Here is a 47608-nt window from a genome sequence, read left to right as displayed (position 1 = left end):
TTGAACGAGAACACCGGCTGTAAGTCTTCGCGCTTGAGCAAGACCTGATTGCCGAGCCGCTCGGACAGCTGACGCGCGCCGTGCAGCGGGGTTTCGATGGCGACGTCGTAGGCGCGAGAGGTGAGGATCTTGCGGGCGTAATGGTTGAGCAGATCAGGCTGGCCGTGACTCATCGCGTCGTTTCCTTGCGTGTCGTCGTGTTGCCCGAGGCGTTGCCAGAACATGCGGCACTCGAATTAATGGCTGAAACGAAGGCGATGGCGCGATGGGTAGCGATCATGTCTGACTCCTGACTGAGCATTGGGTAGCTCTGGAGGCAGAAAAAAACCCGCCTCCAGGGCGGGTTTTTTTGCAAACGTCGGCTAACCCGCCATGACTGGAATGACGGTAATAATAATTTGGCCGAGGTTTTGCTTGATTGGGTTCATGCATCGGAGAGTAGGTCGGCGGCAACATTGAAGTCAAGCCCCGAATGTTGAAACCACAGGACGCCGCAGGTCTGAAGTTCGTGTCAGCTTTTTCGTTTATTGATGGGTATCAACATTTTTGTTTCACATTGGCACTTTAATGTTGATCCCACGGTCAGTTATTCCAGCTTTACTGACCGTAGCGAAAAGTGAACCACTCAATCACTCAAAAGGATAAAAAAATGGATGAATATCAAGAAGAACTGCTCGAATACCGCGCCTCCGAACTGGACCCGGTAGAACCTGCCGACGACGCTACTGAACTGTGAAGCGCGTCAGGCACTTCGGCGCTGGCTGCGGCGGAACTCCCCAGGAGTCTGGCCGTTCCAGCGTTTGAAGGCACGTTGAAAGGCTTCAGCCGAGGCAAACCCCAGCAGATACGCAATCTCCCCGAACGCCAGTTCGGTGTCGCGAATATAGGTCATCGCCAGATCTCGCCGTGTGTCGTTCAGAATGGCGCGAAAGCGAGTGCCTTCTTCGGCCAGCTTGCGGCGCAGCGTCCAGGTCGGCAGTTTCAGCCGAGCCGCCACTTCTTCCAGATCCGGTTCTCTACCGCCACTCAATAACGGCCCCAGCAAACGCGTGATGCGTTCTCGCAGGCTGCGAGTGCGGGTCAATTGCTCCAGCTCCTTTTCACACAGTTGCACCAAATGCCGCCAGGTACTCGGGCAATGGTCAGGATTTTTCAGGGCCAGACTGTCCAGATCAAGACGAAGCTGATTGGTGGTTGCGCCAAACACGATCGGGTTGTCGCTCAGGTGTGTGTATTGCGCGGCGTAGTCAGGCGCTTCGAACTCGATCTCGACCCGCTGTGCGCGCACGTTCGCTCCGGCCAAAGATGACAGTTGCGCCACCCAGCCTCCCAGAATCGAATCCACCACAAAGCGGTTATAGGTGTTGTAGGGACTGATGGAGTAGAAGCGTATCCACGCCCCGGCAGCGTCTTCGTGAAAGCTCGACTGACCCCGATAGTTCGAACCGTACAAGGCTTCGAACCGGATCATGGTACGGGCCGCTTCGCGCACGTCCGGCGCTTGAGCTGCCGTGACGCCCGCAAGGCCGGCCTGAGCGAACCGACTGAGCTGGCCCATGCGCAACCCCAGGCCCGCTTGACCGGTGACTTGAATGGCGGCATGCCCCAAGCGCATATAACGCGGGATCGACAGCCGGGCACCTGCCTGATCCAGACGCGCTGCATCAAGCCCGTACTGATCGAGCAACTGGTCAGGATCGTGCCCGAAACTGCGGACCGCGTCGGTCAGGCTCTGAACGAAGCCCACCGACAAATCGCCCAGACGCAACGTCAGTGCAGCCATGCTCAGAGCCAGACGTTGATCAGGCGCGCACCGCCTGTCGTGGTTTTTTCCGGGGGCTGCTCTGCGATGGTCTGGCCGTTGTGGCTGATGAAACTCTGCCCCGACACTCCGTGGTTCCAGAATTGCCCGCGCATGAAGACGCTGATCCCGGCCCGGGCTGTGCTTTGCGGTTCACGGCTGATAAGAGTCAGGCGATGCCAGACGTCACTTTCGCTCAGGCTGCCCGGCTGAAGATCAAGTGTGGGGGTGTCGTGGGTGCGAGTGCCGCTCCACGGGTCCGACCAGCGGGTCCGGCCGCTGATGAACGCTGGGACCACGATCAGCTCTGCACCGTGTTGATTCATTCGGGCGTAACTGTCGGGATACCAGCTGTCGGTACCGATGAGGATGCCCAGTCGGCCGGCAGGCGTCGTGATGACATTGACGGCCGTATCGCCTGCCGGTGTGACATAGCGCTTGTGGTAGCGGCTGGCGAACAGCTGGCGTTGCGGCGGCCCCAGAGGCTTGCCGTCGGCGCCGAAGGTCACACTGCTGTTGAAAAGGGCGCCGCTGCCGATCTGCAACTCGCCGTCCACTACGTGAGGGTCGGGCAGCACGATGGAACCTGCAACCAGTGTTACCTGAAACTCCTTGGCCAGCCCGCCGAACAGCATCTGGTAATCCCGCGCCATCGACCGCGCCTTCATCCGCAACCGGGCGTCATCCAGGCGTTTTTCACCCTCGGCGCCAAGTGTCGCGGTGACGAATTTCAACGGGTTGCTCCAGGCCAGCCAGTCCATTGATTCGTCTAGGGTGGCCGCCTGATAAAACTGGTTTTTTTCGCCGCTGGCGTACAGCCAGGTGCCAATGTGTTCCGGGAGCACCACGACGGTTCGGGCATTGATCAGCCCGTGTTCGCGAGCCTGTTGCAGGTAGGCTGCCAGCTTGCGATGCAGGTGTTCGAGGTTCTGATAGTCGGTGGGAAACAGTTCAGGCTCGATGCCCAGCAGGTTTCCCCGGTCGCCGGGCTGTCCTTCATTGAGGGCCAGACGAATGCGCAGATCCGACAGGTAATGCCCCATCGGGCGCTGCTCGGTCCAGAGCGCGTAACTGACAAGGCTGACCAGGCTCACCATAACGAGGCACGTGGCAAAGAATTTACGCATAAGAAGGGCGCGCGGCTGCCGTCGAGAAATTGTCGACTAGGGTAGGGCGACACCCGACGCTTGCCAAGGGGCGCTGCGCATTTGGATCAATAACTTGTCACTTTCGGTCATTGAGTGTGATCGGGTGGCTCTTTACTGTTGCGCCATACAGGGTCCGCAGGACCTGAATGAAGAGGGCACGCAGAGGCCCTCGTCTATCCGTGATTGAAACGATGGAGCTTCGCCATGACTGCTGCTCATTACCCGCATCTTCTGGCCCCGCTGGATCTGGGCTTCACCACGCTGCGCAATCGCAGCCTGATGGGCTCGATGCACACCGGCCTTGAGGAAAAGCCCGGTGGCTTCGAGCGGATGGCGGCGTATTTTGCCGAGCGAGCGCAGGGTGGCGTGGGCCTGATGGTCACCGGGGGAATTGCGCCGAACGAAGAGGGCGGCGTTTACGATGGGGCGGCGAAGCTGACCAGCAGCGAGGAGGCCGAAAAGCACCGCATCGTGACCCAGGCTGTGCACGAGGCGGGAGGCAAAATTTGCCTGCAGATTCTCCACGCAGGCCGCTATGCCTACAGCCGCAAGCAGGTCGCGCCGAGCGCGATTCAGGCGCCGATCAACCCGTTCACGCCGCGTGAGCTGGACGAGGAGGGCATCGAAAAGCAGATCAGCGATTTCGTCACCTGCTCCACCCTGGCCCAAAGCGCAGGCTACGACGGCGTCGAGATCATGGGGTCGGAAGGCTACTTCATCAATCAGTTCCTGGCCGCCCATACCAATCATCGTACTGACCGTTGGGGCGGCAGCTACGAAAACCGTATGCGTCTGGCGGTCGAGATCGTCACCCGCGTGCGCCAGGCCGTGGGGCCGAACTTCATCATCATCTTTCGGCTGTCGATGCTGGATCTGGTCGAAGGCGGCAGTACCTGGCAGGAAATCGTGCAACTGGCCAAAGCGGTCGAGCAGGCGGGGGCGACCCTTATCAACACCGGTATCGGCTGGCACGAGGCGCGTATTCCTACCATTGCCACTAAAGTGCCGCGTGCCGCGTTCAGCAAAGTCACCGCCAAACTGCGCGGCTCAGTGGCTATTCCGTTGATCACCACCAACCGGATCAATACCCCCGAAGTGGCCGAGCGGATTCTCAGTGAGGGCGATGCCGATATGGTGTCGATGGCCCGCCCGTTCCTGGCAGACCCCGAGTTCGTCAACAAGGCGGCGGCGGGTCATGCCGAGCGGATCAATACCTGCATCGGTTGCAATCAGGCCTGCCTGGACCATACCTTCGGCGGCAAACTCACCAGCTGTCTGGTCAACCCGCGCGCCTGTCACGAAACCGAGCTTAATTACCTGCCCACTCGATACATCAAAAAGATCGCCGTGGTGGGCGCAGGCCCTGCAGGTCTGGCGGCAGCCACCGTAGCCGCTGAACGCGGACACACCGTGACGCTGTTCGATTCGGCCAGTGAAATCGGCGGCCAGTTCAACATCGCCAAGCGCGTGCCAGGCAAGGAGGAGTTCTCCGAAACCCTGCGCTATTTCACCCATAAGGTGCAGGACACCGGCGTGCAGCTGCGCCTGAATAGCCGCGTCAGCGCGCAGGACCTTTTAAACGAAGGGTTTGACGAGGTGATCCTGGCCACCGGCATTGCGCCACGCACCCCCGCCATTCCGGGTATCGACCATCCCAAGGTGCTTAGTTATCTGGATGTGATTTTGCAGCGCAAGCCTGTGGGGCGCAGCGTGGCGGTGATCGGTGCGGGCGGTATCGGTTTTGATGTGTCGGAGTTTCTGGTGCATCAGGGCGTTGCCACCAGCCTGGACCGCGAGGCGTTCTGGAAAGAGTGGGGCATCGACACCGCGCTCGAAGCCCGTGGGGGCGTGGCCGGGATCAAACCCGAAGTCCATGCGCCAGCGCGTCAGGTGTTTCTGTTACAGCGCAAGAGCACCAAGGTGGGCGATGGCTTGGGCAAGACCACCGGCTGGATTCATCGCACGGGCTTGAAGAACAAGCAGGTGCAGATGCTCAACAGCGTTCAATACCTGAAAATCGACGACGCAGGCCTGCACATCCGCATCGGCGAGGACGGTGAAGAAAAACTGTTGCCGGTGGACAACATCGTCATCTGCGCTGGCCAGGATCCGTTGCGCGAACTGTATGACGACCTGGTTGCCGCCAAACAGAACGTGCATCTGATCGGCGGCGCGGACGTGGCCGCTGAACTCGACGCCAAACGCGCCATTGATCAAGGCTCGCGACTGGCCGCCGGGCTGTGACATCGCGCGCAGACGGGTAAACTGCGGATCGTTTTATCACCGGCCCTCTCGATGATCCACGACGCCCTCGGCTGGCAGCCCGCTGCCCCCCTTCAACCCCTCGACTTTGCCTGGCTGCAACGGGCCGGGGTCGAGGTGGCGATCTTGCGTCTGGACCTTATCGATCCGCTGATCAGCGGCAATAAATGGTTCAAGCTCATTGGGCATCTGGCTCAGGCGGTTGGCGTCGGGGCGGCGGGGGCGATCAGCCTCGGTGGCGCGCATTCCAATCATCTTCATGCCCTGGCCGCAGCGGGCAAGCGCTTCGGCTTCCCGACCGTCGGCCTGTTGCGCGGCCATCCGCAGGACACCCCGACCGTGCTCGATTTGCAGGCCTTCGGCATGCAGCTGCACTGGCTTGGCTATGCCGGGTATCGGGAGCGGCATGCCGCAGACTTCTGGCTACCCTGGCAGGCGCGCTATCCCGATCTGTACCCCATTCCTGAAGGCGGTGGGGGGTTGCCCGGCACCGAAGGCTGCGCCCGGCTGTTGACGCTGGTTCGCAGCCAGCTCGGGCCAGCGGGTTGGGACGATTACCACGGCTGGTGGCTGGCGGCCGGAACCGGCACGACGCTGGCGGGGCTGGTCATCGCCGAGCAGGGCACCCATCCGGTCTATGGTGCGATGGCGGTGCCGGATGATCATGGCGTGGTGCAGAACGTGACTGCACTGGTCGGTGAAGGTCAGTCACCCTGGCAATTGCTGAATGCCAGTCGCGGCGGATTTGCCAGGACCGATCCCTCGTTGCTCGCGTTCATGTCTGGCAGTGAACTCGACAGCTGCGTCCCCTTCGAGCCGCTGTATACGGGCAAAGCCTTGCTGGCGCTGCACGACGAAGTGCGGGCTGGCCGTTTCAGTCCCGGCACCCGGCTGATATTCGTTCATACCGGCGGGTTGCAGGGACGGCGTGCGATGGGGATGCCGTTGGCATAGCGCCTTGGACTACTCGGCAAATACCGATCTTTCATCGAGTAGACACCGTTCTTCTGGAAAACACGGACCCCGTGGGAGCGAGCACGCGAACGAGTCCGTAAATCCAATCGAGCGGCGGCGCCTGAAATGTGGCTTTCGCCAGCAGGTTCACGCCCACAAAAAAACGGTTTTTAATAATGCGCTGTTCGATAAGAGGCGGCTCCGTGTTTGCCGCAAGGCAGCGCGGTTTCAGATGGGCTCGATGCCCGCGCCAGAGCCTTTGGCATGAATTCTGTACTGAACACGCAGAGGCGTCGGCCCTGACTATGCGGATGACTGTTCTGGACTGAGGTGTCCGGGTCGCTGTCTCGATAATCGATCCATTCCAGATCAATACGCCGAGGTCAGCATGACAACCGCCACAGAACACGTCGATCCCGCCACGTTGAGAAAGGTCATCGTCGCCGCTGCCATCGGCAACTTTGTCGAATGGTTCGACTTTGCCGTTTATGGCTTTCTCGCCACCACCATCGCCTTGCAGTTCTTCCCGAGTGCGGACACCAGTGCCGCGCTGTTGAAAACCTTTGCCGTGTTCGCGGTGGCGTTCGCGTTCAGGCCGTTGGGCGGGATCTTTTTCGGCATGCTTGGCGACCGGATCGGCCGCAAGCGTACGCTGGCCATGACCATTCTACTGATGGCTGCGGCGACCACACTGATCGGTGTGTTGCCCACCTACGCCGCCATTGGCGTGACGGCGCCCATTCTTCTGACCATCATTCGTTGCGCCCAAGGCTTTTCGGCTGGCGGCGAGTACGCGGGTGCCTGTGCCTATTTGATGGAGCATGCGCCTCGTGACCAGCGTGCCTGGTACGGCAGCTTCGTGCCTGTCTCGACCTTTTCCGCTTTCGCAGCAGCGGCCGTGGTGGCGTACACGCTCGAAGCCTCACTGTCTGCCGAAGCGATGGGCAGTTGGGGCTGGCGTTTGCCGTTTCTGATTGCCGCGCCGCTGGGGTTGGTGGGGTTGTATCTGCGCTGGAAACTGGACGAAACCCCTGCGTTTCAGGTAGTGAAGCAGGAGCAGACGGTCGCTCATTCACCCCTTACGGAAACACTGCGTCACCATGCGGGCGCTATCTGTTGCCTGGGCGCGTTCGTCTCGCTGACGGCATTGTCGTTTTATATGTTCACGACGTATTTCGCGACGTATTTGCAGGTGGCAGGAGGGCTAAGTCGCGCCTCTGCGTTATTGGTGTCACTGATTGCGCTGGCATTCGCAGCCGCCATATGCCCGTTGGCAGGGGCTTATTCGGATCGGGTAGGGCGGCGCGCCACGATGGCGACGGCGTGCATCCTGCTCATGCTGGTGGTGTTTCCCTCCTTTCTGATGGCCAGTTCTGGCTCGTTCGCCGCTTCCGTCGTCGGCGTGATGCTGCTGGCTGTGGGCGCGGTGTTGTGCGGTGTGGTCACAGCGGCGTTGCTGTCCGAAACGTTCCCGACCCGCACCCGGTACACGGCTTCGGCCATTACCTACAACATGGCCTACACGTTGTTTGGCGGAACCGCACCGTTGATGGCGACCTGGCTGATCACCACCACTGGCAGCAACCTGTCACCGGCGTTCTACCTGATCGCTGTTGCGGTGATGGCGATGGTGGGAGGTCTGGCCTTGCCCGAGACGTCCAGGGTTTCGTTGCATGATGTGGCTGTTGCGGGCAAAGAGGCGGCGGTGACTTCAGTGCAGACGCACGCATAACGCCTCATCTGCCGATCGCTCACGACCGCCGTGTTCTTACCGCTGGCTGAACAGGTTTACAAAAACGCAACAAAACGTGGCACTCCTGCCCTGAAAAATGGCACATTGGCGCGCCCTGGTACGCGTGACACATCTTGTAATCATCCGTCCGGGGACACCCGAAAATCTTTTATGGATGAATTTCATGGCGACCAGTGCTCAGCCAGGTGCGGCGACGGCCACGACAACCCCACATTCCAGTCCGTTGGTAATGCGCATCATCGGTGCCGTTGCCCTTGCGCACCTGATCAATGACCTGATCCAGGCGATCCTGCCGTCGATCTACCCGATGCTCAAGGCCAGCTACGACCTGAGTTTCACCCAGATCGGCCTGATCACCCTGACGTTTCAGATCACGGCGTCATTGCTGCAACCTTGGGTCGGGTATTACACGGACCGCCATCCCAATCCGTTGGTACTGCCGGTGGGCTCGATCTGCACGCTGATCGGCATCATGATGATGTCGATGGCAGGCAGCTTTCCTCTGATTCTGCTCGCCGCTGCGCTGATCGGCATCGGCTCGTCCACCTTTCATCCGGAAGCGTCGCGCATCGCACGACTGGCATCGGGGGGGCGTTTCGGGCTGGCGCAATCGACGTTTCAGGTCGGTGGCAACACCGGTTCGGCGTTCGGCCCTTTGCTGGCGGCCGCGATCATCATTCCGTTTGGGCAGGGCAATGTGGCCTGGATCGGTCTGTTTGCGCTGTTCTCCTTGGGGCTGCTTTATGCGATCAGCCGCTGGTATCGCGCGCACCTGACGCTGTTCAAGCTCAAGGCCGGGCAGGCGGCGACCCACGGTCTGTCGAGAAAACGGGTCATCGCCTCACTGGCCGTGCTGGCGTTTCTGGTGTTCTCCAAGTTTTTCTACATGACCAGCCTGACCAGCTATTTCACGTTCTACCTGATCGAGAAGTTCGACCTTTCGGTGGCCAGCTCGCAGTTGCACCTGTTCCTGTTTCTGGGGGCGGTGGCGGCGGGGACGTTCTTTGGCGGCCCGATCGGCGACAAAATAGGCCGTAAAGCGGTTATCTGGTTTTCCATCCTCGGCGCGGCACCTTTCACGCTGGCGCTGCCTTATGCGGATCTGTTCTGGACCAGTGTGCTGAGCGTGATCATCGGCTTCGTGCTGGCCTCGGCGTTCTCCGCCATTGTGGTCTACGCCCAGGAACTGGTGCCGGGCAACGTTGGCATGATCGCCGGTCTTTTTTTCGGCCTGATGTTTGGCTTCGGCGGCATCGGTGCCGCTTTGCTCGGCAGCCTGGCTGACAGCCACGGCATCCTGTTCGTGTACAACCTGTGTTCCTATCTGCCGCTGCTTGGCATTCTCGCGATTTTCCTGCCCCGGACTAAATGATGCTTATAGCAACGCTGATTTTCCTGTTCACTATCACGCTCGTCATCTGGCAGCCCAAGGGGCTCAGTGTCGGATGGAGCGCGGTGCTCGGAGCGGTACTGGCGTTGCTGACCGGTGTGGTCCATCTCAGTGATATCGCGGTGGTGTGGGGCATCATCTGGAACGCCACTGCCACCTTCATTTCTCTGATCATCATCACCTTGCTGCTGGATGAGGCAGGCTTCTTTTCCTGGGCAGCGCTGCATGTGGCGCGTTGGGGCAACGGCAAGGGGCGGCGTCTGTTTGCACTGTTCGTGCTGTTCGGCGCGCTGGTGTCGGCGCTGTTCGCCAACGATGGCGCGGTACTGATCCTGACGCCCATCGTGATCGCTATGATGCTGGCGCTGCGCTTTTCCCCGGCCTCAACCCTGGCTTTCGTCATGGCTGCCGGGTTCATTTCCGACACCGCGAGCCTGCCGTTGGTGGTGTCGAACCTGGTGAACATCGTGTCGGCCGACTATTTCAAGATCGGCTTCAACCGCTATGCGGCGGTGATGGTGCCCGTCAATCTGGTCAGCGTTGCCGCGACGCTGGCGGTGTTGATGCTGTATTTCCGTCGTGACATTCCCCGCGATTTCGATCCCGATCAACTGGAGAAGCCGGAAACCTCGATCAAGGACCGTGCGACCTTCATGGCTGGCTGGTGGGTGCTGTTGATTCTGCTGGTGGGCTGCTTTGCGCTTGAACCGCTGGGGATTCCAATCAGTGCGATTTCGGCGACTTGCGCGGTGCTGTTGCTGGGCATTGCCGCCAAGGGACATACCATTTCCACGCTCAAGGTGATGAAGGAAGCACCGTGGCACATCGTGGTGTTCTCGCTGGGTATGTACCTGGTGGTCTACGGATTGCGCAATGCCGGGCTGACCGGCTACCTGGCCAGCCTGCTGGACTGGTTCGCCGGTTACGGCATCTGGGGCGCGGCAATGGGCACGGGTGTGATGACCGCATTTCTGTCGTCGATCATGAACAATATGCCGACCGTGCTGATCGGTCTGTTGTCCATCGAGGCAAGCCACGCGACCGGTGCCATTCAGGAGGCGATGATTTATGCCAACGTGATCGGCAGCGACCTGGGGCCGAAAATCACGCCCATCGGCAGTCTGGCGACCCTGCTCTGGCTGCACGTTTTGCAACGCAAGGGCATCAATATCGGCTGGGGTTATTACTTCAAGGTCGGCATTGTGCTGACCCTGCCGGTGTTGTTGATCACACTGGCGGCGCTGGCAGTGCGACTGGGTTGAACGGTTGACTGGTGTCGGCCAGGTTCGGCCACAGGTCTGATACCAGAAACAATCGCTCCGCTTCTTCCCATTCACCGTCGGCATTTTCGGTCAGGCGCACCAGCAGTTGCGCAGGTGCCAGCGGGTCGAGCTGCATCAGCCAGTCTTGCAACTGATCATGGCTCCAGGCTTGGCGATAGTGTGCCGGGGCCAGCCAGGCGTGGCGGGGCAGTGGTTGCCAGCGACCCGATTCGCTTTGGACCATGAATCGCGTCCAGTCGCGCTGATACAGCCAGCGGCCTTTCAGGTGCTGGTGATGCGCGCCGGCGGGCGGATCGGCAGGTCCCGGCCACGGGTAAAGCAGATAGCCGCCCAGCCACAGCTCGGCGCTGAACGCCTCGACGCCCAGTGCCGCCAACGTCGGACGACTCTCAGAACGTGAAGAAATCGGCAATTGGTGTTGGCTCAGGTGCGCAAGTTTGCGGTCCAGCCGGTCATGAGAGCCTGGGCCCAGCCATTGCGCCGGGTCGCTGCCGTCGCCGTCCTGCGGGCCAAGGTACAGCTTGATCGCCAGTTCCACGTGATGCACGCCGTCTCGGTCGCGCAGCAGCATGTCCAGCTCTCCCAGCGTCTTTCCGCCCAGCCGGATCGGCAGGTTGGCTGCAATGATCTCCACGCCCGGCGCGTGCTGCACGGCAAACTGCCAGAGCCTTTCGTAATAACGTCCCAGCCGGCGGGTGGAGGCCTGTGCGATCCATTGCTCCAGTGCGCGGCTGTCCTGATCCAGCCGACGCAGGAAGTCGGCCAGTTTTTGAGGGGCCTGGACCCAGTCGCTCCCGGTCAGTGGATGGCGTTGCGGCCAAGGCGCTGCGTGCAGCATGGGCGGCGCAAGAATGACCCACGCAAGGTCGCGCACCTCAGGGTGTCGCAGCTGACGGGGAAGGTCGATCAGGCCCGGGAATAAAGTCATTTACCGAGAATAGCCTGAGTTGGGTCTGGCCGGTGCAGCGTTTTTCAGGCCCATGCCCAGGCTTGGGCTTGGGCTTGGGCTTGGGGCGACGGCCGTTGCTTCGCCACCGTGACAGGCTTATCTTGTTGATGGCCTTTTAATACGATCTGTATTCCGGGCGATTCGTTGCAGCAGTCTTGAAAGACCCGTTTGCCACCACCGATGCAGTGCGGCGTGCGGAACGATCAGTGCGGATGTCAGGTTTCAAGGCCTGGGGTTGTTTATGAACGTTGAGATACAGGCCCGAATAAAACGTCTGCTTTCGCCTGCAGTTGCCCTTGCACAATGCCTGGCCATCCTGTGCTGGTTCGTTGTGCTGGCCGTAACGCCCGACGTTCATTACGGCGCACTGGAAGTCATGCTGACTCTTGGGCTGCTATCGACCTGCGCGTTGCAGTATCACGCACGTCATTTCAGGGTATGGCGTCTGGCAGGCATTCTGTTCGTGATCGTGGTCGCCTGCTGTTTTGCCAGAGCCAGCCAGCTGAACAGCGCAATGGGCATCAATTGGGCCTTGCCCATTGCGGTGATGATTATTCTCGGGTCGACGCTGTTGATGGTTTACACCCGGGATTATGTGTTGGTCACGATGCTGTCCTGGCTGATTCTTTCTCCGGCCCAGGGCGTTCAGGCCGACGCTGTCGCGTATGTCTTCATCGCTCTGTTGTTCATCGCATCCACCAGCCTCGGCATTCTGCTCAATCACACCTACACCCGTACGCTGCGCAACGTGCTGACGCTGGAAAGTCAGTTTCGCCAGCTGTCCCTGACCGATCACCTTACGGAAATACTCAATCGCCGGGCGTTGATGGAATCGCTGGAGCGGCATTTGATCGCCCGCAGCGCCGGGTACTTTCTGATGCTGGACATCGATGACTTCAAGCACATCAATGATCAGTCCGGTCACGACGCCGGTGATGAGGTCCTGCGGGTGATGGCTTCATGCCTGAAGCGTACACCGGGCAGTATTGACTACGGTCGCCTGGGAGGCGAAGAGTTCGGCGTGATTCTGCCGGTCTGCAGTGCAGACGAGGCTCGGGATTACGTGATCAGTTTGCTGAACACCATCCGGCACACTGAAACCTGTTACCCGTTTTCCTGCAGTGCAGGAATGGCCGATATCGATGCCACGCTGAGCAGTTTTCAAGTGCTCAAGACCGCCGACCTTAACCTGTATCAAGCCAAGAACGCCGGGAAGAACAGGGCGTTCTGGAGAGGCGTGTCACTGGCGGGATCGTCGTCGCACGACCTGCCCGGCGAGGCTGAACCCATGCCTTGCGAGGTGCCTGCAACCGGCGCAGGTGTCTGACCGGCGCGTGGCGCGCGCATGTCCGTTTGCCGCTGCGCGGTCCTTTCGCCCATAATCCCTGCTTTGAAGCCGTATCGAACCCGCAGCAGGAGTCCCATGGAGCAATTTCGCAATATCGGCATCATCGGTCGCCTGGGCAGTGTTCAGGTGCTGGATACCGTGCGCCGCCTGAAGAAATTCCTGTTGGAGCGGCACCTTCACGTCATTCTCGAAGAGACGATTGCCGAAGTGTTGCCGGGCCACGGCCTGCAGACATCATCGCGCAAGATGCTTGGTGAGGTGTGCGACATGGTGATCGTGGTCGGCGGTGACGGCAGTTTGCTGGGCGCGGCGCGGGCTCTGGCCAGGCACAACGTGCCGGTGCTGGGCATCAACCGTGGCAGCCTGGGTTTCCTGACCGACATCCGTCCCGACGAGCTGGAGGTCAAGTGCGCCGAGGTGCTCGACGGGCATTATCTGGTCGAGAACCGTTTTCTGCTGCAAGCCGAGGTGCGTCGTCATGGCGAGGCGATCGGGCAGGGCGATGCGCTCAACGATGTGGTGCTGCACCCCGGCAAATCGACGCGCATGATCGAATTTGAGATCTACATCGACGGCCAGTTCGTGTGCAGTCAAAAGGCCGACGGTCTGATCGTCGCCACACCGACCGGCTCCACCGCCTATGCGCTGTCTGCGGGCGGACCGATCATGCACCCCAAGCTCGACGCCATTGTCATCGTGCCGATGTACCCGCACACGCTGTCCGGCCGGCCAATCGTGGTCGATGGCAACAGTGAGCTGAAGATCGTGGTCGCCAAGGACATGACCATCTACCCGCAGGTGTCCTGCGACGGGCAGAACCATTTCACCTGCGCGCCCGGTGACACCATCACGGTCAGCAAGAAGCCGCAGAAGCTGCGCCTGATTCATCCTCTGGACCACAATTATTACGAAGTCTGCCGCACCAAGCTCGGCTGGGGCAGCCGGCTCGGTGCTGGAGGCGACTGATGATCGATCCGGCGCGTGGCTACGATCTGATCGGTGACGTGCATGGGTGTGCCCATACCCTGGAGCATCTGCTGGAGCTTCTCGGTTACCGCCTGCAGGCTGGCGTCTGGCGCCATCCTGAGCGCATCGCGATCTTTCTCGGTGACATCATTGACCGTGGCCCTCGCATCCGCGAGGCGTTGCATATCGTTCACGACATGGTTCAGGCCGGTCAGGCGTACTGCATCATGGGCAACCATGAGTTCAACGCGCTGGGCTGGGAAACACCTGCACTGCCTGAAAGCGGCCACCGGTTCGTGCGTGAACACACGCCGCGCCACGCCAAACTGATCGGCGAGACGCTTTCGCAGTTTGAGCGACACCCCGATGAGTGGACCGCCTTCGTCGAGTGGTTCTACGAGCTGCCGCTGTACCTGGACGCGGAGCGTTTCCGCGTGGTGCATGCCTGCTGGGACGCGACCCTGATCGATCCTTTGCGCGGCCTGCACGGCAACGGCTGTATCGACAAGGACTTCGTCCAGGCCTCGGCTGTGCCTGGCAGTTTCGCCAGCAATGTGTTCAACCGTCTGCTGCGCGGCACTGACATGCGCCTGCCGCATGGCTTGACCCTGACCGGTGGTGACGGTCTGACCCGTGCCTTTTTCCGGACCAAATTCTGGGAAGACGATCCGCAGACCTATGGCGACATCGTGTTTCAGCCCGATGCGTTGCCCGAGGGCGTGGCCAAGACGCCATTGTCGACATCGGAAAAGAACGCATTGCTGCGTTACGCAAGCGACGAGCCGATGCTGTTTGTCGGCCATTACTGGCGCAGCGGCATCCCCGCACCGATCCGGCCAAACCTGGCCTGCCTGGATTACAGCGCCGTGCTTTACGGCAAATTGGTCGCCTATCGGCTGGATCAGGAAACACAGATCGATCCGGACAAATTTGTCTGGGTCGATGTACAGCGTCCCGAGGTTTCACGATGAGTCCTGTTGCAGCCCTGCGTTTGCCATTGACCGCTGATCTGAGTGGCTTTGTCAGCCTGTTGCATCGGTTACAGATCCCTCACCGGGTCAGCGAAGAGGTGGGTGAGCAAGTGCTCTGGGTGCCGGACTCGGGCGAGCTGGCACAGGACGTGCGCGAACTGTACGAGCGCTTCCCCCACGGCGATGAAGCGTTTCAATCGGCAGGCAGTACGCAGGAACCCGTGACCGGCGGCCCTGGCCTCATGTATCAGTTGCGACGTTGCCCGGTGACGGCGCTGGTATTGCTGCTGACGCTGTTGGTGGCAGGCCTGACGCTGTTGGGGGATAACCTGGAAGCCATTCGCTGGCTGACGTTCCTGGACTTCCGGGTTCAGGGCGATTACGCGACTTTCCTGCCGCTCGAAAACACGCTTGCCAGTGGTCAGTGGTGGCGGATCGTGTCGCCGATGCTGATCCACTTCGGGGTCCTGCACCTGGCCATGAACGGCATGTGGTACTGGGAGCTGGGTCGGCGCATCGAGATTCGTCAGGGCAGTTGGCAGTTGCTGGGGCTGACACTGCTGTTTTCGGCGTTTTCCAACTATGTTCAATACCTGTCATCGGGCCCCAGTCTGTTTGGTGGCTTGTCGGGTGTGTTGTACGGGTTGCTGGGCCATTGCTGGATTTTTCAATGGCTGGCGCCGAACCCCATTTACCGTCTGCCACGCGGCGTGCTGGTGTTGATGCTGGTGTGGCTGGGCCTGTGCCTGTCCGGCCTCGTGAGCATGCTGGGCTTCGGCGAAATCGCCAACGGAGCCCATGTTGGCGGCCTGATCATCGGTTGTGTCACCGGCCTGCTGGGTGGTGCGCTCGCGCGCCGCAAAGCCTAAAATTGCCCGCTATTTTCTGGAGTGCGCCATGTCGTCTTTTGTAGAAATGATTGAAAACATCACCCCGGACATCTACGAGAGCCTGAAACTGGCTGTAGAAATCGGCAAATGGTCCGACGGTCGCAAACTGACCCAAGAGCAGCGTGAGCTGTCGCTGCAGGCGTTGATCGCCTGGGAAGCGCAGAACCTGCCTGAAGACCAGCGCACCGGTTACATGGGGCCACAGGAGTGCTCGTCCAAGTCGGCGCCTGTGCCCAATATTCTGTTCAAATCGGATGCCATCCATTGATTGAGATTGGTCGCGGAGCCGTTAACAAAATGTCAGTGCGCCAGGACGAGTCGTCGCTGGTGCAATACGCTTTTCGCCTGGGCGACACTGAGATCGCCGTCAACCCGCTGATCGGCAAGACGGTGCGCCTAGAGTTTCTGGGCGCGATTCATTGCAGCCACTGCGGTCGCAAGACCAAGTCCAGCTACAGCCAGGGTTATTGCTACCCGTGCATGCTTAAGCTGGCGCAGTGTGATGTCTGCATCATGAGCCCGGAAAAATGCCATCACGATCAAGGCACCTGCCGTGACCCGTCGTGGGGCGAGCAGTTTTGCATGACGGATCACATCGTTTACCTGGCCAACTCGTCGGGCGTGAAAGTGGGCATTACCCGCTCCACGCAATTGCCCACCCGCTGGCTGGATCAGGGCGCGAGCCAGGCGCTGCCGATACTGCGGGTCGCGACGCGTCAGCAGTCCGGCTTCGTAGAAGACCTGCTGCGCAGTCAGGTCGCCGACCGCACCAACTGGCGCGCCTTGCTCAAGGGCGATGCTCAGCCGGTAGACCTCAAGGCCATTCGCCAGGAGCTGTTCGACACCTGCGGCGCGGGCCTACTGGGATTGCAAGAACGATTCGGTCTGCACGCCATCCAATTACTTCATGACGCCGAACCCGTCGAGTTTCGCTACCCGGTCGAGGCTTATCCGACCAAGATCGTGAGCTTCAACCTGGACAAGAACCCGATTGCCGAGGGCACGCTGCTGGGGATCAAGGGCCAATACCTGATTTTCGATACCGGCGTGATCAATATTCGCAAATACACGGCCTACCAGCTGGCCGTGCATCAGTAAAAGGATTCCAGCATGCGCACCGAACAACCGACCATGATCTACCTGAAGGATTATCAGGCGCCCGAGTACCTTATCGATGAGACGAACCTGACGTTCGAGCTGTTCGATGACCACTCGCTGGTTCACGCGCAACTGGTCATGCGCCGCAACCCTGTGCGCGGCGCCGGTCTGCCTCCGCTGGTGCTGGACGGTCAGCATCTGGAACTGCTATCGGTGAACCTGGACGATGTCGAACTGACAGCGGCCGATTACCAATTGACGGAAGACCACCTGACCCTGCATCCCAAGGCAGAACGTTTCACGGTCGACAGCACGGTGCGCATTCACCCGGAAACCAACACCGCACTGGAAGGCCTGTACAAGTCCAGCGGCATGTTTTGCACCCAGTGCGAGGCTGAAGGCTTCCGCAAGATCACCTATTACCTTGATCGCCCTGACGTGATGAGCAAATTCACCACCACCGTCAGCGCCGAAAAACACAGCTTCCCGATTCTGCTTTCCAACGGCAACCCGGTGGCCAGCGGCGAGGAAGACGATGGCCGTCACTGGGCGACCTGGGAAGACCCGTTCATGAAGCCCGCCTACCTGTTCGCCCTGGTGGCAGGTGATTTGTGGTGCGTCGAAGACACCTTCACCACCCTGAGCGATCGGGTAGTGACCCTGCGCATCTATGTCGAGCCGGAAAACATCGACAAGTGCCAGCACGCCATGAACAGCCTCAAAAAATCCATGCGCTGGGACGAAGAAACCTACGGTCGCGAATACGACCTGGATATCTTCATGATCGTTGCGGTCAACGATTTCAACATGGGCGCAATGGAGAACAAGGGCCTCAACATCTTCAACTCCAGCGCCGTGCTCGCCCGTGCCGAAACCGCCACCGATGCTGCACACCAGCGCGTCGAGGCCATCGTGGCGCATGAATATTTCCACAACTGGTCGGGCAACCGCGTGACGTGCCGTGACTGGTTCCAGCTGTCACTCAAGGAAGGCTTCACGGTCTACCGCGACGCCGGTTTCTCCGCCGACATGAACTCGGCCACGGTCAAGCGCATGCAGGACGTCGCTTTTCTGCGCACTCACCAGTTCGCCGAAGACGCAGGCCCGATGGCGCATGCGGTACGCCCGGACAGCTTCATCGAGATCTCCAACTTCTACACCCTGACCGTGTACGAGAAGGGCTCTGAAGTGGTCGGCATGCTGCACACCCTGTTGGGCGCTGACGGCTTCCGTAAAGGCAGCGATCTGTATTTTGAGCGTCATGACGGCCAGGCTGTTACTTGCGACGACTTCATCAAGGCAATGGAAGACGCCAATGGTGTCGACTTGACCCAATTCAAGCGCTGGTACAGTCAGGCGGGCACGCCACGTCTGGCCGTCAGCGAGTCCTATGACAGCGCTGCGGGCACCTACAGCCTGACCTTCCGCCAAACCTGCCCGAGCACACCGGGTCAGCCGGGCGATCAGAAGCAGCCGTTCGTGATTCCGGTCGAGCTGGGCCTGCTGGACAGCCAGGGCAACGACATCGCACTGCGCCTGACGGGCGAAACTGCAGCCACCGGCACCACCCGCGTGCTGTCGGTGACCGAGGCGGAGCAGACCTTTACCTTCGTTGATGTGGCCGAAAAGCCGCTGCCTTCGTTGCTGCGTGGCTTCTCCGCGCCGGTCAAACTCAGCTTCCCTTATGACCGCGACCAATTGATGTTCCTGATGCAGCACGACAGCGACGGCTTCAACCGCTGGGATGCCGGTCAGCAACTCTCGGTGCAGGTGCTGCAGGAAATGATCGCTCAGCATCAGCAGGGTCAGGCACTGGTCATGGATCAGCGTCTGGTGACGGCGCTGGGCACTGTGCTGGCAGACGAGCAACTGGATCAGGCGATGGTGGCGGAAATGCTCTCGCTGCCGGGTGAGGCGTACCTGACTGAAATCAGCGACGTGGCCGACGTCGAGGCGATTCATGCGGCGCGCGAGTTTGCCCGTCAGCAATTAGCGGACAGCCTGTTCGACGGCCTGTGGGCGCGTTATCAGGCCAACCGTGAAATCTCCAAGGTTACGCCTTATGTCCCTGAGGCCGAGCACTTCGCCCGTCGCGCCTTGCAGAACATCGCGCTGTCGTACCTGATGCTCAGCGGCAAGTCAGAGGTACTCGCTGCGACCATCGACCAGTTCGACACCAGCGACAACATGACCGAGCGCCTCACCGCGCTGGCCGTGCTGGTCAACTCACCGTTCGAAGACGAGCGCGCCAAGGCGCTGGCTGTGTTTGCGGAGAACTTCAAAGACAACGCGCTGGTCATGGATCAGTGGTTCAGCGTACAGGCCGGCAGCACCCAGCCGGGCGGCCTGCAGCGGGTCAAGGCGTTGATGCAGCACCCTGCGTTCAACATCAAGAACCCGAACAAGGTTCGCGCCCTGATCGGAGCGTTCGCCGGACAGAACCTGATCAACTTCCATGCAGCGGATGGCTCGGGCTACCGCTTCCTGGCCGATCTGGTGATCGAGCTGAATGGCTTTAACCCACAGATCGCGTCCCGCCAACTGGCACCGCTGACCCGCTGGCGCAAATACGACAGCGCCCGTCAGGCGCTGCTGAAGGCCGAGCTGGAGCGCATTCTTGCTTCGGGCAATCTGTCGCCGGATGTGTATGAAGTGGTCAGCAAGAGCCTGGCCGAGTAAAGGTCAAAAGGCTGAGGGGTGTGATGTCGCACCCTGAACAAGAGGGCTGTTCGCTAACGTGGATGGCCCTTTTTATTGGCGCTGGATCCACTGGCTCATTCAATGGAACGGCTCTGGTGGGAGTGAGCTTGCTCACGAAAGGGCCGTGATGTTGAGTAGACATTTAATTAGTAGGCGCGCGCTTGCTTGCGACGGCGTCATTCCGGTCAATGATGTGCTGTCAGAAAGATTGAGTCGTGGGCAAGCTCAGCCTCATAACCACGCTGAAGGCTCCCTCTGAGCGTGTCGACCAGAGGCTGACGATCTATTCCAGCCTCACTTAGCGACATGTCCTACGAAAATACTCACATGTGATGTATATCCAGCCAAGAAAACTTCTGATACGTTGCTCACCAGTTTCGCGGCCATACACAAGGGGAAGCGCCAATGCCTCGTAAAACCCAAGGCGATAACGCAACCGTCCCGGCTAAGGCATCGAAGAGCTCTACCGACTACATGCGTGAAATGCGTCTGCGACTCAAGGACGCCGGGCTGGTCAAGCGGGAGTTCTGGATCCGGCCCGAGAACGTCGATGCCCTGAGGGGAATCGAGAAAGCGTTAAGACAGCCCTTTTTGGGTGACAGGATCAAACTGGAGGATTTCATGACCGAGAACACCAACTGGACGATCAGCTCTCTGCAAAAGGCCTTGGCCGAACTGGACCTGGTGACCGAGGGCAAGATCGAGATGGGCGTGATCGACGGCGATGGCGCCGGCATCAAATTGACGATGGCCGATTTCGGTGATCTGCCTATCTACATCGCGGTCGAAGGCGATCAGATTCTGGCCGACGCGACGCTGGTGGAAGTGAACAAGATCAAGGATGTCGCCATCTTCAACGGTGAAGTACTGCGCAGTCGTGACCTGTTTCCCCTGTCGTCGGTGGGTATCGAAAAGCTGGCTGACGGTCAGGAAGTCTACTGCCTGTTTGGCGCATTGAGCGCCGCGTCTTCGCTCACAGTGATTGTTCAGGAAATTCTGACCCTCGCGGACAACGTGATCCGTGCGGCCGAAGCCTTCGAAGATCACTTCATTTACTGAACATCCCTGTCAGGAGCAATGCATTCATGACAACAAGCATCTGGAAAAAACTGGTGACTGCCGTTCGCGGTGGCGCCTCCGAAGTGGGCGAGTCGATTGCCGACGCCAATGCCATCCGCATTCTGGATCAGGAAATCCGCGACGCGGACAATGCGCTGGTCAAGGCTCGCGATGGCCTGATCACCATCAAAGCCAAGCAAAAGCTCTCGGCACAGCGTCTTGAAGAACACGCCACCAGTATCGCCAACTGGGAAGGCCGCGCGATGCAGGCCCTGAACAAGGGTGAAGAAGCGCTGGCCGTGGAATGTGCCACGAAAATTGCCGAGATCGAAGCCCTGCGAGATCAGGAAAAGGAACTGGCCGACCAGTTCAGCAAGCAGGTCAGCCTGTTGCAGGACCAGGTGCTGAAAGCCGAGTCGCGTATCAAAAGCCTCAAGCAGCAGGTCGAAATGGCCAAGGCCCGCGAAACCGTCCAGAAGGCTCGGGTGGCCACGGCGACCGCTACCGGCGGTGCCAGCGGCGCGGTCGAGACGGCTGTCGGCTCGCTGGCCCGCCTCAAGCAACGTCAGGATGAGCAGGACGCCAAACTTGAAGCCGCTGAAGAGCTGGCCAACCAGTCCAGCGGCAGCGATCTGGAACGCCGTCTTCAGGAAGCAGGCATTGGTGCCAAGAGCGGCGGTGCAGATGATGTGCTGGCGCGCCTGAAAGCCAAAAGCCAGACGCCTGCACAGTAAGCGTTCCGACCAGACCGGAGAGGGGGCTGGATGAGCTTTTCGGCACGATTGAAAGTCATCCTCGCGCTGTCGCTGTTGCTGGTCGGGGTGCAGTTGGTGAACGCGATCTCGGCGGGCAACCTTGTCACCTATGGGATCATTCCACGTACGGTTTCAGGCTTGCAGGGCATTGTGTTTGCGCCCTTCATTCATGGTTCGTTCCGGCATCTGCTGGGCAACCTGTTGCCTTTCATGGTGTTGAGCTGGCTGGTGGCGACAGAAGGGGTGAAGCGCTATGCCTGGGTAGCCGGGCTGGTCTGTCTCTTGGGCGGCTTGCTGGTCTGGTTGTTTGGACGCGTGAGCATTCACGTCGGTGCAAGTGGCTTGATATTCGGCCTCTGGACCTATCTACTGGCGCGTGCGTGGTATCAGCGCAGTTTGATCAGCCTGTTGCTGGCCGTGATTGCACTGGTGGGCTACAGCGGATTGATCTATGGATTCTTCCCCGTACCCGGTGTTTCGTTTGAGTCGCATCTGGCCGGTGCGCTCGCAGGCGTCTGTGTGGCGTGGCTGATGCATTCGAAAGCGTTACTGGCTGAGACGACCTGACGGTTTTTAAAGTGCGTGCTGTGGATTGCGGGTCGTAATGGCGACCTGTCCGGAATGGAACCTGACTCATGGATTTGCACGCATGACCCTGTTGCTGTTACTGCGGCGTCACACTTCGGTGTTCTTCGAACGGTTCGGTTGGGCGGGCATCGGCGTCCTGTTGATGACGCATTACAGTGTTTCCTGGCTGCTGCTGACGCTGGCGGGCGAGGAACACCTCGTTCAAGGCGCCGACTTCACGTATTTCTACCTCACCACTGCGACCACGGTCGGGTACGGCGACCTGTCGCCGAAATCCGGCTGGGGCAAGATCATTACCACCACCTGGATCATGCTGGGCGGTATCGCGTTGCTGACAACGGTCATTGGCAAGGCGTCGACGTCGGTCGGTGACATCTGGAGAAGAAACATGAAAGGACAGGGCGACTGCTCGGCACTCACCGGCCATACCGTGCTCATCGGCTGGGACGGCGAGTCCAGTGAACGCATCGTCGAGCTGCTTGGCCAGGATGCGTCCACCAGCCGCACAGGCCTTGTGATCTGTGACTCGATCATCATCGACAACCCGATGCCGGGTCGGGCCTCGTTCATCAAGGGCGTCTCGCTGGATTCGCCCTTGGTGCTGTTGCGCGCCGGCGTCATCGGCGCGCAGCGGATTCTGGTGCATACGCAGTCCGACAGCCTGACCCTGGCCATCGTGCTGACCCTCAAGAGCTTGGGGCCGACCGGCCATGTGGTGGCGCACTTCAACAATTCCGAGCGGGCGGCGCTGGCCAGAACCTATGCCCCCGAACTGGAATGCACCTCCAACATGGCCATCGAAATGCTGGTCCGTGCCGCTCAGGACCCAGGCTCCAGTTCGGTGATTACCGAACTGTTGTGCATCGGCGAGGGTGCCACGCAATTTCGCCATGTGCTGCCGCACGATTACACTTCGTCCTGTGGCGATCTTTACATGCGTCTGCGACAGGATTTCAATGCAACGCTGATTGGTTATCGCACCTCGTCTGCAGCACAGTTCCAGATCAATCCCGCCAATGATGTAGCGGTCCGGGGCGGGGAAATTTTCTACATTGCCTCCAGTCGATTACAAGGAAATGCGCTATGAGTTGGTTCAAACGTGCCCTGGGCCTGGAAGCACCCAACACCTCGGTGGGGAACGTCGGCACGCCGGTTTCTTCCAGCCCGTTGGGCCTGTCATCCGGGCGCATGCTGTGCCTGGACGCCTCATTGAAGATGTTGCTCGATGGCCATTCCTATGTGGTCGTTCCGGGCGACGAAAAAATCTGTGCGGTCGGCCGCATCGATCTGGGCCAGTCGCTGGTGCTGCAACGTTTCTATCTCGACGACGAAGACTATTTTCTGCAGGTGGTCACTGACGGCCCGACCCCTGAGGATATTCAGGACATCATCCTGTTCGGCTATTACAGTGCATCGCCCATCACCAGCAAGGATGAGCTGCTGCGCCTGACCGGGCCTGCGTCGAAAATCGGCCTGCCGACCTACGAACACGAAGGCGAAGTGTTCGAAAGGCAGTGGGGCACCGAAGCCGGGCAGACCGAGCTGACGCCGCTGGACGAAGACATCGTCAGTCCTGACGGGGCCTACCGCGTCAAACACTTGAGCATGCTCTACGCCCGTGAAACCGGTCTGATCAATCGTCGTGAGTTTCTGCTGTTTTCGGTCGAGGAAGACGAGGCGGGTGACATAACCCTCACCACGGCCGTTGGCGTGACGCTGCAATCCACTGACATCAACGTTCTATGACAAGGAAATCCTCATGATCGACGCGCTTCGTATGTCGCTCAACGCCACCGCGGTGTTTGGTTTTGTGCTGTACATTCTGGTGGCGGCCATTCTGTTCGCCCTGTTCCAGTTCATCTACAGCCGCATCACGCCGCACAAGGAGTTCGCGCTGATCCGCGAGAACAACAGCGCTGCGGCACTGGCGTTGGGCGGTTCGCTGATCGGGTTTGCCCTTCCAGCCAGCAACATCATCACCTACAGCATCAGCATTCTGGACGTCATTGTCTGGGTGGTGATTGCCGCTGTGGTGCAGCTGGCGGCATTCGGCGTGACCAGTCTGGTGCTCAAGGGCCTGTCGACCCGCATTGCCAAAGGCGAAATGGCAGCTGCGATTTACTCTGCCAGCGTTGCGATCAGCGTCGGTCTTCTCAACGCAGCCTGTATGACCCCTTCGGTCTGACAGCGGCGACGGTCAAGGAGACTCACGATGAGACGCAGTTCAGTAAAACTGGTGCTCGCCAGTACGCTGCCATTGGCCCTTGCAGGCTGTGGTTCAAGTGACGAGCCGAACTTCAAGGCCCAGGCCAACTTCAAATCCGTTCAGGAATGCGCTGACGCCAAGGTCCCGGTGGATGTGTGTTCGGATGCCTACATGCAGGCGCTGTCCGATCACCGTCGCATCGCGCCGACCTATGACGATAAGGCTTCCTGCGACGCCGACTTCGTCCCGGATTACTGCCAGGTCACCTCGGATGGCAAGTACATGCCAAAACTGGGCGGCTTCGAGCTGGGGTTCGAGGGCAACGTGCCCAAGGATGCCCTGGACCGAGCCAATCAGGCCGTGGCCCAGTCTGCGCCTGCCGGCATGAGCGGTACGAGCGGCCTGCTGACCGGTCTGCTGATTGGCAACCTGATGAGTAACGGGTTTGGCGGCAATCGTTACTACTCGCAGCCGATTTACCAGACACGCGATGACCGCAATGGGGGCGGAGGCGGCGGGTATTACGGTTCCACGCTGTCCAGTCAGATGGACCGTGGCAAAACCTTCGGCAACTCGACGCAGGCCCGCTCCAATTCCGGCAGCTACAACAAGAGCACCTTGGGCCGCAGTCTGGGCAGTTCGGGCTCCGGGTCGTCAGTCTCCTCGACGATCTCGCGGGGCGGTTTCGGCAGCCAGGCCTCGGCACGCAGCGGCTGGGGTGGCAAGAGCAGCAGCGGCAGCAGCTTCGGAGGCTGATGAGTCGGCCATGAAAAAGATCAGCATCGAAGAACGGCCTGACTGGCGAGCCACCGTCGAGCGTGAGGGATTCAACTTCCACACCATCGACGGTGAACGCTATTGGGATGAGCGCGGATATTACCTGTTCACGGAGCAGCAGATTACCCGCGATCTCGAATCGCCGACCCAGGAACTGCATCACATGTGCCTGGATGCGGTAGAGCGGATCGTGGAGAGTGAAGAGCTGCTTGGCCAGCTTGCGATTCCCGACGCCTTCTTCGACCTGATCCGCACGTCATGGAAACAAGGTCATCCGCACCTGTACGCCCGCTTTGACTTTGCCTATGACGGCACTGGCCCGGCCAAGATGTACGAAATCAATGCCGACACACCAACCAGTCTGATGGAAGCCGGGGCAGTGCAGTTGCTCTGGCTTGAAGAACAGATGCAGCGTGGCGTGCTGCCTGCCCGTGCGAGCCAGTTCAACTCCATTGCCGAGGACCTTGTGCGAGCCTTCGCCGAGTTCCCACGGCAAGGCCCGTTCCATTTTTCCTGCATGTCAGGGTCTGTCGAGGACCGTGGCACCACCGATTTTCTGCGCCGTATGGCTGGCCATGTGGGTATTGATGCGCGGCACATCGATATCGAAGACATCGGGCTGACCGGCGACGGGATTTTTGTGGATCTGGAGGGGCGGCCGATAGAGCGTCTGTTCAAGCTGCATGCCTGGGAGCATATTTTTCACGAGTCTTTCGGCGAGCACGTCGCGGCCAGTGGCACCCGGTTCGTGGAGCCTGCCTGGAAGGCCATCCTCAGCAACAAGGGCATCCTGCCGCTGCTGTGGCAATTCAATGAAGGTCATCCCAACCTGCTGGAGTCCCATGTGGATCGTGACTCTCGGCAGGGCGTGCCCCGAGGCTGGGTGCGCAAGCCGTATTTCTCGCGTGAAGGGGCCAATATCGAGATGCGCACGCCGGGCGATCAGGTGATTGCGGTGGATGGGCCTTATACCGACGCGCCTTACATCCTGCAGGCGTACTCGCCCTTGCCACGCTTCGGCGATAGTTACACGCTGATCGGTTCGTGGGTCATCGGCGATCTGGCGTCGGGTATCGGCATTCGTGAAGACGACAGCCTGATCACCAAGGACACCAGCCGCTTCCTGCCCCATGCCGTGATCGACTGACCGCGATCAGCCGCTTCTATATCAAGCCCGTTGATACCCCATCAATCACACTCAGGGCGCTTAACAAAAGATAACGACATCTCGATTGTCAGGCATTTGCAAAACTGCCTAGGATGGCGAGGCTTCCAAAAGGTACGGCCAGAGCGCTCGCGAGCGTACGAACGGGTCGCCCCAGAACCTGAATAACAATAAGAGGGGATAAGTCCATGAGTGAGCCTGTCTATCGGCGCACCCGGCTGCGCACGGGCATGTCCCTGGTTGTCCTGATGTCCTGCTCGATGATCGCACCGGTCATGGCAGCGTCCGACACGACGCCTGCTCCGGCGTCCGATCCCTCCGCCGTCTATGCCATCGAGTCTGCCAAGGCCTCACGGGGCCTGTTGCTGGATGTCGTCCATGCAGGGCCTCGACTGGTGGCGGTCGGGGATCACGGTCACATTCTTTATTCCGACGATCAGGGCAAAAGCTGGACGCAGGCCCGTGTGCCGACCCGTCAGTTGCTGACCGCTGTCTTTTTCGTCGATGAGCAGCACGGCTGGGCTGTTGGACACGATGCCCAGGTACTTGCCAGCAGCGATGGTGGCAAGAGCTGGACCAAACAGTTCGAAGACCTGGCGCGTGAAGCGCCACTTCTGGATGTCTGGTTCAAGGACCTTCAGAACGGCTTTGCCATCGGTGCCTATGGTGCGCTGCTGACCACCTCGGACGGCGGCCGGCACTGGGACGATGTCAGTGATCGTCTGGACAACGAAGACCAGTACCACCTCAACGGCATTACCCAGGTCAAAGACGCCGGGCTGTTCATCGTGGGCGAAGCGGGCAGCATGTTCCGCTCCCGTGATGAAGGGCAAACCTGGGAGAAGCTTGACGGCCCGTATCAGGGATCGCTGTTCGGCGTTATCGGCACGGCCAGCCCTTCGACGCTGCTGGCCTACGGCTTGCGCGGCAACCTGTTTCGCTCCGCCGACTTTGGCGACACCTGGCAGCCTATCGAGCTGAAAGGTGCGCGCGGGCCGCTGGAGTTCGGTCTGGCCAGTGCATCCCTGTTGGCCGACGGCTCCGTGGTGCTGGTCGGCAACGGCGGCAGCGTCATGCGCAGCAGTGATGACGGCGAAACGTTTCAGGTGTTCAACCGCCCCGACCGGATCTCTCTCTCGGGCGTTACCTCCAATCTTCAAGGCAATCTGATTCTGGTAGGACAAGGGGGCGTGCGCGTCACCTCGCCGACGGGCGCCGAGACGACCCAACAATAAGACCTTTCAGGGCGGGGACATTCAGGCATGACCAATCTTCAACACTCGCAGCATTCCGGCGATAAAGAGACCTTTCTCGAACGCCTGATCTTCACTCACCGCCCAGCCGTGATCATCCTCTGCCTGCTGGCCAGTATTTTCCTGTTCTGGCAGGCCACGCAGGTTCGGCCGTCCACCAGCTTCGAAAAAATGATTCCGCTGTCCCATCCGTTCATTCAGAACATGATGGCGCACCGCAACGACCTCGCGAATCTGGGCAACACCGTGCGTATCTCGGTGGAAGCCAAGGACGGCGATATCTTTTCCCAGTCGTACATGGAGACGCTACGTCAGATCAGCGACGAAGTGTTCTACATTCCCGGTGTCGACCGCTCGGGCCTGAAATCGCTGTGGAGCCCTAGCGTTCGCTGGACCGAAGTCACGGAGGAGGGCTTTGCCGGAGGCGAGGTGATTCCGCAGAGTTACAACGGTTCCGAAGCCAGCCTGGACCTGCTGCGCAACAACGTGCTCAAGTCCGGTCAGGTTGGACGGCTGGTGGCCAACGATTTCAAGTCGAGCATCATCGACGTGCCGTTGCAGGAGTCCTACCCGGATCCGGCGGATCAGGGCAAGTTGCTGGCGCTGGACTACCAGCAGTTCTCCCACCAGCTTGAAGAAAAGATTCGCGAAAAATACGAAGCGCAAAATCCCAACATCCAGATTCATATCGTCGGCTTCGCCAAGAAAGTAGGCGATCTGATCGACGGGCTGTTCATGGTGGTGATGTTTTTCGGTATCGCTTTTCTGATCACGCTGGTGTTGCTGATCTGGTTCACGCGCTGTATCCGCAGCACCATCGCGGTGCTGATCACCACGCTGATCGCGGTGATCTGGCAACTGGGCCTGATGCATGTGGTGGGGTTCGGCATCGATCCGTATTCGATGCTGGTGCCGTTCCTGATCTTTGCCATCGGGATCTCACACGGCGTGCAGAAAATCAACGGCATCGCCTTGCAATCCAGCGACGCCGACAACGCACTGACGGCTGCGCGGCGCACGTTCCGCCAGTTGTTTCTGCCCGGCATGATCGCGATTCTGGCCGATGCCGTGGGCTTCATCACGCTGCTGATCATCGACATTGGTGTGATTCGCGAGCTGGCCATCGGCGCATCCATCGGGGTGGCGGTGATCGTGTTCACCAACCTGATCCTGCTGCCAGTGGCGATTTCCTACGTGGGCATCAGCAAGCGGGCGATCACGCGCAGCAAGCAGGACGCGGTGTCCGAACATCCGTTCTGGCGATTGCTGTCCAATTTCGCCAGTGCCAAAGTTGCGCCGGTTTCCATCGTTCTGGCGCTGCTGGCCTTTGGCGGCGGCCTCTGGTACAGCCAGAACCTCAAGATCGGCGACCTGGATCAGGGGGCGCCGGAGCTACGTCCCGATTCACGCTACAACAAAGACAACGCATTCATCATCAACCACTACTCGACCAGTTCGGACGTGCTGGTGGTGATGGTCAAGACCCCAGCCGAGGGCTGTTCAGCCTATCCAACCATGTCGGCAATCAATGAGCTGGCCTGGAAAATGGAGAACACCCAGGGTGTACAATCAGCCATCTCGCTGGTGACGGTGTCCAAGCAAGTCATCAAGGGCATGAACGAGGGCAACCTGAAATGGGAGACCCTTTCACGCAACAAGAACGTGCTCAACAACTCGATCGCTCGCGCCGATGGCCTCTATAACAACACCTGTTCGCTGGCGCCGCTGCTGGTGTTCCTCAACGATCACAAGGCCGAAACCCTCGATCGCGCCGTGCATGCGGTGCAGGATTTCGCCAAGGAGAATAACCGCCCCGACATGCAGTTCCTGCTGGCAGCCGGTAACGCCGGTATCGAAGCGGCGACCAACGAAGTCATCAAGAAATCCGAGCTGACGATCCTGATTCTGGTCTACATCTGCGTGGCCGCCATGTGCATGATCACGTTCCGTTCCTGGGCGGCGACGCTGTGCATCGTGTTGCCGCTGGTGCTGACCTCGGTATTGGGCAATGCGCTGATGGCGTTCATGGGCATCGGCGTGAAGGTCGCAACCCTGCCGGTGGTGGCGCTGGGCGTGGGGATCGGCGTCGATTACGGCATCTACATCTACAGCCGTCTGGAAAGCTTCCTGCGTGCCGGACTGCCGTTGCAGGAAGCCTATTACGAAACCCTGAAATCCACGGGCAAGGCGGTGCTATTCACGGGGCTCTGTCTGGCGATCGGTGTGTGCACCTGGATTTTCTCGGCGATCAAGTTCCAGGCGGACATGGGGCTGATGCTGACCTTCATGCTGCTCTGGAACATGTTTGGTGCACTGTGGCTGCTGCCCGCGCTGGCACGCTTCCTGATCAAGCCGGAAAAGATGGCGGGGAAGGTGGGGAAGTCACTGTTTTCGCATTGATAGGGCAGCAGTGCTGACGAGCTTGCTATTGATCGTGTCCCTTACATGGGCACGATCAGATTGGGCATTGGCCCTGTGAGAGTGAGCTTGCTCACGAATGGGCCGGTACATCCGCTGGAGATTCATGCCTGATGGGCAGCCTTCGCGAGCAAGCTCGCTCCCCCATTAGATGTGCAGCCATCAAACCCCGCCCAGCACCACCGTCAGCGCGTTACGCGCATCGTCCAGTTGCACCAGTGAAGCATGGCGGGCACCGAGGGCGTCGCGGTTCTCGATGGCAGTGAGGATGGCCTTGTGACGTGGCATGGCCAATTCATGCAGGTTAGGGCGCATGTTGGAATACTTGAGCGCTTCGCGTAACGCCAGCGACAGCATGTTACACAGATGAGCCAGCAGGTCGTTATGGGTGGCGTCGGCAATGCGGCTATGGAAATCCAGGTCCGGTTGCAGCAGGTCTTCCGGTGTCGCAGCCGCCTCCATGCGCTGATAAGCCTCATGAATCGACTCGATTTCATCATCCGTCGCATGCTGCGCGGCAAGGGCCGCGACCGCAGGCTCGATCACTGCACGCACGCTGGTCAACAGGTTGAAGAACTCATTCTGCGGCGAACTCTGCATCACCCAGTGCAGCACGTCGGGATCCAGCAGGTGCCATTCGCGCCGAGCCTTGACCACGGTGCCGACGCGAGGCCGGGAGTAGACAAGCCCCTTGGCGACCAGCACACGCGTGGCTTCACGCAGCACCGGGCGGCTGACGGCATATTCTTCGCACAGCAGTGCCTCGGCAGGCAGTTTTTCGTCAGGTTTGAAGCGGCCGGATACGATCTGCATGCCCAGTTCCTGGACAATGCGCGCGTGCATGCTTTTACGGTCTGAAGGCTTTCGGTAGTCCATGGGACGTGCGTCGATCCTGGCGATGAGTGCCGCGCATCATACCACTGCGCATGGCCCAAGGCGGCCGCCCTTGCGAGGGCAGCCGCTGCTCAGGGCAGAGGGCTCAGCGAATACGGCTCAGGTCAATGAGCGACTAGTGAGAGTGCCTCGGCACTTCAGACCCGCGGCTGCCGATCAGGAAGTCGAAGTCGCAGCCCTGATCCGCCTGCAGCACATGGTCGACGTACAACTGACGATAGCCGCCCAGCAACAGCTGAGGAGGTGCCTGCCAGTCCGCCAGACGTGCCGCCAGCTCCGCTTCCGGGATGTCCAGGTGCAGACGCCCGCTGGCGCAGTCCAGTTCGATCCAGTCGCCTTCCTTCACCACCGCCAACGGTCCGCCTGCCGCCGCTTCCGGGGCGACATGCAGGACTACGGTGCCGTAGGCCGTGCCGCTCATGCGCGCATCGGAAATCCGCACCATGTCGGTCACGCCTTGGGCCAGCAGTTTGGCCGGAAGGCCCATGTTGCCTACTTCGGCCATGCCTGGATAACCCTTGGGACCGCAGTTCTTCAGGACCATGACGGAGGTTGCATCGATGTCCAGATCCGGATCGTTGATGCGCGCTTTGTACATCTCGAAGTTCTCGAACACCACGGCGCGACCGCGATGCTGCATTAGCGCAGGCGTTGCTGCGGACGGCTTGAGCACCGCGCCCAGCGGCGCCAGGTTGCCGCGCAGTACGCAGATGCCGCCATCGGCGCGGATCGGATTGTCCAGCGCCCGGATGACCTGATCTTCGCCATAAATCGGCGAGTTGCAGGTGTTCTCGGCAATGCTTTTGCCGTTCACCGTCAGCGCATCAGGGTTGGGCAGCAAACCGGCCTCGTTCATGCGTCGCAGCACGGCAGGCAGCCCGCCCGCGTAGTAAAACTCTTCCATCAAAAAACGCCCGGAAGGCTGCAGGTCGACGATGGTCGGCATGCCACGGCCGACGCGGGTCCAGTCATCCAGCTCCAGATCAACACCGATGCGGCCTGCGATGGCTTTCAGGTGGATCACGGCGTTGGTCGAGCCGCCGATGGCAGCGTTGACCCGGATCGCGTTTTCGAACGCGGCCTTGGTGAGGATCTTCGACAGACGCAGGTCTTCGCGAACCATGTCCACGGCCCGCATGCCCGACATGTGCGCCAGCACGTAGCGTCGTGAATCCACGGCCGGAATCGCCGCGTTGTGCGGCAATGAAGTGCCCAAGGCTTCGGCCATGCACGCCATCGTCGAGGCGGTGCCCATTGTGTTGCAAGTGCCTGCCGAGCGGGACATACCGGCTTCGGCGGACAGGAATTCGTCCAGGCTGATCGTTCCGGCTTTATAGGATTCGTGCATTTGCCAGACGATGGTGCCTGCACCGATGTCTTTGCCTTCGTGTTTGCCGTTCAGCATCGGTCCGCCGGTCACCACGATGGCCGGGATATCGCAACTCGCCGCGCCCATCAGCAGGGCGGGGGTCGTCTTGTCGCAACCGGTCAACAGCACCACGCCATCGATCGGATTGCCACGAATGGCTTCTTCAACGTCCATACTCGCCAGGTTGCGGGTGAACATTGCAGTGGGGCGCAGGTTGGATTCGCCATTGGAGAACACCGGGAATTCCACCGGCCAGCCACCGGCCTCGATCACGCCGCGTTTGACGTGTTCGGCAATCTGACGGAAATGGGCGTTGCAGGGCGTCAGCTCAGACCAAGTGTTGCAAATGCCGATGATCGGCTTGCCTTGAAACTGATGGTCGGCGATGCCCTGATTCTTCATCCAGCTGCGGTACATGAAGCCGTTCTTGTCGGCAGTGCCAAACCACTGGGCAGAACGAAGGGTCGGTTTTTTATCGGAGTCAGACATGATCGGCTCTCTTATTGTAAGACTTAATGTCGATGCTGCTGGCTAAGGTAAGCCTAAAAAACGCCGATTGGAAGAGTTGTCACTTTAAATAGTATTACTATATAGTCGTTTTCAGTCGAGGGACGACCCTACTCTGGTGATGTGACATATAAGCATCCAGATTCAGAGGCGAGCCCCGCAGGTTCCATAACAAAAACAAAGGGAGACCGCCTTCATGAGCCAGGAATTGAGGCTTATACGCCGCATCACGTTCAAACTGATTCCCTTCCTGATCCTGCTCTATCTGATTGCCTATGTAGACCGCTCTGCCGTCGGCTTCGCCAAGTTGCACATGGGCGCGGACATCGGTATCGGCGATGCGGCTTACGGACTGGGTGCCGGGCTGTTCTTCATCGGCTACTTTCTGCTTGAGATCCCCAGCAACCTGATGCTCGAACGCTTTGGCGCGCGCCGCTGGTTTGCCCGGATCATGATCACGTGGGGCGCCATCACCATCGGCATGGCGTTCGTGCAGGGGCCGCACAGCTTCTACGTGATGCGCTTTTTGCTGGGCGCGGCCGAAGCGGGTTTCTTCCCCGGCGTGCTGTACTACATCACCCAGTGGTTCCCGGTTCGGCATCGCGGCAAGATTCTGGGCTTGTTCATTCTTTCGCAACCCATCGCCATGATGATCACCGGCCCCGTGTCTGGTGGTCTGCTGGGCATGGACGGCGTATTGGGTCTGCATGGCTGGCAGTGGTTGTTCATCGTCATCGGTACGCCTGCGATCCTGCTGACCTGGCCGGTGTTGCGCTGGCTGCCGGATGGTCCGCAGCAGGTCAACTGGATGAGTCAGGACGAGAAAGACTGGCTGACCGGCGAGCTGAAAAAGGACCTGGAAGAGTACGGCCAGACCCGTCACGGCAATCCGCTGCATGCCCTCAAGGACAAGCGCGTGCTGTTACTGGCGCTGTTCTATCTGCCCGTTACGCTGAGCATTTATGGACTTGGCCTGTGGCTGCCGACCCTGATCAAACAGTTCGGTGGGAGTGACCTGACGACCGGGTTCGTGTCTTCGGTGCCTTACATTTTCGGCATCATCGGTCTGTTGATCGTGCCGCGCAGCTCCGACCGTCTAAACGACCGTTACGGCCATCTGGCGGTGCTGTATGTGCTGGGTGCCATCGGCCTTTTCTGCAGTGCCTGGCTGACCTTGCCGGTCGCGCAACTGGCGGCGCTGTGTGTAGTGGCTTTCGCCCTGTTTTCGTGTACTGCGGTGTTCTGGACCTTGCCGGGTCGCTTTTTTGCTGGTGCCAGTGCGGCGGCCGGTATCGCACTGATCAACTCGGTCGGCAACCTGGGCGGCTACATTGGCCCGTTCGTGATCGGAGCCTTGAAAGAGGTAACCGGCAGCCTGGCATCAGGGTTGTACTTCCTGTCCGGTGTCATGGTGTTCGGGCTGGTGCTGACCGGCATCGTTTATCACGTGCTGGAGCGCAAGCATGTGCTGCCGGCTTCCGAGTTCGCTGCCAGCGCCAAGGCGCGCTAGGCCAGGCTTTCCACTATCTGAAAGGAGATTTCCATGCGGTTGGTGCAATTTGAATTGAGCAGCGGTGAGCGTCGGGTCGGTCTGGTGGACGGCGATCAGGTGCGTGAAGTGCAGGGCGTCGAGAGTGTACGCGAGCTGGCGCTGGCAGCGATCAAGGCCGGTTCCGGACTGGCGCAGCAGGTCGAGCACCGAGGTGTTGGCGAGACGCATGATTACGCGCAACTGCTGGAAGAGCTGCGCATCCTGCCGCCACTGGACCATCCGGATCCGGCGCACTTGCTGGTCAGCGGCACAGGCCTGACGCACCTTGGCAGTGCTTCTGCGCGTGACAAGATGCACCAGCAGTCGGGCGATGAGTCGGCGATGACCGACACCATGCGCATCTTCAAATGGGGCGTGGAAGGCGGCAAGCCGCAGGCAGGGGAGGTCGGTGTACAGCCGGAATGGTTCTACAAGGGCGACGGCAGCATTGTCGTGCGCCCGGGCCACTCCTTTTCGTTGCCCCCGTTCGCTGAAGACGGTGGCGAAGAGCCTGAGTTGAGCGGTCTGTACGTGATCGGTGATGACCACAAGCCTTACCGGCTGGGTTTTGCGATCGGTAACGAATACTCCGACCACATCATGGAACGCCGCAATTACCTGTACCTGGCCCATTCCAAGCTGCGTGCCTGTTCGTTCGGGCCGGAGCTGCGAGTGGGTGATTTGCCACAGAACCTGTCGGGCACCAGCAAGATCTGGCGCGACGGCGAAGTGCTCTGGGAGAAGGAGTTTCTCAGCGGCGAGGCCAACATGTGCCACAGCCTGGAAAACCTTGAGTATCACCACTTCAAATACGCCCAGTTCCTTCGCCCGGGCGATGTACACGTGCATTTCTTCGGCACCGCGACCCTATCCTTCGCGGATGGCGTACGGACTCAGCCGGGGGATAAATTTGAAGTCAGTCAGGCCGAATTCGGCAAACCGCTGGTGAATGGCCTGGCACCGAGCGAAGCGGTGTTCCAGCCGGGTGGGATTGGGAAGTTGTAAGCGCCATCCTGATCCTTTGCGTCATGTCCACGATATGACGCAGAGCGATGAACACGATCCTGTGTTCAGTCGGCAAAATCGTTGCCGGACAGATATCTCGTGGGAGCGAGCTTGCTCGAGAATGCTGAGTACCAAACGCTGAATATCCAGCGGATGTACAGGCCTTTTCGTGAGCAAGCTCACGCCCACATTCAAGGCATGTACCTGATCTGCGTCCGCTTACGGCCTTTGCGGCGTTCACGAAGATCATGGCAAATCATCGCTCGATTGCCCTATCATTCGCGCTTTTGCAGGCCGGATATCCTCATGACTACCACGCCAGAAACATTGCTCGCCGCCCTTGAAACCTCTTCGATGCTGGAAATCGACGGTCTGCACGCCTGGGATTTTTCTCTGGGCGAGGAGTTGAACGTCGAATGCATGGACGGCCGCGAGCGCAAGGTGTGGCGCTTCACGCTGGATCAGGTCAAGGCCGCCACCTTCGATGAGTCACTGCAGAGCTGGGTCGTCAACGATGGCAACGCCGACCACCGCATCGTCTGTCTGGATGCGTTCACGCCTACCGATGAAGACGACATCGACGAAGCTTGATCCAGATCAAGTGCGCTTCACCGGTTAGCCGCTAGATTCGACGCTGTACGCACTGGCTCTGCCAGTGTCGGCCCAATGGACTGGGCCAAGCCAAAAAAGATAGGGAGATCCAATGACTACTCAAGGTGCGTTGAGTCGTGCACGCCTGTTGCCGACTCTGCTGGGCATCCTGCTGCTGGTACTCGGCATTGCCATGCTGATCGGCGGTTTCAGGCTGAAAAGCCTGGGCGGCTCTTTCTACTACATGCTCGGCGGGTTCGGATTCTCGGCCATCGGCGTTCTGCTGATGATCGGGCTGCGTTTCGCCGTCTGGCTGTTCACCCTCATGCTGTTGGTCAGCACCGTCTGGGCGCTGTGGGAAGTGGGCCTGGACCGACAACTGCTCATGCCACGCCTGTTTGTCTGGTTTCTGGTCGGACTTGTATTTTTGCTGCCCATGACCCGACAGAACCTAAAGCCTCTGCATCGGCCGGTGCCGGTCGGCGGTCTGGTCATTGCCTTGCTGCTGGCGGGCGTGAGTCTGGACCCGGTCGGTCAGATCAGGCAGCTCATGCAACACACTCAGGCAGTGGTGACTACGCTGGTTCCGGGCATCGACCTGCCGTGGCTGGTTTCGGTCGACGCGATCCCCCGACGTGGGGTGCCTGGCGAATAGCACCGGGGGCAATGAATCTGCTCGACATAAAACTGACGGCCCACTTCAGTGTCATAGAGCTGGATGTCGCGTGACAGGCGTCATAACTTCAACAAAAGGGATGCCCCCCATGCCCCATAAAATTCTGCCTTGGCTGGCAATGGCCAGTGCCATGAGCGCTTTCACCCTGCAGGCTCAACCCATGACCGATTCCGAATTACTGCTGGGTTCCTATACCCAGGGAAAAAGCGAAGGGATGTACCGGTTTGGCTTCGACAGCAAAACCGGCATGATCGATACCACGCCCCGCCAAGTGATCAAGACTGAAAACCCGTCCTGGCTAACGGTTTCCAAAGACCAGCGTTACCTGTATGTCGTCAACGAGAACGGCCCCGGTCAGCGCGACACGGTCGGCAAGGTCAGCAGCTTTTCCATCGACCCTAAAACTTTCAACATCACGCCGATCAATCAGGTTGAAACCAAGGGTGAGGAGCCGACCCACTCAAGCCTGAGCAAGGACGGACGCTACCTGTTCGTGGCCAACTATGCCGTCAACCCTGATCCGGGCGGCGCATTGACGGTCATGCCGGTTGGCAAGGATGGCCGATTGGGCGAATCGGTTCAGGTATTGCCGTTAGGCCCGGGCAGCAAGGTCAACCCGGAGCGGCAGATGTCGTCCCATGTGCATCTCGCCGTACCGACCCCGGATGACAAGTACGTGGTAAGCGCCGATCTTGGGGCTGACAAGCTGTTCGTTTACCGCTATGACGCCGACCAGAGCAAGCCGCTGCAGCCTGCCAAAGTTCCGTTCGTGCAACTGCCAGCGGGCAGCGGTCCGCGTCATGTGCAGTTCAGTCGCGATGGCAAGCATGCCTGGCTGGTGCTGGAAATGTCGGCTCAGGTGGTGACGTTCGACTACCTGGACGGCGGCTTCAAGCAAACCCAGGTGGTGGACATGAAGAACAAGGGTGTCGACCAGAAGAACGGCGGCGGTGCGTTGCACACTTCACCCGACGGCAGATTCCTGTACGTGACCAATCGTGGCGAGGCCAATCAGGTCGTGGTGTTTCGCATCGATCCCGCCACCGGGACGCTTGAGGAAATTCAGCGTCGAACGGTTGAAGGCAACGAGCCTCGTGAGTTCAGCTTCGACCCTAGCGGCAAGTTCATGCTGTTTGCCAATCAGAAGAGCAACCAGATCGTGACTGTGCGCCGCGATCCGCAGACTGGCCTGATTGGTGAAACGGTGCAGAAATTCGACGTGGATGCACCGTCGTATTTGCATTTTTTGGGTAACAAGTAAGGTACAAACGCTTCAGCCCGCGGAATGCGCGGGCTGTTGCCGATATCAATCTTGGTGATATGAGTTAGTGCTACAAAAGATTTCTGCAGATCCACCCTCAGGCGTAAGTTTGAGTCACGGCCGAGACGGCCAGAACTTAAAGCAGCACACCCCCCGTGCGGCGCCGACAAAGAGAGGTGACCCAGATGAACTTCAATCTTTTCTCCATCATTGCTGCATCGGCTATTTCCGCATCCGTGGCACTTCCTGCCAGCGCCAGTGTTGACGTCAGCGACAAAAAAGCTCACGCCACTCAGACGTACACACAGAAGTACCTGCAACAAAGCGCCAATTTCTACGCGGCGCTGGATCACAAGTCAGCGCACTGAAACGTGCGTGAATCCATTCCCCGTTAACGAGGGTTTCGATACCGGGGAATGGATTCGTGAACGGCAATGCTCTCGCGAGCATGTTCGCCCACACAGGTCCACGCGACCACTGCCCATTGCGTGGCAGACAAGGCATGGACTGTTACGTGAGCCTGCTCGCGAAAGCGTTGAATCCCCTTGTCCCCGTTATCTCATCCGTAACGGGGTTTTTTTTGCGCCGAAAAAAGACCTTTTTGGGCATACGCTTTATTTGCGCATGACGGCTTCAAACAATTCGGAGTCGAGAAAGCGCTGTAGCCACCCACGCAACGCTGGATAAGGGCTGTCCGCGAACCAGTCCGGGTCGACGAAACAGAACTGACGAATGAAGGGCGCGATGGCAACGTCGGCCAGTGTCCGCCGTTCGCCCATGAGGTAAGCACCCATTTGCAGCCGTTGCTCCAGCGTGTGCAGGAAAACTTCGCCCATCTCCCGGTAGTACTCGGGGGGCTGCTCGGGATACCGCACAGCGTATTTATAGCGGTCCAGATGCAGCTTGAAGACGTGATCGTTTTCGTCGATCAGCTTGTCGATCTGCTGATGCCCTGACGGATCGTTCACGAGCAGCCAGTCATCCGGGTCATTTTGCGCCAAGGCCCAGTGCATGATGTCCAGGCTCTGCTCCAGAACACGGTTGGCCAGGACCAGCACGGGCACCGTGCCTTTGGGCGAGCGCTCCAGCATGTCCGCAGGCTTGGCCTTGAGGCTGACCTCATGGACAGCCACTTGACAACCCGCATAACGCAACGCCATGCGGGCGCGCATGGCATACGGGCAGCGGCGGAAGGAGTAAAGCACCGGTGTCATGCGCTGCCGACTTCGATAGTGCTCAGCCCGTTGCCCTGGCGACGCACCTTGATCTGAACCGGGATGCGTTCGTGCATTTCCTGAACGTGGGAAATGACGCCGACCTTGCGGCCCTGCGCCTGCAAACCGTCCAGTGCATCCATCGCCAGTTGCAGCGATTCAGGGTCCAGGCTGCCGAAGCCTTCGTCGATGAACAGCGACTCAATGCGCAAGGTGTTGGACGCCATCGATGCCAGACCCAATGCCAGCGCCAGTGACACCAGAAAGGTTTCCCCGCCGGACAGCGAATGCACCGAACGCGTTTCGTCGCCCATCTCGGTGTCCAGCACCAACAGGCCGAGCATGCTGCCGCCGCGCTTGAGGCGATAGCGACGCACCAGTTGTTTCAGTTGAGCGTTGGCATGGTGCACCAGCAAATCCAGGTTATAGGCCTGGGCGATCTTGCGGAATTTATCGCCTTCCGCCGAGCCAATCAGCGCGGCCAGTCGAGCCCAGCGTTGATATTCACGGGTGGCTTCGTCGATGCGCGTCTGCAATTCACTGTTGGCGTTACGGCGACGCTGGTCTTCGCTCAGTTGCGCGCGCAGTTCGGCACAGTGCTGTTCGCTCAGCGCCGTCTGTTCCTGAGCTTGCAACAGGGCGGCATTCAGGGCGTCGCTGTCGGTCAGGTCGGCGTGTTGTGCCTGATGTTGCTGTACGCGCTGTTCGCGTTCATTCAGCAGAACTCGCGCCTGCTCCAGGGCTTTCTCGGCGGCCTGCGATTGCTGACGCAGCTGTTCGACCTGCTCGTCGTCGTAGGTGAGGAGGGTGTCCAGCGCGGCGTCATCCAGCTCCGCGTGCTGACTGCGCCACTCGGCGAGTGTGGCGTCGAGTTCCGTGAGTTCCTGCTGCACGGTCTGTTGTTGTTGCTCGCCGGACTTGAGTTCGGCGGCGAGCTGGATCAGTTGACTCTGGATATCCTGCAAGGCCTGCGCAGCCGAGCTTTCGGTTTGTCTGGCGTGTTCGACGGCCTGCTCCAAGGCCTGTTGCCAGTGTTCGGCGCTAGGGTGATTGCCCAACAGCCCGGCCAATACCTGCTGACTGGCCTGTTGCTGCTCGCTGAGGGCGGTGACCGTTTGCAGCAGTTCGGCAGCGCGTTGCAGGCGGTTTTTCTGTTCGACCTGTTCGCTGTCGATGCGCTGCTGACGTTCGCGCTGCTCCTGCTGTTCTTCGCCTTGCTGTTCCAGTTGATCAAGGCGCTGCACCACCTGCTGCTCAAGGTGCAGCACAGTGGTCGAGGTGTCGCTGCGCAACCCCTCCAGCGTCTGTGGCGAAACCAGCGGCGCGAGCGCGTCCAGTTCCTCGTCCAGACGCTGTTGATCGGCGTTCAGCTGCTGAACCTGCTCGGCCATGTGGTGGGCGGCGGTCTGGCTGGCCTCCTGTGCAGCCTGCACCGACTGTTGCAGGCGGGCAGCGTCTTTCTGCAGGGAGAGTAGGGCTTGCTGACGCTGCTCGTCACGGAGGATGACGTCGTTCGACTGGCTCAGTTGCTGGCTCAGCCAGGCGTCACGTTTGGCAGGCTCATGATCCAACAACCGGGCACCCAGCGGGTGAGTTTCAAGGTCGGGTGCCAATGCCTGATGACGCTGTGTCAGTTGCTCATGCTGGCGCAGCAGCTCTTTCTGTCGGGCGATGATCCCACCCACGTGCTCGCGCAGTTGATTGCGCTGTTCGGTCAGGGCATCGACCGCCTTTTGAGCGCTGGCCTGCTCCTCTTCGTCATGTTGGGTGAGGCTTTGCAGCAGGGCCTCCGGTTGGTGCCAGGGATGCTCGGCACTGCCGCAGACCGGGCAGGGCTGGTCGTCCTGCAACTGCGTGCGCAGCTCTTCGACGCTGGCGCTACGGGCCAGACGCTGGCGTTCCAACAACTGGCGGGTCACGCTCAAGGTCTGCTCGGCCACGGTCAGTTCGTCTTTGACCTTGATGCCCTGTGCAACCTGTTGCTCGCGTTCCTGCTGCGCATGCTGCTGTTGTTGCGCCAGCTCCTGCAATTGCCGTTCGATGTCTTGCTGGCTGGCCCACAAGCGCGCCAGTTCTTCGAAGGCGCGCTGTTGCTTGCGGTTGTCCTGCAACAGGCTGCCCAGGATTTGCAGTTGTTCGGTGACGGCAGCCACTTCGCAATCGGCCTCGCGATACAGCAATTCCAGCGCGCTGCGTTGCTCGTTCATTTGTTGCTCGGCGTCGCTGGCGCGTTGTTGCAGCGCAGGCATTTCCTGGTTGCCGTGCTTGAGGCGGTTGGCGGTCAGCGTCAGGGTTTTCAGGCGATCACGCCACGCGTTCCAGCCTTGGGCCAACGGTGCCAGATCGCTGCTGTTGGCTACTTGTTCGGCGATGCGCTCAAGGCGCTGAGCAACCTGCTGTTGCTGGTCGAGCAGTGCCTGCAGGCTGGTCTGGCCTTGGGTGCAGCGTTGTTCGGCCTGCTGGTGCTGGTCGCTGGCCTTGGCCGATTCCTGAGCCAGACGATTCAAGGTGTTTTGCGCGTCGAAGGCCTGTTGCAACAGGGGCTTGGCAACACTGTGCGCGTGTTGGGCCTCCTGCAACTGAACCTGCGCTTGGCTGCGTTGGTCGTGCAGGTGCTGTTGGCGGTGTTGCAGCGCGATCTGCTGCTCGTGATGCTGGCGAATCTGCTCGGCCAATGGCGCGAGTTGAGCGTTCAAGGTGGTCCGCCGTGCGAAACGATGCCGTTGCGGGCCAAGACGCTCAAGCTGGCCGAGGGTCTGACGCTGGCCGGCCTGATCGTTCCATACCTGTTGCGCGATGGTCAGGCTTTCTTGAGCGGCCAGTCGTTCGTCGCGCAGCCTGTGCAGCTCGGTGAGCCATTGTTGCTGGAGTTCCAGCTGGCGCTGTTGAGCCTGATGCAGCTTGAGCTGCTGCTGGGCGTCGCTCATGCGCTGCTCAAGCTCGGCAAGTTGCTCGGGTTCCAGCGGGCTGATGTGACTGGCCTGAGCGGTCAGCGCCTTGAGGGCTTCTTCAGCTTCCTTGCTCTTGCTGTAAGCGCGTCGCCCCAACTGGCTGTAGATCGCCGTGTTGGTCAGCTTCTCCAGCAATTCGCTGCGTTCTTTGTCGTCGGCCTTGAGAAAGGCGCTGAATTCGCTCTGGGCGAGCATCACGGCGCGGGTGAATTGTTCGAAGTTCAGGCCCAGGCGGCTTTCGATCAGTTGCTCAAACTCGCGCTTGCTCTGGTTACTGAGGATCTGCTCGCTGTCCAGATCGGTCAGGGTCTGGCGGCTGGCCTGGAGTTTCTTCGCGGCATTGTCCCGGGCGCGGTTGGTTTCCCAGCGTGCCCGGTAACGACGCTGGTCGATACCGATGAAATCCACTTCGGCGTAACCGCTGCCGGTGCCACGCCGCAGCAGGGTGCGCGGGTCACTGGTGGTGATGTCGCCGTCGATGTCCGGCACTTTCGACTGGCCGATGTTGCTCAGGCGCGGAATGGCCCCGAACAGTGCCAGGCACAAGGCATCGAGCAGGGTGCTCTTGCCGGCACCCGTCGGGCCGGTGATGGCGAACAGGCCAGCGCTGGCCAAAGGCTCGGCGGTGAAGTCCAGTTCGAACGGTCCGGCCAGCGAGGCCAGGTTTTTCAGGCGAATGGCGAGAATCTTCATGGCTGCTCGCTCTCCTGCTGCACTTCACGCAACAGCGTGGCGAAGTCGGTCAGCGTCTGCTCATCGACCTCGCTGCCGAAGTTGTCCTGCCAGGCACGGCTGAACAGTTCCTGCGGGCTGAGCTGGTCCAGTTCGATCAACGCGGCCTCGTCATCGCCCCCTTCGCCGCTGCCTTTGCCCGCGTATTCGGCACCGATACGGACCAGGCGCACGGCCTTGCCTTGCAGCGCCGTTTCGATCTGGTTGCGCAGGTCCGGTTTCGGCTCGTCCAGGCGCACGCGCACTTCCAGCCACGGCTGTCGGTCCGGGTCGGCCAGCAGGTCCACGTTGGGCAACTCCTTGAGCTGCACCAGCAGATCTGCCAGTGGCGCAGGGCCCAGGCGCTGCAGGTTGACGGCACGAGGAATCAGACAGGTATCGACGCTGGCCAGGGTTTCGCCGTCGCAGTTGATTTCCAGAATTTGATGCTGATAGCCGATTTCCGAAAACGACAGCGGGATCGGCGAGCCGCTGTAGCGAATACGTTCTTCACCGTTGACCCGCTGCGGCTTGTGCAGATGGCCGAGGGCAACGTAGGTGATGCTCGGCCCGAACAGACTGGCGGGCAGGGCTTCGGCGTTGCCGATGATCAGGCTGCGCTCGGAGTCTTCGGACACCGAACCTCCGGCCATGTGCGCGTGGCTGATGGCGATCAGTGCCTGACCCGGCTGGCGCTTGAGATTGGCGGCCTCGATCAGGCGTTCGTGGACCCGGGCAATACCTTTCAGGTAGTCATCGCCCAGCGTCGGACCGGTGACTTCGGCAGGGCGCAGGAACGGCAGCGCCAGGCACCACGCACGAACCTGACCTTCGGCGTCGGGCAGCGGCAGCAGCAGGCGCTCGGCGTCCAGTACGCCATCGTCCAGCCATAACACCCGGCCCAGTGCATGGGTGCGCAGACGACGCATCAAGGGGGCGGGCAGTTCGATGCGCGAGCCTGAGTCGTGATTGCCGGCGATCATCACGATGGTCAGCAGCGGATTTTGTTCGTGGGCGTTGACGATGAAGTCGTACAGACGCTCTTGGGCTTTGACCGGCGGGTTGACAGTGTCGAAGATATCGCCTGCGATCAACAGCACGTCAGGTTGGCGCTCGGCCAGGCGGGCCAGCAACCAGGTCAGAAAGCAGGCGTGTTCGAAATCCCGCTCCTGGCCGTGAAGGTTCTGACCCAGATGCCAGTCGGAAGTGTGGAACAGACGCATTGAATTACCTTGTCATGAAGAAGGGGGCCGGCTGCATCCTCACTTGGGATACAGCGGCGGCAACCCGGCATCGCCTGCCAGGTCCTGAATGTGTTCGGCGGCGGGCAGTGTGCGAACGGCGCGCCACAAGTCCTCGCCCAGCCAGAGCTTTCCGGTTTCACTGTAGAGCGCGCCGTTGAGGCCATCCAGCGCATCGGACAGCGGCACGAAGCGGGCGGCCATGTCGGCCAGGGTTTCCGGCTGCTGGCGCGCCCAGGCATCCAGTGCCTGACGCGTGGCTTGCGGGTCGTTGGCCAGGCAAGCGCGCTTGAGATCATCGAGCACGGTCCGTGGGCTGGGGCCTGTCTGCACGGCCCGTGCGATTGCCGGCTGGCCGCGGGCGCGCCACCACAGCAGGCACCCCAGCAGCGTGGTGCAGGCGAAGAACAGCGTGCTTAACTGCCAAGGCCAGACAGGCGGGCCAATCACGGTCACACCGCCCATGTCGTTGCTGACCGGTGTATCAACGCCTAACGTCGGGTTGCCCATGATCTGCAGGGTGCGGGCGGGCAGGCTGGTATGTTCCAGATGGTATTCGCGGGTGTTCCACCACGTGACTTCCACCGCCGGCAGGTCGATTGCACCGGCACGTGCGGGCACCAGCGCTTCGCGCTCTTCACGGGTGCCGATCAGCCCACGCTCGCTGGGCAGGTTGCGCAGTTGCGGCTGATCGGGATAACGACGTAGACCGGGCACGTCGGTGGCAGGCAAGGGGGGCAGTTGTGCCCCGGCCAGCCCTTCGGCCTTGATAACGAGCGTGCGGGTCAGGGAGTCACCGACCTGAGTCTTGCCCGGCTCCGGACTCCAGCTTTCCTCAAGGCTGATGCTGCGTGCCGGCAGCCACGGCACGTTGCTCGGGTAGTCGGCCGGCACTGCCTTGACGCTCAGCGGGACTTCGACGGAGTTGACCCGCATCACCTTGCCCGGCTGTGGGCCGAACAGGTTGGCCTCCTGAGTTTGCGTACCGCTGGCCTGGGCCTGAACCTGAGTTGCGCTGAACACCTGAGGCGGAATGGTCATTTCGCCGCTGTGCTGGGGATAGAGCGCGTAACGCATTTCGATGACGCCGTGGCGCACGCCGTTGATCAGCTTTTCATACGTGCGTGAATCGCCCAGCTTCTCGATGCGAGCGTCGGGCACCTGAAGCGGGCTGAGGCTGCTGTCGTCGAACAGTTGCACCGAATGGTAGATGCGCAGGGTCAGCACGACCTGAGCCTGAACATAGACGCTGTTCTGATCCAGCGTTGCCTCAATGAACACCGGAGCCAGTTGGCGATCCTGCTCCTTGGGCTCGCTCTGGATGACTTGCAGGGTCAGGGGCTGGCTTTTCAGCTCGCCCAGTTGCAGCGCAGGAATCGTCACGCTACCGGTCTGCTTGGGCAGCAAGGTGATGATCCAGCGCGTGGTGGCTTGATTCTGAGTACCCGGCGTTGTCAGCCGGTTGACCTGACGCGTGTCGCGCACCTCGAAATTGCCGTCCAGCGCAGTGAGATCGGGTTTGCCGAATTGCGTGACGTCCTCGGTTTCAAGCGTGAGCTCGACCGTTTCGCCCACGTTCAGGCGGGTACGGTCAACGCTGGCCGTCAGGTCGGCGGCCTGTAGCGATAACGCGACCAGGCTCAGCACCAGTCCGGTCAGTAGGGTGTACGCGCGACTCATCGGGTCTTTTCCTGATGTTGCTGTTCGTAGCGGAATTTGCGCCGTAGCAATTCACCCGGATCGTCCGGGATCTGCCTCAGCCACTGCTCCAGTTCCTGACGCCGTTCGCTGGTAATCGGGCGGTCGGCAGGTTGGAGCGGCGGGCGAGTGGTTCGTTCAGCGTCGGTCGAGGGGCCGGAAGACTGAGTGCCGGACGTCTCTGGTGGCAGGGTTTCGCTGCCGTTGTCCTCGCCCGGTTGAGTGGTTTGCTGCTCGGCGGGCGAATCGCTGCTGGCTTGATCCTGTGAAGCCGGTTGTCCGGGTTCATCCTGCCCGGCTTTTTCCGGTGAGTCCTGTTCGGTTTGTTCCGCCTGGGCCTCGTCCAGAATACTCTGCACCAGCGCGCGATTGCTGTGCGCCGCAGGGAAGTCCGGTTGACGCTCCAGCGCCTGTTCGTAGGCGTCCAGCGCAGCCTCCAGTTCGCCGCTGCGGGCCAGTGCATTGCCGCGATTGTAATGGTCTGCCGCGGCGTTGCCTTCAGCGAAGCGCTGGGCGGCGCTGGCATAATCGCCGGCTTCGTAGAGGGCGACCCCTTTCCATTGCGGGTCTTCGAAGCGCTGCGCGGCTTCTGCCGGTCGGCGCTGTTCCAGCAGGCGTTGCCCCTGTTGGTCTGGGCGCAGCCACATGTCCTGGAATTCGAATGCCTGGCTGTTCTGCGGAAACATGAACAGCAGTGGCAGGCAGAACAGCCAGCCGCGACGACCCGCACAGGCGGCGATCAACAGCAACGGCAGCAGAAACCAGTGACCCTGGTCGGCCCAGCTATCGAGTTGCACGATTTGCCCATCGCTGCGCAGGCGTTGTGGGCTGTCGAGCAGGCCGAGGCTGCGCAGGTCCTCTTCATCGGCCCGCGCCTGACGGTAGCTGCCGCCAACCTGTTCGGCAAAGTCGTTGAGGCTGGTGCTGTCCAGACGCGGCACCATAATCGCGCCTTGATCATCCTTGAGCAGGCTGCCGTTTTCCTGCGTGACCGGGGCACCTTCGGCGGTGCCGATGCCCAGCATCAGCAGCGGCGGGGATTGACCGCGCAGCGCCTTACGAATGCCGTCGCGCTCTTGTTCGCTCAACGAGGAGCCGATCAGCAGAATCCTGCCCTGGCCCAACGCGCCCTGTTTGAGCAGCGCCAGCGCTTTGATGACTGCGAGATCGGCACGCTGGCCTTGCACGGGCATGATCGACGGCCGAATGGCGTCCAGCAGGTTGTGGCTGGTGACCAGATCGTCGGACAGTGGTACCAGCGTATGGGCGCTGCCTGCATACACCACAATCGCGGTTTGCGAATCGCTACGGGCTTGTAGCAGGTCCAGCAGCTTGCGCCGCGCCTGCTCCAGCCGCGTAGGGGCAATGTCGGTGGCGAGCATTTGCGGGGTCAGTTCCAGGACCACCACCAGCGGATCGACCGGTTTCTGGCTGATTTGCTCGACACGCTGCCAACTGGGGCCGAGCAAGGCGGCCAGCGCCAGTAACCAGGCCAGCCCCAGCACCAGCCACGGCAGTTTGCTGTTGCTGCCGCGACTGCCATTGAGCAGCACCGCGTGAAAGGCTGCGGGCAGAATGATTTGCCAGCGTCCGGCGCGTTTCTGGCGGTGCCAGAGTTGCCAGATCAGCAGCATCAGCAAGGGCACGATAAGCAGCCACCACGGGCGGAACCAGTGCGGCCAGAGCGAGGCGATCATCGTGACCTCCACAAGCGCTCGATACGCTCACGCCAGCCGAAAGCGCGGAGGCGGGTCAGTGCGCGTTGCAGCGCAGTGTTTGGCCACAACTCGCGGATTACCAGCAGGACGCACAACAACAGCGCGGCGGCAAGCGGCCACTGATAGAAGACCTGCGCCGGTCGTGCCTGGGTAGGTTGCTGAGCGACCGGTTCCAGCGAATCCAGGGTGGCGCGAATCTTTTCCAGTTGATCGCCATCACGGGCCCGGAAGTATTGGCCGCCGCTGAGGCTGGCGATGTCCTTGAGCGTCGGCTCGTCGAGGTCCAGGCTCGGATTCAGGCCCAGCAGCCCCTGGATGCCGCTCTTGTCGGGGTCGGAGCCGATGCCGATGGTGTAGATCTTCACGCCTTCATTGGCGGCCAGGCGTGCCGCCGTGATCGGATCGATCTGTCCGCCGTTGTTGGCGCCGTCAGTCACCAGCACCAGCACCCGACTGTTGGCAGGGCGCAGGCGCAGGCGTTTGAGCGCCAGACCGATGGCATCGCCG

At 60.4% G+C, this 47608-nt stretch carries 39 protein-coding genes and 1 pseudogene; 28 read left to right on the top strand and 12 right to left on the bottom strand.

The window, feature by feature from the left end:
* From ALP40_RS25790 to ALP40_RS08000, 3 genes and pseudogenes are all read right to left on the bottom strand, one after another.
* Positions 1-173 (bottom strand): annotated as a pseudogene (locus ALP40_RS25790) (threonine ammonia-lyase, biosynthetic); the annotation flags it as partial.
* Positions 174-742: 569 nt separating this feature from the next.
* Complete coding sequence (locus ALP40_RS08005; protein WP_122207771.1) at positions 743-1783, bottom strand: AraC family transcriptional regulator; 1041 nt, start codon at positions 1781-1783, stop codon at positions 743-745.
* Positions 1784-1785: 2 nt separating this feature from the next.
* On the bottom strand, positions 1786-2928 hold the full coding sequence (locus ALP40_RS08000) for a carbon-nitrogen hydrolase family protein (protein WP_122207770.1): 1143 nt from the start codon (positions 2926-2928) through the stop codon (positions 1786-1788).
* 225 nt (positions 2929-3153) lie between these two features.
* Here ALP40_RS08000 and ALP40_RS07995 point away from each other — a divergent pair, with 225 nt between their 5' ends.
* The 5 genes from ALP40_RS07995 (at position 3154) to ALP40_RS07975 (ending at position 10570) form a co-directional block, all read left to right on the top strand.
* Entirely contained in the window at positions 3154-5193 is a 2040-nt protein-coding gene (locus ALP40_RS07995) for an NADPH-dependent 2,4-dienoyl-CoA reductase (protein ID WP_122207769.1), read from the top strand.
* Between the two features lie 51 nt (positions 5194-5244).
* The gene (locus tag ALP40_RS07990) at positions 5245-6165 is read left to right on the top strand and encodes a 1-aminocyclopropane-1-carboxylate deaminase/D-cysteine desulfhydrase (protein WP_122207768.1); all 921 of its coding nucleotides are present in this window, start codon (positions 5245-5247) and stop codon (positions 6163-6165) included.
* 388 nt (positions 6166-6553) lie between these two features.
* Positions 6554-7897, top strand: a complete 1344-nt coding sequence (locus ALP40_RS07985) for an MFS transporter (RefSeq protein WP_122207767.1) — start codon at positions 6554-6556, stop codon at positions 7895-7897.
* Positions 7898-8081: 184 nt separating this feature from the next.
* Complete coding sequence (locus tag ALP40_RS07980) at positions 8082-9290, top strand: MFS transporter (protein WP_122207766.1); 1209 nt, start codon at positions 8082-8084, stop codon at positions 9288-9290.
* Entirely contained in the window at positions 9290-10570 is a 1281-nt protein-coding gene (locus ALP40_RS07975; RefSeq protein ID WP_122207765.1) for an arsenic transporter, read from the top strand. Before ALP40_RS07980 ends, ALP40_RS07975 begins: the two co-directional genes overlap by 1 nt.
* Here the strand turns inward: ALP40_RS07975 and ALP40_RS07970 are convergent.
* The gene (locus tag ALP40_RS07970; protein WP_122207764.1) at positions 10536-11519 is read right to left on the bottom strand and encodes a DUF1853 family protein; all 984 of its coding nucleotides are present in this window, start codon (positions 11517-11519) and stop codon (positions 10536-10538) included. The two genes, ALP40_RS07975 and ALP40_RS07970, sit on opposite strands and share 35 nt — an antisense overlap.
* A gap of 262 nt (positions 11520-11781) precedes the next feature.
* On the opposite strand from ALP40_RS07970, the gene ALP40_RS07965 reads away from it, so the two are divergent.
* The 17 genes from ALP40_RS07965 (at position 11782) to ALP40_RS07885 (ending at position 29716) form a co-directional block, all read left to right on the top strand.
* Entirely contained in the window at positions 11782-12867 is a 1086-nt protein-coding gene (locus tag ALP40_RS07965) for a GGDEF domain-containing protein (protein ID WP_122207763.1), read from the top strand.
* Positions 12868-12963: 96 nt separating this feature from the next.
* Positions 12964-13854 carry an NAD(+) kinase gene (locus ALP40_RS07960; protein ID WP_122207762.1) on the top strand — a complete coding sequence of 297 codons (891 nt, stop codon included), beginning with the start codon at positions 12964-12966 and terminating at the stop codon, positions 13852-13854.
* On the top strand, positions 13854-14825 hold the full coding sequence (locus tag ALP40_RS07955) for a metallophosphoesterase (RefSeq protein WP_122207761.1): 972 nt from the start codon (positions 13854-13856) through the stop codon (positions 14823-14825). The genes ALP40_RS07960 and ALP40_RS07955 overlap by 1 nt, the downstream gene beginning before the upstream one ends.
* Positions 14822-15694 (top strand): rhomboid family intramembrane serine protease, encoded by an 873-nt coding sequence (locus ALP40_RS07950; RefSeq protein WP_122207760.1) that lies wholly within the window; start codon positions 14822-14824, stop codon positions 15692-15694. Before ALP40_RS07955 ends, ALP40_RS07950 begins: the two co-directional genes overlap by 4 nt.
* Before the next feature lie 28 nt (positions 15695-15722).
* Positions 15723-15983 (top strand): YeaC family protein, encoded by a 261-nt coding sequence (locus ALP40_RS07945; protein WP_004884522.1) that lies wholly within the window; start codon positions 15723-15725, stop codon positions 15981-15983.
* A complete protein-coding gene (locus tag ALP40_RS07940; protein ID WP_181112122.1) occupies positions 15980-16813 on the top strand; it encodes a DUF2797 domain-containing protein in 834 nt (277 codons plus the stop codon). Before ALP40_RS07945 ends, ALP40_RS07940 begins: the two co-directional genes overlap by 4 nt.
* A 12-nt stretch (positions 16814-16825) precedes the next feature.
* Complete coding sequence (gene pepN / locus ALP40_RS07935) at positions 16826-19492, top strand: aminopeptidase N (RefSeq protein ID WP_122207758.1); 2667 nt, start codon at positions 16826-16828, stop codon at positions 19490-19492.
* Positions 19493-19918: 426 nt separating this feature from the next.
* Positions 19919-20572: a YjfI family protein gene (locus ALP40_RS07930; protein WP_122207757.1), complete on the top strand. Its 654-nt coding sequence runs from the start codon at positions 19919-19921 to the stop codon at positions 20570-20572.
* Between the two features lie 26 nt (positions 20573-20598).
* Positions 20599-21306: a PspA/IM30 family protein gene (locus ALP40_RS07925; RefSeq protein ID WP_122207756.1), complete on the top strand. Its 708-nt coding sequence runs from the start codon at positions 20599-20601 to the stop codon at positions 21304-21306.
* 30 nt (positions 21307-21336) lie between these two features.
* Positions 21337-21894, top strand: coding sequence for a rhomboid family intramembrane serine protease (locus ALP40_RS07920; protein ID WP_122207755.1), 558 nt, complete (start codon positions 21337-21339; stop codon positions 21892-21894).
* Positions 21895-21976: 82 nt separating this feature from the next.
* Positions 21977-23002 (top strand): potassium channel family protein, encoded by a 1026-nt coding sequence (locus tag ALP40_RS07915; protein ID WP_122207754.1) that lies wholly within the window; start codon positions 21977-21979, stop codon positions 23000-23002.
* On the top strand, positions 22999-23661 hold the full coding sequence (locus ALP40_RS07910; protein ID WP_122207753.1) for a DUF2491 family protein: 663 nt from the start codon (positions 22999-23001) through the stop codon (positions 23659-23661). The genes ALP40_RS07915 and ALP40_RS07910 overlap by 4 nt, the downstream gene beginning before the upstream one ends.
* Before the next feature lie 13 nt (positions 23662-23674).
* Positions 23675-24100: a DUF350 domain-containing protein gene (locus ALP40_RS07905; RefSeq protein WP_122207752.1), complete on the top strand. Its 426-nt coding sequence runs from the start codon at positions 23675-23677 to the stop codon at positions 24098-24100.
* A gap of 27 nt (positions 24101-24127) precedes the next feature.
* Positions 24128-24877, top strand: a complete 750-nt coding sequence (locus tag ALP40_RS07900; protein ID WP_122207751.1) for a DUF1190 domain-containing protein — start codon at positions 24128-24130, stop codon at positions 24875-24877.
* A 10-nt stretch (positions 24878-24887) separates the two neighbouring features.
* Complete coding sequence (locus ALP40_RS07895) at positions 24888-26045, top strand: glutathionylspermidine synthase family protein (protein WP_122207750.1); 1158 nt, start codon at positions 24888-24890, stop codon at positions 26043-26045.
* Positions 26046-26251: 206 nt separating this feature from the next.
* Positions 26252-27298 carry a YCF48-related protein gene (locus ALP40_RS07890; protein ID WP_122207749.1) on the top strand — a complete coding sequence of 349 codons (1047 nt, stop codon included), beginning with the start codon at positions 26252-26254 and terminating at the stop codon, positions 27296-27298.
* Between the two features lie 27 nt (positions 27299-27325).
* The gene (locus tag ALP40_RS07885; protein ID WP_122207748.1) at positions 27326-29716 is read left to right on the top strand and encodes an RND family transporter; all 2391 of its coding nucleotides are present in this window, start codon (positions 27326-27328) and stop codon (positions 29714-29716) included.
* Between the two features lie 180 nt (positions 29717-29896).
* Here ALP40_RS07885 and ALP40_RS07880 read toward each other — a convergent pair whose 3' ends face one another.
* Positions 29897-30610 carry a FadR/GntR family transcriptional regulator gene (locus tag ALP40_RS07880; protein WP_122207747.1) on the bottom strand — a complete coding sequence of 238 codons (714 nt, stop codon included), beginning with the start codon at positions 30608-30610 and terminating at the stop codon, positions 29897-29899.
* A 133-nt stretch (positions 30611-30743) separates the two neighbouring features.
* Positions 30744-32486, bottom strand: coding sequence for an IlvD/Edd family dehydratase (locus tag ALP40_RS07875; RefSeq protein WP_122207746.1), 1743 nt, complete (start codon positions 32484-32486; stop codon positions 30744-30746).
* A gap of 214 nt (positions 32487-32700) precedes the next feature.
* Between ALP40_RS07875 and ALP40_RS07870 the strand changes: the two genes are divergently transcribed.
* The 6 genes from ALP40_RS07870 (at position 32701) to ALP40_RS07845 (ending at position 37936) form a co-directional block, all read left to right on the top strand.
* Positions 32701-34014 (top strand): MFS transporter, encoded by a 1314-nt coding sequence (locus ALP40_RS07870; protein WP_004884507.1) that lies wholly within the window; start codon positions 32701-32703, stop codon positions 34012-34014.
* Positions 34015-34047: 33 nt separating this feature from the next.
* The gene (gene araD1 / locus ALP40_RS07865; RefSeq protein WP_122207745.1) at positions 34048-35040 is read left to right on the top strand and encodes an AraD1 family protein; all 993 of its coding nucleotides are present in this window, start codon (positions 34048-34050) and stop codon (positions 35038-35040) included.
* Positions 35041-35346: 306 nt separating this feature from the next.
* The gene (locus ALP40_RS07860; protein WP_122207744.1) at positions 35347-35631 is read left to right on the top strand and encodes a DUF5629 family protein; all 285 of its coding nucleotides are present in this window, start codon (positions 35347-35349) and stop codon (positions 35629-35631) included.
* 112 nt (positions 35632-35743) lie between these two features.
* Positions 35744-36286: a hypothetical protein gene (locus ALP40_RS07855; protein WP_122207743.1), complete on the top strand. Its 543-nt coding sequence runs from the start codon at positions 35744-35746 to the stop codon at positions 36284-36286.
* A 109-nt stretch (positions 36287-36395) separates the two neighbouring features.
* Complete coding sequence (locus ALP40_RS07850; RefSeq protein ID WP_122207742.1) at positions 36396-37568, top strand: lactonase family protein; 1173 nt, start codon at positions 36396-36398, stop codon at positions 37566-37568.
* Between the two features lie 185 nt (positions 37569-37753).
* Positions 37754-37936: a hypothetical protein gene (locus ALP40_RS07845; protein ID WP_122207741.1), complete on the top strand. Its 183-nt coding sequence runs from the start codon at positions 37754-37756 to the stop codon at positions 37934-37936.
* A gap of 246 nt (positions 37937-38182) precedes the next feature.
* Here ALP40_RS07845 and ALP40_RS07840 read toward each other — a convergent pair whose 3' ends face one another.
* From ALP40_RS07840 to ALP40_RS07815, 6 genes are all read right to left on the bottom strand, one after another.
* On the bottom strand, positions 38183-38782 hold the full coding sequence (locus ALP40_RS07840; RefSeq protein WP_122207740.1) for a glutathione S-transferase: 600 nt from the start codon (positions 38780-38782) through the stop codon (positions 38183-38185).
* On the bottom strand, positions 38779-42426 hold the full coding sequence (locus tag ALP40_RS07835) for an AAA family ATPase (RefSeq protein WP_122207739.1): 3648 nt from the start codon (positions 42424-42426) through the stop codon (positions 38779-38781). The genes ALP40_RS07840 and ALP40_RS07835 overlap by 4 nt, the downstream gene beginning before the upstream one ends.
* Positions 42423-43667 (bottom strand): exonuclease SbcCD subunit D C-terminal domain-containing protein, encoded by a 1245-nt coding sequence (locus tag ALP40_RS07830; RefSeq protein ID WP_122207738.1) that lies wholly within the window; start codon positions 43665-43667, stop codon positions 42423-42425. The genes ALP40_RS07835 and ALP40_RS07830 overlap by 4 nt, the downstream gene beginning before the upstream one ends.
* Before the next feature lie 39 nt (positions 43668-43706).
* Complete coding sequence (locus tag ALP40_RS07825; protein ID WP_122207737.1) at positions 43707-45365, bottom strand: BatD family protein; 1659 nt, start codon at positions 45363-45365, stop codon at positions 43707-43709.
* Entirely contained in the window at positions 45362-47080 is a 1719-nt protein-coding gene (locus ALP40_RS07820; RefSeq protein WP_122207736.1) for a VWA domain-containing protein, read from the bottom strand. Before ALP40_RS07820 ends, ALP40_RS07825 begins: the two co-directional genes overlap by 4 nt.
* Positions 47077-47608, bottom strand: a 532-nt coding sequence (locus ALP40_RS07815) for a VWA domain-containing protein (protein ID WP_122207735.1), incomplete at its 5' end; no start/stop codon positions are given. The genes ALP40_RS07815 and ALP40_RS07820, both read right to left, overlap by 4 nt.

The organism is Pseudomonas viridiflava (genome assembly GCF_003702045.1).
Taxonomy (GTDB): domain Bacteria; phylum Pseudomonadota; class Gammaproteobacteria; order Pseudomonadales; family Pseudomonadaceae; genus Aquipseudomonas; species Aquipseudomonas viridiflava_C.
This window is presented reverse-complemented; position numbering and strand designations above follow the sequence as displayed.

Excerpts from the sequence above, each read along its gene's own strand:
- ALP40_RS07885 (WP_122207748.1), top strand. The coding sequence starts at position 27,326 with ATGACCAATCTTCAACACTCGCAGCATTCCGGCGATAAAGAGACCTTT.
- ALP40_RS07965 (WP_122207763.1), top strand. The coding sequence starts at position 11,782 with ATGAACGTTGAGATACAGGCCCGAATAAAACGTCTGCTTTCGCCTGCA.
- ALP40_RS07990 (WP_122207768.1), top strand. The coding sequence starts at position 5,245 with ATGATCCACGACGCCCTCGGCTGGCAGCCCGCTGCCCCCCTTCAACCC.
- ALP40_RS07925 (WP_122207756.1), top strand. The coding sequence starts at position 20,599 with ATGACAACAAGCATCTGGAAAAAACTGGTGACTGCCGTTCGCGGTGGC.
- ALP40_RS07845 (WP_122207741.1), top strand. The coding sequence starts at position 37,754 with ATGAACTTCAATCTTTTCTCCATCATTGCTGCATCGGCTATTTCCGCA.
- ALP40_RS07895 (WP_122207750.1), top strand. The coding sequence starts at position 24,888 with ATGAAAAAGATCAGCATCGAAGAACGGCCTGACTGGCGAGCCACCGTC.
- ALP40_RS07820 (WP_122207736.1), bottom strand. The coding sequence starts at position 47,080 with ATGATCGCCTCGCTCTGGCCGCACTGGTTCCGCCCGTGGTGGCTGCTT.
- ALP40_RS07860 (WP_122207744.1), top strand. The coding sequence starts at position 35,347 with ATGACTACCACGCCAGAAACATTGCTCGCCGCCCTTGAAACCTCTTCG.
- ALP40_RS07855 (WP_122207743.1), top strand. The coding sequence starts at position 35,744 with ATGACTACTCAAGGTGCGTTGAGTCGTGCACGCCTGTTGCCGACTCTG.
- ALP40_RS07985 (WP_122207767.1), top strand. The coding sequence starts at position 6,554 with ATGACAACCGCCACAGAACACGTCGATCCCGCCACGTTGAGAAAGGTC.
- ALP40_RS07875 (WP_122207746.1), bottom strand. The coding sequence starts at position 32,486 with ATGTCTGACTCCGATAAAAAACCGACCCTTCGTTCTGCCCAGTGGTTT.
- ALP40_RS07905 (WP_122207752.1), top strand. The coding sequence starts at position 23,675 with ATGATCGACGCGCTTCGTATGTCGCTCAACGCCACCGCGGTGTTTGGT.
- ALP40_RS07890 (WP_122207749.1), top strand. The coding sequence starts at position 26,252 with ATGAGTGAGCCTGTCTATCGGCGCACCCGGCTGCGCACGGGCATGTCC.
- ALP40_RS07910 (WP_122207753.1), top strand. The coding sequence starts at position 22,999 with ATGAGTTGGTTCAAACGTGCCCTGGGCCTGGAAGCACCCAACACCTCG.
- ALP40_RS07915 (WP_122207754.1), top strand. The coding sequence starts at position 21,977 with ATGACCCTGTTGCTGTTACTGCGGCGTCACACTTCGGTGTTCTTCGAA.
- araD1 (WP_122207745.1), top strand. The coding sequence starts at position 34,048 with ATGCGGTTGGTGCAATTTGAATTGAGCAGCGGTGAGCGTCGGGTCGGT.
- ALP40_RS07945 (WP_004884522.1), top strand. The coding sequence starts at position 15,723 with ATGTCGTCTTTTGTAGAAATGATTGAAAACATCACCCCGGACATCTAC.
- ALP40_RS08000 (WP_122207770.1), bottom strand. The coding sequence starts at position 2,928 with ATGCGTAAATTCTTTGCCACGTGCCTCGTTATGGTGAGCCTGGTCAGC.
- ALP40_RS07955 (WP_122207761.1), top strand. The coding sequence starts at position 13,854 with ATGATCGATCCGGCGCGTGGCTACGATCTGATCGGTGACGTGCATGGG.
- ALP40_RS07835 (WP_122207739.1), bottom strand. The coding sequence starts at position 42,426 with ATGAAGATTCTCGCCATTCGCCTGAAAAACCTGGCCTCGCTGGCCGGA.
- ALP40_RS07960 (WP_122207762.1), top strand. The coding sequence starts at position 12,964 with ATGGAGCAATTTCGCAATATCGGCATCATCGGTCGCCTGGGCAGTGTT.
- ALP40_RS07900 (WP_122207751.1), top strand. The coding sequence starts at position 24,128 with ATGAGACGCAGTTCAGTAAAACTGGTGCTCGCCAGTACGCTGCCATTG.
- ALP40_RS07930 (WP_122207757.1), top strand. The coding sequence starts at position 19,919 with ATGCCTCGTAAAACCCAAGGCGATAACGCAACCGTCCCGGCTAAGGCA.
- ALP40_RS07840 (WP_122207740.1), bottom strand. The coding sequence starts at position 38,782 with ATGACACCGGTGCTTTACTCCTTCCGCCGCTGCCCGTATGCCATGCGC.
- ALP40_RS07850 (WP_122207742.1), top strand. The coding sequence starts at position 36,396 with ATGCCCCATAAAATTCTGCCTTGGCTGGCAATGGCCAGTGCCATGAGC.
- ALP40_RS07950 (WP_122207760.1), top strand. The coding sequence starts at position 14,822 with ATGAGTCCTGTTGCAGCCCTGCGTTTGCCATTGACCGCTGATCTGAGT.
- ALP40_RS07830 (WP_122207738.1), bottom strand. The coding sequence starts at position 43,667 with ATGCGTCTGTTCCACACTTCCGACTGGCATCTGGGTCAGAACCTTCAC.
- ALP40_RS08005 (WP_122207771.1), bottom strand. The coding sequence starts at position 1,783 with ATGGCTGCACTGACGTTGCGTCTGGGCGATTTGTCGGTGGGCTTCGTT.
- ALP40_RS07870 (WP_004884507.1), top strand. The coding sequence starts at position 32,701 with ATGAGCCAGGAATTGAGGCTTATACGCCGCATCACGTTCAAACTGATT.
- ALP40_RS07975 (WP_122207765.1), top strand. The coding sequence starts at position 9,290 with ATGCTTATAGCAACGCTGATTTTCCTGTTCACTATCACGCTCGTCATC.
- pepN (WP_122207758.1), top strand. The coding sequence starts at position 16,826 with ATGCGCACCGAACAACCGACCATGATCTACCTGAAGGATTATCAGGCG.
- ALP40_RS07920 (WP_122207755.1), top strand. The coding sequence starts at position 21,337 with ATGAGCTTTTCGGCACGATTGAAAGTCATCCTCGCGCTGTCGCTGTTG.
- ALP40_RS07970 (WP_122207764.1), bottom strand. The coding sequence starts at position 11,519 with ATGACTTTATTCCCGGGCCTGATCGACCTTCCCCGTCAGCTGCGACAC.
- ALP40_RS07825 (WP_122207737.1), bottom strand. The coding sequence starts at position 45,365 with ATGAGTCGCGCGTACACCCTACTGACCGGACTGGTGCTGAGCCTGGTC.
- ALP40_RS07995 (WP_122207769.1), top strand. The coding sequence starts at position 3,154 with ATGACTGCTGCTCATTACCCGCATCTTCTGGCCCCGCTGGATCTGGGC.
- ALP40_RS07880 (WP_122207747.1), bottom strand. The coding sequence starts at position 30,610 with ATGGACTACCGAAAGCCTTCAGACCGTAAAAGCATGCACGCGCGCATT.
- ALP40_RS07980 (WP_122207766.1), top strand. The coding sequence starts at position 8,082 with ATGGCGACCAGTGCTCAGCCAGGTGCGGCGACGGCCACGACAACCCCA.